Origin of the sequence: Nocardiopsis sp. CC223A (assembly GCF_030766825.1) — a bacterium.
Lineage (GTDB): Bacteria > Actinomycetota > Actinomycetes > Streptosporangiales > Streptosporangiaceae > Nocardiopsis.
On the sequence record NZ_JASFDV010000037.1, the window covers coordinates 1 to 57671 of the forward strand.

At 71.7% G+C, this 57671-nt stretch carries 48 protein-coding genes and 1 pseudogene; 22 read left to right on the top strand and 27 right to left on the bottom strand.

What is annotated here, in order from left to right:
• Positions 1-190: pseudogene (locus tag QJS33_RS16290) on the top strand (sirohydrochlorin chelatase); the annotation flags it as partial.
• Positions 191-238: 48 nt separating this feature from the next.
• Here QJS33_RS16290 and pcaB read toward each other — a convergent pair.
• The 4 genes from pcaB to QJS33_RS16310 are packed head-to-tail and all read right to left on the bottom strand — an operon-like array spanning position 239 to position 6819.
• Positions 239-1621, bottom strand: a complete 1383-nt coding sequence (gene pcaB, locus QJS33_RS16295) for a 3-carboxy-cis,cis-muconate cycloisomerase (protein ID WP_306368835.1) — start codon at positions 1619-1621, stop codon at positions 239-241.
• On the bottom strand, positions 1618-3594 hold the full coding sequence (locus QJS33_RS16300; protein WP_306368836.1) for an FAD/NAD(P)-binding domain-containing protein: 1977 nt from the start codon (positions 3592-3594) through the stop codon (positions 1618-1620). The genes pcaB and QJS33_RS16300 overlap by 4 nt, the downstream gene beginning before the upstream one ends.
• Complete coding sequence (locus tag QJS33_RS16305) at positions 3591-5180, bottom strand: class I adenylate-forming enzyme family protein (RefSeq protein WP_306368837.1); 1590 nt, start codon at positions 5178-5180, stop codon at positions 3591-3593. Before QJS33_RS16305 ends, QJS33_RS16300 begins: the two co-directional genes overlap by 4 nt.
• Before the next feature lie 31 nt (positions 5181-5211).
• Positions 5212-6819 carry a zinc-binding dehydrogenase gene (locus tag QJS33_RS16310; RefSeq protein ID WP_306368838.1) on the bottom strand — a complete coding sequence of 536 codons (1608 nt, stop codon included), beginning with the start codon at positions 6817-6819 and terminating at the stop codon, positions 5212-5214.
• A gap of 608 nt (positions 6820-7427) precedes the next feature.
• On the opposite strand from QJS33_RS16310, the gene wrbA reads away from it, so the two are divergent.
• Both wrbA and QJS33_RS16320 read left to right on the top strand, forming a co-directional pair.
• On the top strand, positions 7428-8039 hold the full coding sequence (wrbA, locus tag QJS33_RS16315) for an NAD(P)H:quinone oxidoreductase (RefSeq protein WP_306368839.1): 612 nt from the start codon (positions 7428-7430) through the stop codon (positions 8037-8039).
• Between the two features lie 358 nt (positions 8040-8397).
• Positions 8398-10581, top strand: a complete 2184-nt coding sequence (locus QJS33_RS16320; protein ID WP_306368840.1) for a LuxR C-terminal-related transcriptional regulator — start codon at positions 8398-8400, stop codon at positions 10579-10581.
• Positions 10582-10606: 25 nt separating this feature from the next.
• Here QJS33_RS16320 and QJS33_RS16325 read toward each other — a convergent pair whose 3' ends face one another.
• From QJS33_RS16325 to QJS33_RS16345, 5 genes are all read right to left on the bottom strand, one after another.
• Positions 10607-11569: a UbiA family prenyltransferase gene (locus QJS33_RS16325; protein ID WP_306368841.1), complete on the bottom strand. Its 963-nt coding sequence runs from the start codon at positions 11567-11569 to the stop codon at positions 10607-10609.
• A 38-nt stretch (positions 11570-11607) separates the two neighbouring features.
• Positions 11608-12765 (bottom strand): flavodoxin-dependent (E)-4-hydroxy-3-methylbut-2-enyl-diphosphate synthase, encoded by a 1158-nt coding sequence (gene ispG / locus QJS33_RS16330; RefSeq protein ID WP_306368842.1) that lies wholly within the window; start codon positions 12763-12765, stop codon positions 11608-11610.
• On the bottom strand, positions 12762-14624 hold the full coding sequence (locus QJS33_RS16335) for a 1-deoxy-D-xylulose-5-phosphate synthase (protein ID WP_306368843.1): 1863 nt from the start codon (positions 14622-14624) through the stop codon (positions 12762-12764). Before QJS33_RS16335 ends, ispG begins: the two co-directional genes overlap by 4 nt.
• A 68-nt stretch (positions 14625-14692) precedes the next feature.
• Positions 14693-15736, bottom strand: a complete 1044-nt coding sequence (locus QJS33_RS16340) for a polyprenyl synthetase family protein (protein ID WP_306368844.1) — start codon at positions 15734-15736, stop codon at positions 14693-14695.
• Complete coding sequence (locus QJS33_RS16345; protein ID WP_306368845.1) at positions 15733-16755, bottom strand: 4-hydroxy-3-methylbut-2-enyl diphosphate reductase; 1023 nt, start codon at positions 16753-16755, stop codon at positions 15733-15735. Before QJS33_RS16345 ends, QJS33_RS16340 begins: the two co-directional genes overlap by 4 nt.
• Positions 16756-17103: 348 nt before the next feature.
• Here QJS33_RS16345 and QJS33_RS16350 point away from each other — a divergent pair, with 348 nt between their 5' ends.
• From QJS33_RS16350 to QJS33_RS16370, 5 genes are all read left to right on the top strand, one after another.
• The gene (locus QJS33_RS16350; RefSeq protein WP_306368846.1) at positions 17104-18261 is read left to right on the top strand and encodes a transposase; all 1158 of its coding nucleotides are present in this window, start codon (positions 17104-17106) and stop codon (positions 18259-18261) included.
• 124 nt (positions 18262-18385) lie between these two features.
• Complete coding sequence (locus QJS33_RS16355) at positions 18386-19555, top strand: 3-deoxy-7-phosphoheptulonate synthase (protein WP_306368847.1); 1170 nt, start codon at positions 18386-18388, stop codon at positions 19553-19555.
• 29 nt (positions 19556-19584) lie between these two features.
• Positions 19585-20355: a 2,3-dihydro-2,3-dihydroxybenzoate dehydrogenase gene (locus tag QJS33_RS16360; RefSeq protein ID WP_306368848.1), complete on the top strand. Its 771-nt coding sequence runs from the start codon at positions 19585-19587 to the stop codon at positions 20353-20355.
• A 51-nt stretch (positions 20356-20406) separates the two neighbouring features.
• On the top strand, positions 20407-21087 hold the full coding sequence (locus QJS33_RS16365) for an isochorismatase family protein (RefSeq protein ID WP_306368849.1): 681 nt from the start codon (positions 20407-20409) through the stop codon (positions 21085-21087).
• Positions 21087-22976 (top strand): anthranilate synthase family protein, encoded by a 1890-nt coding sequence (locus tag QJS33_RS16370; RefSeq protein WP_306368850.1) that lies wholly within the window; start codon positions 21087-21089, stop codon positions 22974-22976. The genes QJS33_RS16365 and QJS33_RS16370 overlap by 1 nt, the downstream gene beginning before the upstream one ends.
• 29 nt (positions 22977-23005) lie before the next feature.
• On the opposite strand, the gene QJS33_RS16375 is transcribed toward QJS33_RS16370, so the two are convergent.
• The 3 genes from QJS33_RS16375 to QJS33_RS16385 form a co-directional block, all read right to left on the bottom strand.
• Entirely contained in the window at positions 23006-24322 is a 1317-nt protein-coding gene (locus QJS33_RS16375) for an NDP-hexose 2,3-dehydratase family protein (protein WP_306368851.1), read from the bottom strand.
• A 64-nt stretch (positions 24323-24386) separates the two neighbouring features.
• Positions 24387-25340 carry a dTDP-glucose 4,6-dehydratase gene (rfbB, locus tag QJS33_RS16380; protein ID WP_306368852.1) on the bottom strand — a complete coding sequence of 318 codons (954 nt, stop codon included), beginning with the start codon at positions 25338-25340 and terminating at the stop codon, positions 24387-24389.
• Positions 25337-26404 (bottom strand): glucose-1-phosphate thymidylyltransferase, encoded by a 1068-nt coding sequence (locus tag QJS33_RS16385; protein WP_306368853.1) that lies wholly within the window; start codon positions 26402-26404, stop codon positions 25337-25339. The genes rfbB and QJS33_RS16385 overlap by 4 nt, the downstream gene beginning before the upstream one ends.
• Positions 26405-26608: 204 nt before the next feature.
• Between QJS33_RS16385 and QJS33_RS16390 the strand changes: the two genes are divergently transcribed.
• Positions 26609-27544, top strand: a complete 936-nt coding sequence (locus tag QJS33_RS16390) for an oxygenase MpaB family protein (protein WP_306368854.1) — start codon at positions 26609-26611, stop codon at positions 27542-27544.
• Here QJS33_RS16390 and QJS33_RS16395 read toward each other — a convergent pair.
• A complete protein-coding gene (locus tag QJS33_RS16395) occupies positions 27529-30774 on the bottom strand; it encodes a BTAD domain-containing putative transcriptional regulator (RefSeq protein ID WP_306368855.1) in 3246 nt (1081 codons plus the stop codon). The two genes, QJS33_RS16390 and QJS33_RS16395, sit on opposite strands and share 16 nt — an antisense overlap.
• A gap of 130 nt (positions 30775-30904) precedes the next feature.
• Here QJS33_RS16395 and QJS33_RS16400 point away from each other — a divergent pair, with 130 nt between their 5' ends.
• A complete protein-coding gene (locus tag QJS33_RS16400; RefSeq protein ID WP_306368856.1) occupies positions 30905-32476 on the top strand; it encodes an MFS transporter in 1572 nt (523 codons plus the stop codon).
• 96 nt (positions 32477-32572) lie between these two features.
• Positions 32573-33922, top strand: a complete 1350-nt coding sequence (locus QJS33_RS16405; RefSeq protein ID WP_306368857.1) for an FAD-dependent oxidoreductase — start codon at positions 32573-32575, stop codon at positions 33920-33922.
• Positions 33923-34210: 288 nt separating this feature from the next.
• Here the strand turns inward: QJS33_RS16405 and QJS33_RS16410 are convergent, their stop codons facing one another.
• The 5 genes from QJS33_RS16410 to QJS33_RS16430 form a co-directional block, all read right to left on the bottom strand.
• Positions 34211-35143, bottom strand: a complete 933-nt coding sequence (locus QJS33_RS16410) for an NAD(P)-dependent oxidoreductase (RefSeq protein WP_306368858.1) — start codon at positions 35141-35143, stop codon at positions 34211-34213.
• Positions 35140-35763, bottom strand: coding sequence for a dTDP-4-dehydrorhamnose 3,5-epimerase family protein (locus QJS33_RS16415; protein WP_306368859.1), 624 nt, complete (start codon positions 35761-35763; stop codon positions 35140-35142). Before QJS33_RS16415 ends, QJS33_RS16410 begins: the two co-directional genes overlap by 4 nt.
• Positions 35760-36500: a bifunctional 2-polyprenyl-6-hydroxyphenol methylase/3-demethylubiquinol 3-O-methyltransferase UbiG gene (locus QJS33_RS16420; protein WP_306368860.1), complete on the bottom strand. Its 741-nt coding sequence runs from the start codon at positions 36498-36500 to the stop codon at positions 35760-35762. The genes QJS33_RS16415 and QJS33_RS16420 overlap by 4 nt, the downstream gene beginning before the upstream one ends.
• 8 nt (positions 36501-36508) lie before the next feature.
• Positions 36509-37630, bottom strand: a complete 1122-nt coding sequence (locus QJS33_RS16425) for a DegT/DnrJ/EryC1/StrS aminotransferase family protein (protein WP_306368883.1) — start codon at positions 37628-37630, stop codon at positions 36509-36511.
• A gap of 89 nt (positions 37631-37719) precedes the next feature.
• On the bottom strand, positions 37720-38826 hold the full coding sequence (locus QJS33_RS16430; protein WP_306368861.1) for a nucleotide disphospho-sugar-binding domain-containing protein: 1107 nt from the start codon (positions 38824-38826) through the stop codon (positions 37720-37722).
• Between the two features lie 200 nt (positions 38827-39026).
• Between QJS33_RS16430 and QJS33_RS16435 the strand changes: the two genes are divergently transcribed.
• From QJS33_RS16435 to QJS33_RS16445, 3 genes are all read left to right on the top strand, one after another.
• The gene (locus tag QJS33_RS16435) at positions 39027-39824 is read left to right on the top strand and encodes a phytanoyl-CoA dioxygenase family protein (protein WP_306368862.1); all 798 of its coding nucleotides are present in this window, start codon (positions 39027-39029) and stop codon (positions 39822-39824) included.
• 6 nt (positions 39825-39830) lie between these two features.
• Positions 39831-40403 carry an isopentenyl-diphosphate Delta-isomerase gene (idi, locus tag QJS33_RS16440; RefSeq protein WP_306368863.1) on the top strand — a complete coding sequence of 191 codons (573 nt, stop codon included), beginning with the start codon at positions 39831-39833 and terminating at the stop codon, positions 40401-40403.
• A gap of 217 nt (positions 40404-40620) precedes the next feature.
• On the top strand, positions 40621-41046 hold the full coding sequence (locus QJS33_RS16445; protein WP_306368864.1) for an Hsp20/alpha crystallin family protein: 426 nt from the start codon (positions 40621-40623) through the stop codon (positions 41044-41046).
• Positions 41047-41112: 66 nt separating this feature from the next.
• Here QJS33_RS16445 and QJS33_RS16450 read toward each other — a convergent pair whose 3' ends face one another.
• From QJS33_RS16450 to QJS33_RS16465, 4 genes are all read right to left on the bottom strand, one after another.
• Positions 41113-41445: a DUF5713 family protein gene (locus QJS33_RS16450; protein WP_306368865.1), complete on the bottom strand. Its 333-nt coding sequence runs from the start codon at positions 41443-41445 to the stop codon at positions 41113-41115.
• A gap of 60 nt (positions 41446-41505) precedes the next feature.
• A complete protein-coding gene (locus QJS33_RS16455) occupies positions 41506-42699 on the bottom strand; it encodes an MFS transporter (RefSeq protein ID WP_306368866.1) in 1194 nt (397 codons plus the stop codon).
• Positions 42700-45136: 2437 nt separating this feature from the next.
• Entirely contained in the window at positions 45137-45505 is a 369-nt protein-coding gene (locus QJS33_RS16460; RefSeq protein WP_306368867.1) for a VOC family protein, read from the bottom strand.
• 37 nt (positions 45506-45542) lie between these two features.
• Entirely contained in the window at positions 45543-46160 is a 618-nt protein-coding gene (locus QJS33_RS16465; RefSeq protein ID WP_306368868.1) for a stage II sporulation protein M, read from the bottom strand.
• A gap of 150 nt (positions 46161-46310) precedes the next feature.
• On the opposite strand from QJS33_RS16465, the gene QJS33_RS16470 reads away from it, so the two are divergent.
• On the top strand, positions 46311-47048 hold the full coding sequence (locus QJS33_RS16470; RefSeq protein ID WP_306368869.1) for a MerR family transcriptional regulator: 738 nt from the start codon (positions 46311-46313) through the stop codon (positions 47046-47048).
• Here QJS33_RS16470 and QJS33_RS16475 read toward each other — a convergent pair.
• On the bottom strand, positions 46996-47502 hold the full coding sequence (locus QJS33_RS16475) for an ATP-binding protein (protein WP_306368870.1): 507 nt from the start codon (positions 47500-47502) through the stop codon (positions 46996-46998). The two genes, QJS33_RS16470 and QJS33_RS16475, sit on opposite strands and share 53 nt — an antisense overlap.
• 246 nt (positions 47503-47748) lie before the next feature.
• Here QJS33_RS16475 and QJS33_RS16480 point away from each other — a divergent pair, with 246 nt between their 5' ends.
• From QJS33_RS16480 to QJS33_RS16490, 3 genes are all read left to right on the top strand, one after another.
• On the top strand, positions 47749-48558 hold the full coding sequence (locus QJS33_RS16480; protein ID WP_306368871.1) for a helix-turn-helix transcriptional regulator: 810 nt from the start codon (positions 47749-47751) through the stop codon (positions 48556-48558).
• Positions 48555-48743 (top strand): DUF397 domain-containing protein, encoded by a 189-nt coding sequence (locus QJS33_RS16485; protein ID WP_306368872.1) that lies wholly within the window; start codon positions 48555-48557, stop codon positions 48741-48743. The genes QJS33_RS16480 and QJS33_RS16485 overlap by 4 nt, the downstream gene beginning before the upstream one ends.
• Positions 48744-48962: 219 nt before the next feature.
• Complete coding sequence (locus tag QJS33_RS16490; protein WP_306368873.1) at positions 48963-49283, top strand: MafI family immunity protein; 321 nt, start codon at positions 48963-48965, stop codon at positions 49281-49283.
• 31 nt (positions 49284-49314) lie between these two features.
• Here QJS33_RS16490 and QJS33_RS16495 read toward each other — a convergent pair whose 3' ends face one another.
• Together QJS33_RS16495 and QJS33_RS16500 are read right to left on the bottom strand one after the other, a co-directional pair.
• Positions 49315-50148 carry an alpha/beta hydrolase gene (locus QJS33_RS16495; RefSeq protein WP_306368874.1) on the bottom strand — a complete coding sequence of 278 codons (834 nt, stop codon included), beginning with the start codon at positions 50146-50148 and terminating at the stop codon, positions 49315-49317.
• 30 nt (positions 50149-50178) lie between these two features.
• Complete coding sequence (locus QJS33_RS16500) at positions 50179-51141, bottom strand: helix-turn-helix domain-containing protein (RefSeq protein WP_306368875.1); 963 nt, start codon at positions 51139-51141, stop codon at positions 50179-50181.
• A 52-nt stretch (positions 51142-51193) separates the two neighbouring features.
• Here QJS33_RS16500 and QJS33_RS16505 point away from each other — a divergent pair, with 52 nt between their 5' ends.
• Positions 51194-51589 (top strand): cupin domain-containing protein, encoded by a 396-nt coding sequence (locus QJS33_RS16505; protein WP_306368876.1) that lies wholly within the window; start codon positions 51194-51196, stop codon positions 51587-51589.
• Between the two features lie 18 nt (positions 51590-51607).
• Here QJS33_RS16505 and QJS33_RS16510 read toward each other — a convergent pair whose 3' ends face one another.
• Positions 51608-52567, bottom strand: coding sequence for a TIGR03557 family F420-dependent LLM class oxidoreductase (locus QJS33_RS16510; protein WP_306368877.1), 960 nt, complete (start codon positions 52565-52567; stop codon positions 51608-51610).
• Positions 52568-52717: 150 nt separating this feature from the next.
• Here QJS33_RS16510 and QJS33_RS16515 point away from each other — a divergent pair, with 150 nt between their 5' ends.
• Both QJS33_RS16515 and QJS33_RS16520 read left to right on the top strand, forming a co-directional pair.
• A complete protein-coding gene (locus tag QJS33_RS16515; protein ID WP_306368878.1) occupies positions 52718-53374 on the top strand; it encodes a pyridoxal 5'-phosphate synthase in 657 nt (218 codons plus the stop codon).
• A gap of 51 nt (positions 53375-53425) precedes the next feature.
• Complete coding sequence (locus tag QJS33_RS16520; RefSeq protein ID WP_306368879.1) at positions 53426-54316, top strand: SDR family oxidoreductase; 891 nt, start codon at positions 53426-53428, stop codon at positions 54314-54316.
• A 14-nt stretch (positions 54317-54330) separates the two neighbouring features.
• Here QJS33_RS16520 and QJS33_RS16525 read toward each other — a convergent pair whose 3' ends face one another.
• Positions 54331-55575, bottom strand: coding sequence for a hypothetical protein (locus QJS33_RS16525; protein WP_306368880.1), 1245 nt, complete (start codon positions 55573-55575; stop codon positions 54331-54333).
• A gap of 125 nt (positions 55576-55700) precedes the next feature.
• On the opposite strand from QJS33_RS16525, the gene QJS33_RS16530 reads away from it, so the two are divergent.
• Positions 55701-57332 carry an acyl-CoA dehydrogenase family protein gene (locus QJS33_RS16530; RefSeq protein WP_306368881.1) on the top strand — a complete coding sequence of 544 codons (1632 nt, stop codon included), beginning with the start codon at positions 55701-55703 and terminating at the stop codon, positions 57330-57332.
• Positions 57333-57671: the final 339 nt, after the last annotated feature.

The window sequence follows — 57671 nt, forward strand, 5'->3', positions numbered from 1 at the left end:
GGGCGCGCGGCGGGTGGCGGTGTCCACCTACCTGCTGGCCCCGGGGTTCTTCGCCGACCGGGTCCGCGAGCAGGCGGAATCGGCGGGGGCGACCGCGGTGTCGGAGGTGCTGGGCGCCGCGCCGGAGCTGGCGCGGATCGTGTGGGAGCGGTACGACGCGGCGCTGGCGGCGCGGCACGCGCTGGTCTGACCGCAGACGTGTCGGGGGCGGGGTACACAGGGCCCCGCCCCGCGGACGTCAGCGGTCGCCCAGGGCCGCGTCCACCAGGGCCGCGGCGGCCCCCGTGTAGTCGCGGGGGTCGCACAGCGTCCGGAGTGCTGTGGCCGGCACGTCCTGAAGCTCGTCCTCCTCGGCCAGGACCCGGGCCAGCGGGCGGCCGTCACGGGCGGCCTCGGCGGAACAGCGTTCGAGCAGGCGACGCGCCGGGCCGCGGCCCAATCGCGGGGTGAGGAACGCGACGACCCGTTCGGCGCAGACGGCCGAACCGGTCGACCCGAGGTTGCGCTCGGCCTTCACGGTGTCGACGTCCATCCCCTCGACCAGCTCGACGAGGGTGTGCGCCGCTCCCCCGGTGAGGCGCAGGCATTCACGCAGCAGCACCCACTCGGCGTGCCACGCCCCGCCGGAACGCTCGTCCTCGGCGAGCAGGCAGCCGGTCAGTCCCGACGCCAGGGCGGGCACCTGGAGTGCGGCGCTGCGGACCATGGTGGCCAGCACGGGGTTGCGCTTGTGGGGCATGGCCGAGGAGGCCCCGTGTCCGGGCGGCCCGGGCTCGGCGACCTCGGCCACCTCGGTCCGGGACAGGTTGATCACGTCGACCGCGATCTTGCCCAGGGCCCCGGTCGTGAACGCCGTGACGGCGGCCAGGTCGGCGATCGGGGTGCGCAGGGCATGCCAGGGCAGGGTCGGGGCGGCCAGCCCGGTCTCCCTTGCGAACTCGCCGACCAGGGCGGTGGTGTAGGCAGCCGGAGACTCGTGGTCCTGGTCCGAGGCGTACTCCAGGTACCCGGCGAGTGTTCCGGCCGCTCCGCCCAGGGATACCGGCAGACCACCGTCCAGCAGCCGTGCGATCCGTGCACGGGCGTCCTCGACGAGCCGGAACCAGCCTGCGGCCCGCAGGCCCACTGTGGTGGGCACGGCGTGCAGGGCCAGGGTACGGGCGACGGCGGGGGCGTCCCGGTGGCGTCGGGCGAGTGCGGCCAGGTGGTCGGCGGCGGTGCTCAGATCCTCCCCGATGGCCCCCAGGGCACGGGCCGAGACCAGCATGGCACCGGTGTCGAACACGTCCTGGCTCGTGGAGCCCCGGTGTACGTACTCGGCGGCCTCGGGAGCGCGCTCGGCAACGATCCGGGTGAGCTCCCGGACCAGCGCCACGACAGGGTTGGCGTTCTCACGGGCCGACACCGCGATGGCGGCCAGGTCGAAGTACTCGGCGCGGGCCGCCCGGGTGATCTCGGCGGCCGCGGTCTCGGGCACCGTTCCCAGGCGGGCCTGGGAACGGGCCAGGGCGGCCTCGGCGTCCAGCATGGCCTGGAGCCAGGCCCGGTCGGAGACGAGGGACTCGACCGGGGTGCCGGCCCGGACGGGGGACAGCAGGCCGGTGTCGGTGGGCGGGTTCATACGATCACCCCGGTCAAGTGGTCGGCGGTCCCGGTACGTGTGGCGGAGGCGGGGGCCAGGGCCAGGACGGCTCGGGCGATGGCGTCGGAATCGCCCAGCGTCACCGAGTCCACCCCTGGGCGGGTGCCCGCCGCGGTGACCCAGTGGACCGCCTCGGTGGGCACCCCGTAGGCGAACCTGCGGGGGTGGGCCCGGCCCTGGGCGTCGATGGTCCGGTAGGGGCGTCGGGTGACCGCCATTCCCCCGGTTTCGAAGGGGGGAGCGCCGTTGACGGCGATGCGGTGCGCAGAGATCTGGTCGCTGTCGAGCAGGTGGCTTATGAGGGGGTCTGCGGTGCGGCGCAGGTCGGGCTCGGGCAGACGCGCCTCGATGAGCACTTTCGAGCGCACGGGCGGTCCGGGCGCGCGGGTGGACCGGGCCACGAAGTCCGGGGCCGCGGTGTCCAGCCGGACCTGGGTGCCGGGGCCGAGGATGTCCACGACGCCCGCCTCGATGAGGGCGATCAGTTCGCTGACCCGGGAGACGGGCGGGCCGATGGAGAGGTAGGCGTTGAGCGGGGTGTACCAGCCGTCCAGTTCGTCTCGGTGGGAGACACCCTCCAGCCCGCCGTGGTCGACCGCGAGCCGGACCTCGTTGCGCAGGTCGCGCAGAACGTCGAGGGCGGCCTTGGTCGGGTCCTCCACGTTCCCCCTTCGGGCCATCCGGACGTCCTCGCGCAGGTGTTCCAGCAGCCAGGAGCGGAACGCCGCGCGGTCGGCGAAGTCGCGTCCCGCGCAGGGACGGGCCACGCGGTCCCAGTCCCAGCGGTCCCGGGGGGCGATGCCGTACTCCCGCAGGAGCGCTTCGGGGTCGGCGGCGGTGAGGTAGCGGGAAACGAGATCCTCCCCGTCAGCGGAACCGCGGGACCGCAGGAGGGTGCCGTAGTAGACGGACTCGACCTCACGGGCGATGAAGGGCCACAGGTCCCGTTTCATGCTCAGTCCGCCGGCCGCCCTGGCGCGCATGCGCTCGACACGTTCGGCGGTGAGCAGGCGCGGCATGTACCGCCCGGAGGCGCCCTTCTGGTTCTCGCCCCGCGCGTGGTAGGGCACCCCCCTGCGGGAGAAGGCGTACAGCACGGGTTCCTCACCGCTGGGGAGGTAGACCAGGCGGTCCCCCTCCTCCCGGTAGGAGCCGCCGCGGCCCTCCGTGAACAGGGCCATGTGGTCGAAGAAGTTCAGGCCCAGCCCTCGTAGCAGGACGGGTGCTCCACCAGGGACCCGGGTCGTGTCCACATCGGCCGGATTGGCCGGGGCGATGTGGGTGAGGTGGTGGATCCTGGCCAGACTGGCGGTGCGCGCCTCAGAGGGTCCGGGACGCACCGGCAGGTGGCCCAGGGCGAGCACGATCGCGTCGAGGTGGTCCAGTCGGACACCGTTCTCCAGGCGCAGTCCCTGGGGGCCGTCCGTGAAGCCGAGGGTGTCGGCCATGGCGATGGCCCGGGACCGGTGCACCGTGATCCCGACGTGCTCGGGGGCTTTGGCCACGATCCCGTCCAGGCAGGCCTTCAGGTAGCTGCCGTAGAACGCCCGGGTGGGGTACGAGTCCGGGCCGAGGCGGCGGGCCTCGGCCACGGTCTCCTCGTCGTGACCGCCGAAGAGGGCCACCTCGCGGGCCCAGTCCGCCAGGGAGGGCCCGGGTTCGATCGGCCCGTCGATCACCACGCTCTCGTCGGTGAACACCGTCACCTGCGAGGCGACCGTGTTCATGAGCAGGATCCGGGACTGGTCCGTACGCCACACCGCCCCGGCCCCGGCGGGGTACGGGTCGATGAGGTGGATCACGATGCGCGAACGGGAGGGGTGTACCCGCTCGTTCGCGCAGAGCCGTTCGACCACCGACAGGCCGCGTGGCCCCGCCCCGACGACGCCGACCTCGAACCGGTCCGCGTCGGCCTCGCGCGGGGACGGGGCCCCGTCGGCACCAACGGTCATGTCCCCTCCCCCTCGGGCCCGACGCCGTGGCCGGATTTGAGCATTTCGACTATTTCGCGCCGCTTGATCTTGGTGGTGGCGGTCTGGGGCAGGTCCTCCAACCGCCAGTGGAGCGGCGGTTCCATGGCCGGCAGGTCCGCGGTGGCCGCACGCCAGGCGGCCTCGTCGAGCGGCACGTCATGGCGGGTGCACACGACGGGCACCGGCCTCCCCTCCGGAGAGGGGACGATGATGACCTCGATGAGGTCGGGAAGGCGGTCGAACAGCCGGTCCTCCACCTCCAGGGTGCTGTCGACCCCGTCGATCTCGTCGATCTCGCGGTCCAGCAGGTGCAGGCAGCCCCATTTGCTGAGGTAGCCGACGTCGCCCATGCGCCACCAGCCGCCGTTGACCTGCTTGCGCCAGCGCTCGTGCTCGCCGAGGTAGGTGATGATGCGGCCGTCGCTGCGCACCTCGATGTGACCGGGCGAGGTCCTGGTCGGGGTACGACCGTCGCGGGAGACCACCCGGACGTCGGTCATCCCTGGGAAGGGACGGCCCACACAGCGGCCGTCGGCGTCCGCGCCGCGGGCGCGCGTGTAGGTGCGGGCCGCGATGGGCCCCACCTCGCTCTGACCGTACGCCTGGGCGAACAGGGGCAGGTCCCGCCGGGAGGCGCTCAGCATCCTCTGTACGGTGCGCGGATGGATGGCGTCGAAGGTACTGCTGAAGTACTTGACGTTGGCCAGCGGTTCGCGGGGGTCGTCGGCGAGCGGCTCCCAGCGCAGGAAGGTATTGGGGTGCGCCTCGATGAAACCGGGGCGGACCCGGGCGAAGAGGGCCGCCACGTTCTCCTCGTCGTCGTCTCGCAGGATCACGAGGGGATGGCCCTGGAGGACGGAGATCGGCATCGCCGTGTACATCCGCGAGTGCACGAAGGAGACGTGGATGGCGATGGGTTCACGTCGGCGTACCGCGGCTCCCACCACCAGGCTCTGGGGCCGGTAGCGCGCCTGGAAGGTACGCCCGGTGTGCAATGCGAGTTTGGGCAGGCCCGTGGTGCCGGAGGTGTGAGTGACCATCGTGGGGTGGTCGGGCGGCATGGTGACGGGCCGGACCCGTGCGACCCCGGCCAGGGAGGCCAGGGGCACCGCGCCCTCGTACTCCCCCGCCGCCAGCAGGACGCGCTCGCTGAGGTCGAACACCTCGGCGGGCAGCTCCTTCTCCAGTTTGGCCTGGTCGGTGAGGAGGTAGGGGCGGTCGACCCGGCCCAGCAGGGCCGCGACGGTGGCCCCGTCGAGTTTGGGGGACAGCATGACCGGGATCGCGCCGATCCGAGCTGTCGCGCAGGCCAGAAGGGAGATGTCGAAGGCGTCGGACTTGTGCACGACCACGTGGTCGCCGGGCCGGATCCGCAGGGACCACAGCCGCGAGGCGAAGTCGTCCACCAGGTCCGCGATCTCGGTGAGGGTGAGTCGGCGCCCCCGCTCGGGCGCGATGTCCAGTTCGTGGTCGAGGATCACGGGGTTGGCCGGGTAGCGGGCCGCCGCACGATCGAAGAGGGTGCCCAGTCGGATGCCCCGGTTGGCTATGCGCTGAAGGAACACGGCTCGTCCGTTCTGTCGGTCGGGGTGGGGGTCAGCCCTCTTGGATCACACGCTTGATCCGGGCCAGGGTCACGTCGAGGTCCCGTTCGAGCTTGTCGGTCCACTCGGTGATGAAGCGCTTGCGACCCTCTTCGTCCAGGTCGGCTGTGATCTTGTGGATCCCGGCGGTGGCCCGGCCCATCCGGAAGTGGTGGGTCAGGACGGACCCGCCGTCATCGGTGGGCTCGATGTCGAATCCCCAGACGCTCTCCTGGTCCGCTCCGGCGTGGGAGAGCATCATCCAGCGGAAGGTTCGGCCGGGGTCGGCCTCCGTGACGCGGGCCTCGGTGTGCCATACGCCGCGGATCAGGGGCGCCCAGCCGACGACGTCGTCGGCGCGCAGGTTCTCGCCCCGGAAGACCGAGCCCACCTGCCGGGGCTCGCCGGAGATCCAAACGCCGCCACGGCATTCGGGACTCCATTCGGAGCTGCGCGGCAGATCGCTCACGACCTCGTACACCTGCTCTGGGGACGCGGACACCCGGACGCTCGCCCGCAGTTCGAAGAGGGGGGTGGTGTCGATGATGGATGCGCTCATGGCTGGAAGGTTCGCAAGGCCGGGCGAGGTGGCGCCAAACATCGGCCCAGAGTTGGTCAGGTCCGCCCCGCGTCGGGTCGCGGCGCGCACCGCGATGACGAACCGGCGTCCGCGGGCAGCCCCCTCCTCCACGGCACGGTGGACCCTCGCGGTGTGTTCCAGGGGCACGATGTCGTGCCGGCGAGGACGCAGGACACCGCGCGCGGCGAGCCGCCCCACCTGCGCGGCGGCCTCGGCCAGTTCGTCGACGGTCGCCTGGGAGATGGCGAAGCCCAGGATGGAGCGGTCTAGGAGGTAGAGGGATCCGACCGGCAGGACGGGGCGAGCGCCCATCCCCGCGAGCAGGACGAGGCGGCCGCGCCGGGCCAGCACGGCGAGGGCGGGTTCGACCTCGTTGCGGCCGGCCGCGTCGACGTACAGGTCCACGCCCCGGGGGTGCAGGTCGGCGATCCGTTCGTACAGTTCGGGGTCGCGGCGGTCGAGCACGGCGTGCGCACCGGAGCCGCGGCAGTGGTCGGTGTCGGCTGCGGACGCCACGGCGGTGACCCGGGCCCCGGCGTGGACGGCCATGGCCACCAGTGCGGTGCCGACGTTGCCGCCCGCGCCCACGACGACCACCTCCTCCTGTGGGCGCAGCCGACCGTGCGTGGCCAGGGCCAGGTAGGCGGTGGCGGCGGGGTGTGCCAGTGCGACGAGTGCGGCGGGGTCGACGCCCGCGGGCATCGGGTAGAGACGGTCGGCGGGCACGGCGACCCGTTCGGCGGCGGCCCCCTGTCTGCCGTCGTACCCCATGCTGAGCGACCAGACGGGTGTTCCCGGCGGGGGCCCGTCCTGGACGTCGGGCGCGGCGCGGACCACGCTGCCGACGAGATCGCGGCCCACAGCGAAGGGGAAGGTGAGGGGTGTTCGCCAGGCACCGGACCGGACGAAGGTGTCCACGTGGTTGACGGTGGCGAAGTCCACCTCGACCAGAACCTCCCCGGGGCCGGGATCGGGGTCCGGAAGCGTGCCATGGCGGATCAGTTCGGGCCCGCCGAGTCGGTCGATGTATGCGGCGTACATGGCCCCGATTCTGAGGGGACCGGGCTGGGGTTCCGGGAAGCGCGTCCGGGCTGTGTCACCTTCCGTCCTCATGTCGAATAAGAGTTCGAACAGAGAACACCCGAGGCCGAAGAGCGCGCGGATCGCTTTCCGGGCACGAATCCCCAGGTGGACACCGAAAACCGAGGGCTTTACAGGGCCGCCACACCCCGAAAACAGATACTCAGAGGATTGACAAAAATTTTGAGAAAAAAATATGCGGCGCCGCCCGCCCCACCAGCGCCAACGGTCGCCGAAATTCCTTCGAGCGCCGGAGGCCGCAGAAATCTCTCAACTAAAGGCAAATCAAGCGAAAGTACGTACCAAAAAGTACTCGGCACCAATCAACTCAAGACACATGGAAAACATGCGACACTCTGGTCACACATAGAACACCCCCAACACGACGCAAAGAAAAATCTTGCAGCGGATGAAAAATAATTCGCGCAGATCAAAAGCCCCCTGCCAAAAAAACGAGACTTGCCTCATAGCGCCATCGCCAACTAGCATCCAAACAGGGCACCCCCTCCAGTACATTGACCACTCTAAGTGACCAGCGAATTATCGCCATCCGTGAATAAAAAGGAACAATGACCGCTCGAATCTCTGTCATCTATTATTCGTCCACCGGAAACGTGCATGCCATCGCGGAGGCGATCTCGGAGGGCGCGGCCGACGCCGGCGCCGAGGTCCGCCTGCGCCGCGTCGCCGAGCACGCACCAGAGGAGGCCATCGCCTCCAACCCGGAGTGGCGGGCCCACCTGGACGCCACCGAGGACGTGCCCGTCGCCACATTGGAGGACCTGGCCTGGGCCGACGGCTTCGCCTTCGGGAGCCCGACGCGGTTCGGCAACGTCAGTTCACAGCTGAAGCAGTTCATCGACAGCGCCGGCGGCCTCTGGGAGGCGGGCGAGCTCGCCAACAAACCGGCCACCGGCTTCACCAGCAGCTACGAGATCCACGGTGGCCAGGAGTCCACCCTGCTGTCGCTTTACAACGTGATGCACCATTGGGGCTGCCTCATCGTCCCCACCGGCTACGTGGACTACGACATCGTCCACGAGGCGGGAGGCAACCCCTACGGCCTGTCCAGCCCTTCCTGCCAGGGTGCGCCTTCGAAGGCCGTCCTCAAGGCCGCCCGCTTCCAGGGGGAGCGGATGGCGCGCGTCTCCGGTCTGGTACGTCCCCTGCGCACCGTCTAGGAACACCGGGTGCCCGGCCTCCGCACGGGGTCGGGAATGGGCCACCCGCAGAACCGGACATCGGGCCTCCGGTCGGGGCGCCCGACCGGAGGCCCGCGCCGAAGGCCCTGCGGGCGCCTCGGCAGGTCCGCTGTGCCACCGGTATCGCCCCGCCGGAGGGCGGCGAACAAGAAAGCAGGCCACAGTGCTCACCCCGTCCCAGAGCATCTCTCATCCCCCCCGACCCGAACCGCATCCCTTCACTCCTTGGAATCACTTCCCCACTCCGCTCATCGGGCGCGAGACCGAACTGGAGACCCTCCGGCGAAGGCTGGCCGAGCCGAGTACCCGTATCGTCACCGTCACCGGACCGGTGGGGGTGGGCAAGAGCAGGCTGGCCGCGACCGCGTTCAACGATGTGCTGCCGACGTTCGCCGACGGGCTCTCCCTGGACCTGAGCAGGCTGGACTCCCCTACGGAACTCGAACAGACCGTGCACGCCGCCCTGGCGGAGAGCACGGTACCGCCGGGACGGCCGGACGGGGATCGCTTCCTGCTGGCGATGGACGGTTGCGACCGCTTCATGGACCGGCTCCCCTCGCTGCTGACCGGCCTGCTGGCCGCCCACCGCCACCTGTCGCTCCTGGTGGTCGCCCCCTGGTCGCTGGGGGTGTACGAGGAACAGGTGATGCGGCTGGCCCCGCTGGAGACCCCTTCGCTGAATGGGAGCGGGGGCCTGGCCCAGTCCCGCGGACTTCCGTCCGTACAGCTGTTCATACGCCGTACGCGGACCGTACGCCCGGAGTTCGAGCTCACCCCGGAGAACCACGACGCGGTCGCCCGCCTGTGCGCCCTGACCGACGGCCTTCCTCTGGCGATCGAACTGGCGGCCGCGCAGATGAAACTGTGCTCCCCTCAGGTCGTCCTGTCAGAGCTGGCACGGGACCTGGACGTACTCACGGTCGACGGCGGTGGCACGCTGTCCTCGCACACGAGCATGCGCTCGGCCATCTCCCTGTCCCTGAGCCGCCTGCACGACCTGGACCGGGAGTTCCTGGGGCAGATGGCGGCGTTCCACGAGGGTTTCGACCTGCCCTCGGCGGTCGCGGTGACCGGGCTGCCCGCAGCCCGTGTCCAGCACCTGATGGAGAGGTTGGTCGACATGAACGTGCTGTACACGGGTGAGTGCGAGGACGGCGATGTGACGTTCCGGCTGTCGTTCCTGACCCGCCGCCACGTCCTGGACCGGCTGCGTGAGACCGGCGGTCTGGAAAGGGTCCTGCGCTCGCACGCAGCCTACTTCCTCCAGCTCACCGACTGCCTCCACGGCCCCCCCGGGACCGACGAGCGCGAGCGGCTGCTGCCGCGCCTGCGCCAGTGGACGACGGACACGCTCTCCGCGATGGGCTTCCTACTGGACGACGGCGACCATGCGGGCGCGCTCCGGTTGGCCTTCGCCCTGCGCGGTTACTGGCACGGCAGCGGACGGGTCCGGGGGATCACCGAGATGCTGGAGCGGGTGCTGTCCGGTCCGGAGGTCCCCGAACGTGTGATCGTCGAAGGCCGCGGCATTCTGGGCGAACTGCTCATATGGGTGAACGAGTACGACCGCGCCGAGGCGCACCTGCGTGATTCCCTGAAGGGCTACGAGGCCGCCGGGGACGTCCGGGGCGCGGCCACCGGGCTGCGGCGCCTGGGCTCGCTCGCGATGTACCGCGGCGAGGTGGTGAGCGCCAGGGAACTCCTGGAGGAGGCCGTGGGGAAACTGGCGGCGCTGAACGAGGGGTACGAACAGGCGTTGGCCCTGAGGGACCTGGCGCTGTGCCTGGTGATGCTCGGCGACCACGCGGCCGCCGAGACCACGGCGGAACGGGCGCGGCGGGAGTTCGCCCGATGGGGCGACGACCGGGAGGAGGCCATGGTCGGCTGTCTCCTGGCCGAAGCCCTCTGGGCCCGTGGGGGCGCCGAGCGGGCCCTGCTCCGCTACCGCACCGCCCTGGAGGCGCTGCACGCCTGCGGTGACCGGGCCGCGTGCGCCACCGGGACGGAACGGGTGGCCGTGCTGCTCGCCCGGGAGCGGTCCGTCACCGACGAGTGCTGGCGCACCATCGCCCACTCACTGGGCGCGGCATCCGCCATGCGCTCGGGCACGGACTGCTCGCCTCCCGCTCCCCTGCGCTCGGCGGTGGCCGACACCGTCGAGCAGGCCCGGCTGCGCCTGGGCGTCAGGGAGTTCGCCGAGTGCCGGGCCCGGGGGCTGGCCCTGACCCCCCGAGAGACGATCGGCGAGATACTGGCCTCCTCCGGTCTGACGTCCCCGACCGGACGGGCCGCCCCACCCGAAGACGGACCGCTGACCAAAAGGGAATTCCAGGTGGCCGAACTCGTCGCCCGCGGCATGACCAACCGGGAGGTGGCCCGCAGCCTGGGCATCTCGGAATGGACCGCCGTCAACCACCTGCGGCGGATCATGCGCAAGCTCGACTGCTCCTCCCGTGTCCAGGTAGCCGGCTGGTTCACCCGGCAGGGGCGGCCGGTCGGATCGGCCGGTCGGCAGACCTGACCGGCCGCCTCGGACGGGCCGCCCCTCACAGGAAGAGGTACAGCAGGTTGAACGCGATCATGCAGGCGACCACGGTCCGAAAGGTCGCGATGCCCCGGCTGCGGGCGACCAACGGGTCCCCGGTGGCGAGGAAGCCCGTGTACTGCCGGACCCGCAGCACGGCGAACGGCGCGAGCACGAGTGCGAACCACCAGGGGGCGGCCCCGGTGAGCGGAGGAACGGCAACGATCAGGAGGTTGACCGCTGTCAGGGCACCCAGGAACACCCGGTTGCCACGTGCGGAGGTGAGCACGGCCACCGTGCGCCGTCCGGCTGCGGAGTCCCCGGGGATGTCGTTGGTGTTGGAGTAGCCCGCGATGAGGAGCTGACCGAACCCGAACAACAGCCCCTGGACCACGACCAGGAGGGGCAGTTCCCCCGTGGCCAGGCTGTAGGGGGCCAGCAGGAAGGCGGTCGCCGAGAACAGCAGTACCGCCTCCCCCAACCCGTGGTAGCTGAGCTTCAGCCCCCACGAGTACTGGACGCTCAGGAACAGGAGCAGGGCGATCAGGACGGCCGCCCCGAGGGTGGGGTGCGGGGTGACCAGGAGTGCCAGGGTCCACCACACCGCGCCCCACACCAGGCTGAGATGGCCGAACCGCCGGGCCTGGGCCACGGTCAGCTCCCCGGTGAGCAGTGGTTTGCGTTCGAGGGGACGCAGCGCGGTGTCCTCGACCTCGACGTAATTGGCGGTGTCGCTGCCGTCTTCGGCACCGGTGACGTCGTCCAGGGTCATGACGGCGGACAGGACGCCGAGCATGCCGAGCGCGAAGAACAGCAGGGTGCGCGGTACGCCGTCGGCGGTGAGGCCGTCCACGCCCAGGATGGTGGCGACGATGACGAGGGTGAGCAGGAAGTCGATGACGAACTTGTACTTGATCAGCCGGGCGTAGCGTCCCGCGGTGGTGAGGAGGCCTGCCATGGAGGAGGTGGGTGCGTCGATGCTCATTTCGCTCCGTGGTGGGTGGGGTGGGTCGGATGTAGGGGTCAGCCCGCGACGGCGACGGTGGGCTCGCCCGGCCCCACCCCGGCCTCGCCCATCTCCTCGGCGATGCGCATGGCCTCCTCGATCAGGGTCTCCACGATCTTGGACTCCGGCACCGTCTTGATGACCTCGCCCTTGACGAAGATCTGGCCCTTGCCGTTACCGGAGGCCACACCCAGATCGGCCTCACGGGCCTCGCCCGGACCGTTGACCACGCACCCCATCACGGCCACCCGCAGCGGCACCTCCAGACCCTCCAGCCCGGCGGTGACCTCCTCCGCCAGCGTGTACACGTCCACCTGGGCACGCCCGCAACTGGGGCAGGACACGATCTCCAGACCCCGCTCGCGCAGACCCAGCGACTCCAGGATCTGCGCGCCGACCTTGACCTCCTCGGCCGGCGGCGCCGACAGCGACACACGGATGGTGTCGCCGATGCCCTCCGAGAGCAGGGCGCCGAACGCCACCGCGGACTTGATGGTGCCCTGGAAGGCGGGACCGGCCTCGGTCACCCCCAGGTGCAGCGGGTAGTCGCAGGCCGAGGCGAGCCGGCGGTAGGCGTTGACCATGACGACCGGGTCGTTGTGCTTGACCGAGATCTTGATGTCGCGGAAACCGTGCTCCTCGAACAGGGAGCACTCCCACAGCGCCGACTCCACCAGCGCCTCGGGGGTGGCCCTGCCGTACTTGGCCAGCAGGCGCTTGTCCAGGGACCCGGCGTTGACGCCGATGCGGATCGGGGTGCCCGCCTCGCCCGCGGCCCTGGCGATCTCGGCGACCTTGTCGTCGAACTTCTTGATGTTGCCCGGGTTGACGCGCACCGCCGCGCAGCCCGCGTCGATGGCCTGGAACACGTACTTGGGCTGGAAGTGGATGTCGGCGATCACCGGGATCTGCGACTTCTTGGCGATGATCGGCAGCGCGTCGGCGTCGTCGTTGGTGGGCACCGCCACCCGGACGATCTGGCAGCCCGAGGCGGTCAGCTCGGCGATCTGCTGGAGGGTCGCGTTGATGTCGGAGGTGCGGGTGGTGGTCATGGACTGCACGGACACCGGCGCGTCCCCGCCCACGGGGACGTTGCCGACCATGATCTGCCGGGTCTTGCGCCGGGTCGCCAGCGGGCGCGGCGGGGTGGCGGGAATGCCGAGATCGACGGTCACAGTGCTTCTCCCTCGGATGTCGTGCGCAGGGTGCGGGCCATGGCGTCACCGGTGAGGCCGCGCAGTCCGGCCGCGAACTCCGGGTCCCGCTCCGCGCCGCGCAGCACGGCCATGTCCTCGGCGGCCGCCGTCGAGACGTCGTCGATGGTCAGCCCGCACAGGGACAGCACGTCGGCGCGGCCGCCGTGGTCCAGGAATCGGCGGGGGATGCCGAACTCGCGCAGCGGGGTGGTGACGTGCGCGTCGCGCAACGCCTGGGCGATGGTGGATCCCACGCCACCCACCCGGCTGTTGTCCTCCACCGTGATCACCAGGCGGTGTCGGCGGGCCATGTCCGCCAGGCCCGGGGCGACCGGCGAGACCCAGCGCGGGTCCACCACCGTCACACCGTGCCCCAGGGCGATGAGGCGGTCGGCGACCCCCAGGGCCACCCGCGACAGCGCGCCGATCGACACCACCAGGACGTCCAGGGCTCCCTGGCGGCGCAGGACGTCCATACCGCCGAACACCGCCTCGGTCGGGATGTCGGGCCCGGTGGCGCCCTTGGGGAAGCGCACCAGGGTGGGCCCCTCCTCCCAGGAGACGGCCTCCCTGAGGAGTTCGGCCAGCCGGGTCCCGTCGCGGGGGGCGCAGATGCGCAGGCCCGGGACGACCTGAAGGACGGACATGTCCCACATGCCGTTGTGACTGGGACCGTCGTCACCGGTGACCCCCGACCTGTCCAGGACGAAGGTGACGGCCCGCCGGTGCAGGGCGACGTCCATGAGGAGCTGGTCCAGGGCACGGTTGACGAAGGTGGAGTAGATGGCCACCACGGGGTGGACACCGCCCATGGACAGCCCGGCCGCCATCGTCACCGCGTGCTGCTCGGCGATGCCGACGTCGATGACACGGTCGGGAAAGCGTTCGCGGAACGGCAGCAGCCCGGTGGGCTCGGTCATCGCCGCGGTGACGGCGACCACGTCGAGGCGCTCGGCGGCGATACGGGTGATGTGTTCACCGAACACGGCGCTGAAGGAGGGGCCGGAGGGAGCCGAGAGCGGCCGTCCGGTCCGACGGTCCATGGGGCGGATGGCATGCCCCCTGTCGAGCTCGTTCTCCTCCGTGGGCGTGAAACCGCGCCCCTTCTCGGTGACGGCGTGCACGACGACCGGGCCGGGGGTCCGCCGGGCCCGGACGAGGGCCTCCCTCAGTGCGGGGATGTCGTGGCCGTCCACCGGTCCCAGGTAGGTCAGCCCCAGTTGCTCGAACACGCTGAGGTCGGCGTCGCCGCCGCGCAGGCGCGCGCAGTGGTCGGCGAAACCGCCGGTGGTGGGGTCGTAGGAGCGTTCGTTGTCGTTGAGCACGATGACCAGGGGGCGATCGGGGCCGCCGCCGATGTTGTTGAGCGCCTCCCAGGCCATTCCGCCGGTCATGGCGCCGTCTCCGATGACGGCGACCACGGCCCGGTCGGCGGTCCCGGTGAGGGCGTTCGCGCGGGCCAGCCCGTCCGCGTAGGACAGCGCGGTCGAGGCGTGGGAGTTCTCCACCAGGTCGTGTTCGGACTCGGCCCGGGAGGGGTAGCCGGACAGGCCGCCCGCCTTGCGGAGCCGGTCGAACCCGTCACGGCGGCCCGTGAGCAGCTTGTGGACGTAGGACTGGTGCCCGGTGTCCCAGAGCAGGCGGTCCTTCGGGGAGTCGAAGACGGTGTGCAGTGCGATGGTCAGCTCCACCACCCCGAGGTTGGGGCCGAGGTGGCCGCCGGAGGCGGTGACCCGGTCGATGAGGAACTCGCGGATCTCCTCTGCGAGCTCGCGGAGCCGTTCGTCGGACAACCCGCGCAGCGATGCGGGTCCCTCGATGGTGTCCAGTAAAGCCATGTGTTCACTCCTCGGGAGGGCAGCGGAGCGGTCCTGATCTGCGGGGCGGAGCCGCGCGTGGCACCCGTTCAACGGTTGCGGTAGGCGACCTCGTGCGCCATGGCGACGAGTTCGTCACGCCATGCGGAGTCCAGGGACGAGTGCTCCAACGCCTGGACGGCGTCGGCGACCAGTTCGCCGATGCGCTCTTCGATGACGTCGCCGATCCCCAGGGAGTCGAGGCGGTCGCGCAGTCGGGGCACGTCCCACTCGGGTTGCTCCACCAGGGCCCGCACGTGGGCGTCGCGTCGTACCGCCAGGGCCAGGAGCAGGGTCATCTTGTGGGTCTCCAGGTCGTGGCCGACCGGTTTCCCGGTGTGATCGCTGTCCCCGAAGAGGTCGATCAGGTCGTCACGGAGTTGGAACGCCTCCCCCAGGGACTCCCCGTAGCGTTCGAACACCGGAGCCAGGTCGTGGCGTCCGGCCAGAGCGGCGCCGAGCAGCAGGGGCCGGTGGATGCTGTAGCGGCCCGACTTGCAGACGGCGATCCAGCGGGACAGGTCGGGATCGACGACCGAGCGGGCCGCGACGTCGACGTCCAAGTGCTGGCCGATGACGATCTCGGTGAGGAAAGCGTTCCAGATCAAGCGTACGCCGGGTGGCAGTTCGGCGGTGAGCCGGTCGGCCAGGATGTCGGCGAAGTCCCCGGACAGCACGGCCACCCCCTCGCCGTAGCGGCGGGCCTCGCCCCGCCAGCGGTGGTCGATGTGGTCGCGCAGATGGCGCACGTGGGCGGTGACGCGCCCCCGCCGCAGGTCGGAGTCGTCCAGGACGTCGTCGTGCAGGAGCGCACCGACGTGGACGAGCTCGACGGCGGCGGCGCAGTCGACGGCCCGGGTGTCCTCGGGGTCACCGCCGGCGGCCAGGTGACCGCTGAGCAGGAACGCGGGGCGCAGACGCTTGCCGCCAGCGGTGACCAGCGACGCCACATCGTCCACCGGTACGCAGGCCCGGGGGTCGATCCGGGCCCACCGTTCGCGTTCTGCGCGCAGCAGGGTGTCGAGCCGGCTCTCGACGCGGTCCAGCAGGCGGGTGCGCAGGTCTCGGAGGTCGTCGACGGCGGGTGTCGTCATGGGGTCCCCTTCGCGGGTGCGGGTCGGCTGCCGGTGTCCGCGGTGCGGGCGAGCCGTGTCGGCGGAGAGAAGACGATGTCCTCCCGCGCGACGCTCTCCAGCTCGGTGTCCCGAAAGCCGTGGTCGGCGAGGAGGTCGAGCAGTTCCTCGACCAGGACGTCGGGGGCGCTGGCCCCGGCGCTCACCCCGACCGTGGAGACCCCGTCGAGCCACTGCGGGGAGAACTCGCCCACGTCGGGCACGAGGTGGGCGGCGGAACCGGACCGACGCGCCACCTCGACCATGCGCACGGAGTTACTGGAGTTGCGGGAGCCCACCACGAGGACGAGGTCGCTCCGGGGGGCGATGGCCTTGATGGCGTCCTGGCGGTTCTGGCTGGCATAGCAGATGTCGTCGGTGCCGGGTCCGGTGAGGTCGTGGAACCGGTCCCGGAGCACTTCGACGATCTCGCGGGTCTCGTCGACCGACAGGGTGGTCTGGGTGAGGTAAGCCAGCGGGGTGTCGGCCGGCAGGTCAAGGGCACGGGCGTCCTCGACCGTCTCCACGATCACGGTCCTGTCGGGCGCGTGCCCGTGGGTGCCCTCGACCTCCTCGTGTCCGGAATGGCCGATGAGCAGGATGGTGCGGTCGGCCCTGGCCACGCGCAGGGCCTGCTGGTGGACCTTGGCGACCAGGGGACAGGTGGCGTCGATGACGTCCAGCCGGCGTCTCCCGGCGTTGCGGCGCACTTCGGGTGAGACGCCGTGGGCCGAGAAGACGCACACCTCCCCTTCGGGGATCTCGTCCTCGGAGTCCACGAACACCGCGCCACGCTGGCGCAGTACGCGCACCACGTAGTGGTTGTGGACGATCTCCTTGCGCACGTAGACCGGCGGGCCGTACCTCTCCAAAGCGATCTCGATTATGGATATCGCCCGACGGACGCCCGCACAAAAACCTCGCGGTTCAGCGAGGATCACTTTCTTTCGCTGCACCTCAACGCCACCTCCAGTGACCCGGTACCGGTTTTCGCAGGACACCGTGAGGGTCGCCCTCCGGTGTTATCCGTCTCTTCGTTCACGCTTCCCCGACTCTGTAACCACGGCCGATGCCCGGTCAATACAGGGGCAAGGGAAATAGCAGGAATCAGCTACATGTGACCAAGCTCTGCTGGGCAGGCCGCTGTCAAACTCTTGTCATTCACAGAACAGCGGGTCCGTTCTTAGTGTGAGAGTCGCTCCGAAAACAGGAAAAACGAACGCCCCTGCTGGGCCGAGCAAAGTTCATCGAAGCGGAGAATCCGCGTGAATACCGTGATCGAACCCGTGGAGAACGGGACCCCTCCACCGCCCGTCCCCCCGTCCCCGACAGCTCTCCCGCCGGCCGCCGTGCCCGAACACGACCCGCTGCTGGGCGGCCTGGTCGACGAGCTGTTCGCCTCTCTGACGCGCAGTGACCAGCGCCGCAAGGGAACGGACTATCTGCGCGGGCTGCTGAGCACCCCGGGCCGCAAATCGGTCCGGAACATGGCGGCCGCCCTGGGCGGCTCCGGGACCGGTCAGAGCCTGCACCATTTCGTGTGCAACTCCACGTGGGAATGGTCACCGGTGCGCCAGGCCCTGGCCCGGTACACGATGCGCGAATCACCGCCTCAGGCGTGGGTGGTGCGGACCCTGGTCATCCCGAAGGTCGGCCGACACTCGGTGGGCGTCAGCCGCTATTTCTCCCCGGACCGGGGGCATGTGGTGAACGCCCAGCGCGCGGTGGGGGTGTGGCTGGCCTCCGAGCGGCTGAGCGTTCCCGTGGAGTGGCGGCTGCACCTTCCCGGGCGGTGGCGGGGGGCGCTGGACTGCGGTGCCCCCAGCCCCGCGATGGCCCAGGCGGAGACCCTGGTGGGGTGCGCCGCCGAAGCGAGCCTCGGCATGATCGAGAACTGGGGGCTGCCTCCGCGCCCGGTCATCCTCGACCTGGACGACACCGACCCGCTGCCCGCGTTCCGGCGCCTGTGCGCGGCCGGGCTGCGCCCCGCGGCACGGATCCGGCGGGAGCTGGAACTGCGGGTGACCGACCCCGCCCTCATCGGCCACCGGGGGCGGACCCTGCCCGCCGGCCTGGTGATGCGGGCCGCACAGGAACTGCGCCGGCCGGTGCCGAGCGCCTCCGCGGACCGCCGTGTCCGATGGGTCGCGGCGGTACGGGTGTCCCGGCCCTCGGCCGCGCCGCTCGCCGCGACGGCACCCGAGGAGGACCTGCTGTTGGTCGGGATCGGCCGGGGTGGGCGGCCCTGGCCGCAGGAGCTGTGGCTGGTCAGACCGCCGGAGACCCACGCCGGCCCCGCGGCGCTGTGGGCGAGCGGCCTGGTGGACGGGGTGGGACGGTCCCTGACCCAGATCGGCGACCGGGTGGGCATGCGGGACTACGCGGGCCGCTCGTTCAACGGGTGGCACCGGCACATCACGCTCGTCTCGGTGGCCCACACCTTCCTCGCCCTGTCCCCGGTCGGCGGAGGGCGCGTCCGGCCCGCGGACGTCCCCGCAGCGACATGACCAAGTACCGCCGACTTCGCCTGACCGGGCCGAAGACCTCGGCACACTCGAACGGTCGGTGCCGGGCGAGCCGATCCTCCCCCGCCGCGCCGAAGCACCAACGTACCCGGATCATGGAGCAGCCGTGAAGACCGAGTCGCCCGACCTGCGCCACCGACCCGCGCCCCAGCAGCCCGAATGGGCCGAGGACCCGCGGTTGTCCGCGGTCCTCGAACGGCTCCGGGCCCGCCCCGGGCTGGTGCGGATCGAAGACGTGGACCGGCTGAACGGCCTACTGGCGCTGGTCGCGGCGGGAGAGGCCGGGGTCGTCATCGCCGGAGACTGCGCCGAGGACCCCGGCCGGTGCGACGCCGGAACCGTCTCCGCCCAGAAGGCCCTCATCGACACCGTGGCCGAGGTCCTGGCCTCGGCGACGGGGAAACCGGTGGTGCGGGTGGGACGGATCGCCGGGCAGTTCGCCAAACCGCGCTCACGGCCCACCGAGGTCGTCGGGGGGCGTGAGCTGCCGGTGTACCGGGGACACCTGATCAACGGCCCGGGAGAGACCCCGGACGACCGCGTGCACGACCCCGGGCGCCTGTTGGCGTGCCACGACGCGGCGCGCACCGTCCTGGAACACCTGGGCTGGCATCCCGGTCGCGGCGGCCCGTCCCGGACAGCGTCGCTGTGGACGGCGCACGAGGCCCTGGTACTCGACTACGAGGTCCCCGCGCTGCGCCGCACCGCGGACGGACGGACCCTGCTGACCTCCACGCACTGGCCCTGGGTGGGCGACCGGACCCGCCATCCCGGGGGCGCGCACGTGGCCCTGCTGTCGGGGATCGCCAATCCGGTGGCCTGCAAGGTCGGTCCGTCGGCGACCGTCGAGCAGGTGCTGGAGGTGTGCGCCCGCCTGGACCCCGATCGGACACCGGGTCGGCTCACCCTCGTCTCCCGCCAGGGGGCGGGAGGGGCGAACGCGCTGTACCGCTTGGTCATGGCCGTGCGCGCGGCGGGCCACCCGGTGATCTGGATGAGCGACCCGATGCACGGCAACACCATCAGGACGCCCTCGGGGCTCAAGACCCGCTATGTTCCGGCGATCGTGCGGGAGGTGCGCGAGTTCCGGATGGCGGTGCAGGCGGCCGGCGGCATCGCCGGGGGCCTGCACCTGGAGGCCACCCACGAACCGGTCACCGAATGCGTCTCCGACGCCTCCGAGATCGACCGGGTGGGCGACCGGTACACCAGCCTGTGCGATCCCCGGCTCGACCCGGCCCAGGCGGTCGCGGTGGCGTCGGCGTGGAACCTGTGAGATCCCCTGGGAAACGAGAGGAATCCCCGATGGAGTCAAGGGTGGCCCTGGTGACCGGGGCAGCGGGTGGTATCGGAGCCGCGGTGGCGCGCGCCCTGGGCGGGCTCGGCACGGTGGTCGCCCTGGTGGACCGGGACGGTCCCGGGCTGGCGAAGGTCGCCGCCGGGCTCACGGCCGGGGGAGCGCGTGCGGTGGCGATCACGGCGGACGTGGCGGCTCCGGGAGAGGCCGAACGGGTGGTCGCCGAGGCCGAGGACGCCCTGGGCCCGCTGGATCACCTGGTCAATGCCGCCGGGGTGCTGAGGATGGGCGGGGCCTGGGAACTGGACGACCGGCAGTGGGCCGAGAGCCTGGAGGCGAACGCCACCGGCGTCTTCACCATGTCCCGGGCGGCGGCGCGCGGCATGGTGACGCGGTCGAGCGGGTCCATCGTCACCGTGGCCTCCAACGCCGCGGGTACAGCGCGCGCCGGCATGGCCGCCTACGCGGCCTCGAAGGCCGCGGCGGTGGCGTTCACCCGCTGCCTGGGGCTGGAACTGGCCGGACACGGAGTGCGCTGCAACGTCGTGGCACCGGGCTCCACGGACACACCGATGCTGCGTTCGATGTGGAAGGACGCCACCGGCCCCCGGACCACCCTCGACGGCGACCCCGACGCCTTCCGGGTGGGCATCCCCTTGCGGCGGATAGCCGATCCCGGCGACGTCGCGGACGCGGTGGTGTTCCTGCTGTCCGACAGGGCCCGGCACATCACCATGCAGACGCTCACCGTGGACGGAGGGGCCACCTTGGGCGTGTGAACCCACCCGTGTCGGCAACCGCACCGGACGACCAGCAGCAGGAGGACGACCATGCCAGGCATCCCACCCATCCGGCACTACGCCATGCCCGCAGCCGACGACCTGCCGGCCAACACCGCGCGGTGGGAACTCGACCCCGCGCGGGCCGTCCTACTCGTCCACGACATGCAGCGGTTCTTCCTGCGGCCGTTCGCCTCCACCTCGGAACCGTACGGAACGCTGATGAAGAACTGCGTCCTGCTGCGTGAGTACGCCTCACGGGCGGGGGCACGGGTCGCCTACACCGCCCAGCCCGGCCGGATGACCACGCGCGAACGCGGCCTGCTCCGCGATTTCTGGGGGCCGGGCATGACCACCTCCGCGGAGGACCGGGAGGTGGTGGAGCCTCTCGCCCCCGAGGAGGGCGACTGGATGTTCACCAAGTGGCGGTACAGCGCCTTCCACCGCTCGGACCTGCTGGAGCGCATGCGCGCCGAGGACCGCGACCAGCTGGTGCTGTGCGGTGTGTACGCACACGTGGGCGTGCTGATGACGGGGGTGGACGCCTTCACCCACGACATCCGGGTGTTCCTTGCGGCCGACGCGGTCGCCGACTTCGACGTGGAACACCACCGCCTCGCCCTGGACTACGCCGCGACGCGGTGCGCCGTGGTCGCACCCACCGAGTGGCTGCTCGACCGTATGACCGTCCCCGGGGCCGAACGGAGCCCGGCCGAAGTGGAGGAGGAGTGATGACCGCACACCCCGGCGAACCCGGTTCCGGAGACCTGCTCGACCGGATCGTCTCCGGCGCCGTGCCCGCGTTCGCGCTCGTGCACCGACCCGAGTCCGGCCCCGGAGGGATCGAGGTGCTGGCCGGCGAGGTGTCGCTGCACGATTCCCTCGCCGACATCCCCCTGGGGAGGGCCGCAGGCACGGCCACCGCCCCGGGGTGGGACGTCCTGGCGGCCGTACCGTACCGACAGATCTCGGAGCGGGGGTTCGAGCACGTCGACGACGGCGCTCCGATCGTCTCGCTGAGGATCTCCGAGTGTCACGAGGTGTCCGTGCAACAGGTGCTGGAGCGCGTCCCCGACACCGGGCTGGTGGTGGACGGCGGCGGCTTCGACATCGACGACGACACCTATTCGGACACCGTGCGGCGGGTCATCGCCGAGGAGATCGGACACGGTGAGGGCTCCAACTTCGTGCTCCGCCGCTCCTTCACCGCGCGGATCGGAGGGTTCGGCCACGACAGCGCGCTCACCCTGTTCCGTCGGCTCCTGGAGCAGGAGTCGGGCACCTACTGGACGTTCGTGCTCTTCACCCCCGACCACGTCCTGGTGGGTGCCACCCCGGAGCGGCACGTCAGCCTGGAGGCCGGGGCGGCGGTGATGAACCCGATCAGCGGCACCTACCGGTACCCGGCGGGCGGCCCCACCCTGGACGGGATGGTCGGGTTCCTGGCCGACCGCAAGGAGGCCGACGAGCTGTACATGGTGGTGGACGAGGAACTGAAGATGATGGCCCGGATCTGCGACTCCGGGCTGCGGGTCATGGGGCCGAGGCTCAAGGAGATGGCCCGGCTGGCGCACACCGAGTACCTGATCAGGGGCGAATGCGACCGGGACCCGCGGGAGATCCTGCGCGAGACGATGTTCGCGCCCACCGTCACCGGCAGCCCGCTGGAGAACGCCTGCCGGGTGATCGCGCGGTACGAGGCTTCGGGGCGGGGGCATTACAGCGGGGCGCTGGCGCTCATCGGCCGCGACGCCCAGGGGGCGGCGGCACTGGACTCGGCGATCCTCATCCGCACCGCCGAGATCGACCGGGCCGGCCGCCTGCGACTGTCGGTGGGGGCGACCCTGGTGCGCCACTCCGTCCCGGAGTCGGAGGTGGTGGAGACACGGGCGAAGGCGGCCGGAATGCTGAGCGCGCTGAACTCCGACCGTTCGGGGACCCTGGCGGACCACCCCACGGTGCGGGACGCGCTGGCCGACCGGAACGCGCGCCTGTCGGGCTTCTGGCTGGGCCGGCCCTGCCCCTCCCCCGGGGTGACCCTGGACGGGATGGAGATCCTTGTGGTCGACGCCGAGGACACCTTCACCGCGATGCTCGCCCACCAGCTGCGCTCGTCCGGGGCGTCGGTGCGGGTGCGCGGGTTCGCCGAGGAGCTCTCCCCCGACGGGTACGACCTGGTGATCATGGGCCCGGGACCGGGCGACCCCCGGAATGTGGACCATCCCAAGATCGCCCGGGTCCGCGCGAGCGTGCGGACCCTGCTCGCACGGCGCCGCCCCTTCCTGGCCGTGTGCCTGAGCCACCAAGCGCTCAGTCTGGAACTCGGACTGCGGGTGTCGCGCCGGAAGAACCCCAACCAGGGGGCCCAGCACCTGATCGACCTGTTCGGCCACAAGGAGCTGGTGGGCTTCTACAACACCTTCTCGACGCACTGCGAGGAGGACAAGATCCACTGCGAGGGTGTGGGCGCGGTGGAGGTGAGCCGCGACTCCGGCACCGGTGAGGTGCACGCGCTGCGCGGACCGTGGTTCGCCTCGGTGCAGTTCCACACGGAGTCGGTGCTGACACGCAACGGGGTGGGTGTCATCACCCGCCTGATCACCGATCTGACGACGGGCTGAGGTTCCCGGCGGGACCGCGGCGGCCGCTTTCACAGGCGCAGCGCCCCGGTGGTGAGGGCCGCCATCAGGGTGCGGGCCTGGACGTTCAGGTAGTGGCCGTGCCGGGCCAGCGCGACGAGCTGGTCGGGGGTCGCCCACAGGTGGCCCTCGGGCTCGGGTTCCGTACGGGGCCGGGGGTCCTCCACCACCAGGCAGTGGGTGCGGGCGTGCAGGAACCGACCGCCTTCCTCGGAGTGCACGGCCCGGTAGAGCAGCGGTCCGGGCGGTGCGGACAGCACCGCGTCCAGGAAGGGCGGGCGTGACCCCGGGGGCGCGGTCGCCTCCTCCCGGGTGCACTGCACGGTCGGTCCCAGCTCCACCGTGTCCAGGAAGCCCGGTTCGACCCGGGCGTGGACCAGCAGGTGCGGCACCCCGGCCACCCTCCGGGTGAGGAAGGCCGCCACACCCGGCCCGTGCGGGGCCAGCAGCGGCTGGGACCAGGAGGCGACCTCCCGGGCCCGGGCCCGGACCGACACGGCCACCACGTCGAAGTGGCGCTCGTCCGCATGGTGCAGCCGGTCGGACGTGCGCTGCCAGCCGGGCAGGGAGCCCAGGGGGACGCGTTCGGCGGCCAGGGTCCTGGACGCGCGCTGTCCGGTGAACCACGAGAGCAGTTCGACGTCGGAGTGGAGGGGGCGGCCGGAGCCGAAGAACACCGGGGCGCAGGCCAGGACCGTGCGGGTGTCCATGTTGACGGTCTCGTCCCTGAGCATCAGGGCGCCCAGGGTTCCCAGGGTGACCCAGCGGAAGTCCTCGTGGGGCTCGACGTCACGGTCGGTCTCCACGATCATGTTGCGGTTGCTCTTGTGGTGGAACCACCAGCCGTGCTCGGACTGGAGGACGTCGGCGAGCACGCGACCCCGGCCCGGGCCGACGAAGTGCTCGATGTGGCGTACCGGGCGTCCACGGTGAGCCCGGGTGTAGTTGCTGCGGGTGGCCTGGACGGTCGGGGAGAGCTGGACGACGCCCGGGTTTCCGGGCTCCATCTTCGCCTGGACCAGGAAGTGCAGGACTCCGTCGAACTCCTTCGCGAGCAGACCGAGGACACCCACCTCGGGCTGGTGGATCACGGGCTGGTGGAGGAGGGTCCGGGGGTCTCCGTCCACGATGCTCCGCAGGCCGGTGACCGAGAAGAACCGTCCGCTGTCGTGGACCAGGTCGCCGCTGTCGGGGTGGAAACCCCAGGCGTCCATCTCGGCGAAGGGGATCCGGGTGACGGAGAACCCGCCGGCGGCGGCGCGTTCGGCCGCCCAGGCCGCGACGTCGGCGGGGCCGTCGGCGCTGCGGCCGCCGTCGGGGCCGCGCACCGCGGACACTCCGGCCGAGAGGGCCAGCCGCTCGGCGTCCGTCCGGCCGCCGGGCCCGGAGGAGTCAGGAGGTGAGGGGTTTCCACCAGTCGGGATGGTCGCGGTACCAGGCGACGGTCTCTCGGAGGCCTCGGTCGAAGGGGACACGGGGTTCATACCCCAACTCCTCACGGATCACGGTGTCGTCGATGGAGTAGCGCAGGTCGTGTCCGAGCCGGTCGGGGACGCGTTCCACGGCCGTCTCGTCGGCGCCGCACAGTTCCAGGAGGCGCCGGGTCATCTCCAGGTTGGTCAGGTCGTCGCCGCCACCGACGTTGTAGACCGCGCCGGCCCGGCCCCGGGTCAGCACGAGGTGGACGGCCCGGCAGTGGTCCTCCACGTGCAGCCACTCGCGCACGTTGCGGCCGTCACCGTAGAGGGGGACACGGCCGCCCGACATCAGCGCGGTGACGAACCGGGGGATGAGCTTCTCCGGGTGCTGGCGCGGACCGTAGTTGTTGGAGCACCGGGTGATGGAGACGTCGAGGCCGTGGGTGCGCCAGTAGGCGCGGGCGATCAGGTCCGACCCCGCCTTGGAGGCCGCATACGGGGAGTTGGGGGCGAGCGGGTGCTCCTCGCGCGCCGCACCGCTTTCCAGGGAGCCGTAGACCTCGTCGGTGGACACGTGCACGACCCGTTCGACACCGTGGGCCACCGCCGCCGCCAGCAGGGTCTGGGTACCGACGACGTTGGTGCGGACGAAGGCCGAGCCGTCCGCGACGGAGCGGTCCACATGACTCTCGGCGGCGAAGTGCACCACGGCGTCGTGTCCGGGGAGCACACCGGCCAGGGCGCGGGCGTCGCACACGTCGGCCCGGACGAACTCCATGCGCGGATGGGAGCGGGGCAGGTTGTCCCTGTTGCCCGCGTAGGTGAGCAGGTCCAGGGCCGTCACCCGGGGGGCGTCGGCGTGTGTCAGCAGGGACCGGACGTAATGGGACCCGATGAACCCGGCGGCGCCGGTGACCAGGATCCTCATATCCGGACCTCCGCACGCCCGTGGTCGCCGATCACGAGGCTGGGACCGAGGGCCGAGGTGCCCGTGGGCCGGACCGAGGCGGACCTGCCGATGATGGAGCTGTGCAGGCCGGGTACACCGACCAGTTCTGCTCCGTCCAGGACGATGGAATCGGCGATCCCGGTCCTGCGTACAACGCAGTCTCGCCCCACCGAGGTGTGCCGCCCCACATGGGCGTCCTCGATGACCGTCCGCGCGCCCACGACCGCCGGACCCTCGATGCGCGAGCGCACGATCCGCGCACCCGGCTCGACCACCACGGGGCCGGCCAGCACGCTGGACTCGTCCACCCGGCCCCGGATCCGGTTCCGGGCCCCGTCCAGGAGCCACCGGTTGCACCGCAGCACGCCCTGGATGTCGCCCGCGTCCTGCCAGAACCCGGTGTGCTCCACAGCTCGGACCGGGTGTCCGGCGGTGACCATCCATTGGAGGGCGTCGGTGATCTCCAGTTCTCCCCGCGGACTCGGCCGGATGGCGGCCACGGCCTCGTGGACGGCGGGGGTGAAGAAGTAGGCGCCCATGACGGCCAGGTCCCCGGACGGCTCCTCGGGCTTCTCCTCCAGGCGCAGCACGGTGCCGTCGTCACCGACCACGGCGACCCCGAACTCGCGGGGGTCGGGGACCCGGTGCACGGCCAACTGGGCGGCGGGGCGGTCGGCGGCGAACGCACGGGCCATCCCCGCGACCCCGTCGGAGAGGATGTTGTCGCCCAGGTACATGAGGAAGTCGTCGTCCCCGAGGAAGTCCCGGGCGAGTAGGACGCAGTGCGCCAGCCCCAGCGGGGCGTCCTGGCGCAGGTAGGTGAGGCGCAACCCCAGCCGGGACCCGTCTCCGACCGTCCGCTCGATCTCCTCGGCGTGCTCGCCGACGACGACGCCGACATCGACGGCGCCCGCCCGGCGGACGTCGTCCAGAACGTGCTCCAGGACGGGCCGGTTGGCGATGGGCATCAGTTGTTTGGGCATGGAGTGGGTGAAAGGACGGAGCCGGGTTCCCATCCCCCCGGACAGAACCAGAGCCTTCATCGTCGTTCCCTTCGGAGCCGATCCACGCTGATGGCGCGGCCAAGGACACCGGAAGCATCCTGCGTTCCCCGGTGCCGGGCAACGGCGGTCACGGAAATCTGTCAGGTCAGGCGACTTGACACAGTGCCGACGGGCGGCTTCGGGCGGGCCCCGCGGTCGCGCATGATGCGATGTGCACGGACCGCGGAGAAGGAGGAGCCGATCATGGCCGGGGCACGGAGGAGGGCACGCCGTTACCAGCGGCTGCGGGAGATCGAGGCCATGGACGTGGAGCGGGTCCACAGCAGGATCTGGCTGCTCGATATGGCCTACGAGTTCCCGTGGGACATGCAGGTCGGCGGGAGCATCGGTTTCTACCACAGTCTGGCCCCGCCGCGGATGGCACGCCTGCTGGCGCGGACCGGCGAGCTCACCGAGAACACGCAGAGGCGGTTGGACGACACCAACATCCTCATGTGGGAGATGTTCCGGCACGGGTTCACCGGGACACGCGGCAGGGAGGCGGCCCGCCAGATGAACCGGATCCACCGCAACGCCGTGCGGCACGTCAACGCGCTCGACGGCGGGGACCGGTGGTCGATCACGAACGACGAGTATCTGTTCGTGCTGGCGGCCGTCATGATCCACATGGTCCGCGCGGTGGACCGGCACGGCTGGCGGCCCTTCGGGGAGACCGAGCGGAGAGCGGCCTACCTGCACTTCCGCTCGATGGGCGAGCACATGGGGATCAAGGACATCCCCAAGACCTACGAGGACTTCGAGCGTTTCCACGACGAGTACGTGCGCGCCACGTTCACCTACTCCCCCGAGGCCGCGGCGCTGTGGCGGTCCACCCGGGGGCTGTTCGTCGAGGTGCTGGTGGCCTGGCTGCCGCCGCGGTTGCACGGGGTCGCGGGCCGGGCCGTGGAGCCCCTGCTGCCCGCGCTGTTGGGCCCCGACCTGTGCCGGGCCTTCGGCCTGCGGCCGGCGTCACCGCTGACGGCCAGGCTCGTTCGAGCGGCCCTGCGTGCCCGCTCGGTCTACGTGCGCTGGAGCCCGCCCCGCCGCGAGTCGGCGATGCCCGACCGGATACCGACCGAGCGGTTCCCCGAGGGTGAGTACGAGTTCTCCCAGGTGGGGCCGGATCACAGCACGAGCTGAGCGGCGGCGGTCGCACGGTGCCGCGTGTACCATTTCCGGGCACGGTCCACCGTCGTCTCCAGGGGCTCCCGCGCACCGCGCTCCCATCCCCGGGTGAACAGGTCCTCTCCCAGGACGGTCACCGACGCCTCCCGGATCCGCTCGACATCCCAACGCTCGGCGGGCGGCAGCGGAGTGTGCACCGAGGCCCGCGCGGCCGAGGCCGCCCCCAGCAGGCGGGCGGCCCGCAGGGGTAGGCCCGCCAGGGCCCAGGCACCGGCCGCCCCCTCCAACGCCAGGGCGATCTTGCGCGGGCTGCCGGTGGTGAGCGCGGCGGTGAGCCCCTCGTGGTGCAGGCGCAGCGCGGTGTCGGCGTCGCCGCGCTGCTCGGACACGAAACCGAGTTCGGCCAGCACCGTGGCCTCGGCCGCCGGAGCGTTGATCCCCCGTACCCGCTCCAGCCAGCCCGACAGGTACCGTTCGGCCGGGTCGAGCCTGCCCTCGCGGCGTGCGCCCAGCCCCAGGCCGAACTCGGCGAAGCGCTCGCCGAACCGGTCGCCTTGTTCCACCGCCAGCCCGCGGGCCCGCTCGTGGAAGTCCTCGGCCTGGCGGTACTCGCCTCGCAGGAGGGCGTTGCGCCCCAACTCCGAGAGCCGGTAGGACACCTCCGACCACAGACCCAGCTCCTCGGCCAGGCGCAGCCCCTCCCGGTGCAGGCGGGCGGCCTCCGTGTAATCGCCGTCGATCTCGGCGCGGCTGCCCAGGACCGGCATGGCCTGCAACCGGCCCCAGCGGTCGCCGATCTCACCGAAGAGCTCCAGTGAGAGCCTGCCGTCGGACTCGAACCCGGCCATCCGGCCCCGGGCCTTGAGCAGCCAGGCGCGGGTACACAGGGCGGCGGCGGTTCCCCAACGGTCGCCTTCGCGGCGGAACACCGCGAGGGAGCGCTCGACGAGGTCTCCGCTCATCTGGAGTTCGCCGAAGTCCAACAGCGCGGTGCCCAGGAACCACTCGACCCGGGCCCACTCGTCTTCGGGAACGGAATCCACCCGGCCGGCCAGGGCGTCACGCACCAGGGCCACGGGGTCATCGGGTTCGTTGGCCATGAGGGCCATGCCCACCCGCCATGCCTCCGCGAGGGCGCGCGAGGCGGGCAGGCCGCCAGGCGACCGCAGCGCCTGGGTCAGGGAGCGGTGCGCCTCTCCGGGACGGCCGCGCAGGTAGCGGTACCAGACCAGGTCCAGTGCCAGCCGCAGAGCGGTGTCGGAGTCACCGAGGCGGGTGGCGGTGTCCTCGGCCGCGCGCAGGTCGGCGTTCTCCTCGTCCAGGCGGCGCAGCCAGAGGTCCTGGTGACGGCCGCGGAGGTGGGGGTCCGCGGCGGCGGCGAGCGACGCCAGGTGGCGCAGGTGGCGCAAACGCGCCGCGTCGGCCTCACCGGCCGCCTCCAAGTGCTCCCGGGCGTAGGCGGCGATGGTCTCCAGCAACCGGTAGCGGATCCCGTCGGGCCCCTCGACCGCGATGGCCAGGGATCGCTCCACCAAGCGGGCCAAGATGTCCACGACCTCGCCGGTGTCGATACCGTCGCCGCCCACCACGGCCTCCGCCCCCTCGGGGGTGCAACCCTCGGCGTGCACGGACAGGCGGCGCAGGACGGTCCGCTCGGACTCGTCGAGCAGGTCCCAGCTCCAGTCGATGACGGCGCGCAGGGTGCGCTGGCGCCCCGGCGTGCCGCGGCCGCCCACCGCCAGCAGCCGGAAGCGGTCGTCCAGGCCGTCGGCCAAACGGCGCACCCCCAGGGCGCGCACCCTGTTGGCCGCTAGTTCCAGGGCCAGCGGCAGCCCGTCGAGGCGGCGGCAGATCGACGCCACGATCTGGGCCGTGTCCTCCCCCAGGGTGAAGCCGGGGGCTCCCGCCGCGGCGCGCGAGGCGAACAGCCGCACGGCGGGGAAGGACCGCGGATCGGTGCGGTGGACGGGATCGGCAGACCCGGGGAACCCGAGCGGGCGGACCTCGTACAGATGCTCGCCGTCGATGCCCAGAGGCTCGCGGCTGGTCGCCAGCAGGCTCAGCTGCGGGGCGGCGCGCAGCAGTTCTCGGGCCAGGGCGGCCACCGAATCGATGACGTGCTCGCAGTTGTCCAGGACCAGGAGGGTACGGGTGGCGCTGAGCGCCTGGACCAGGTCATGGGCACCGGTGACGGAAGCGACCGCCTCGGCCGCCCGGGCGGCCGCGCCCGGGCCCTCCCCCCGTTCGGGCGGGAGGCTGCCCAGTTCCACGAACCACACCCCGTCGGGGTGACGGTCGGCCGCACCCGCGGCCACTTCCAGGGACAGCCGGGTCTTGCCCACACCGCCGGGCCCCGTGAGGGTGACCAGGCGGGCGCGCTCCATGAGGCGGCGCACTCCCTCGACGTCGCCCTCGCGGCCGATGGTGTCGTCCACCGGGGCGGGGAGATTGGTGCGCGGGCGCAGCACGGCCCGGAGCGGCCCGGGGTCCACCGGGTCCAACGTGGCGTCCTGGCGCAGGATCCGGGCGTGGAGTCCGGCGATCTCGGGGCCGGGCGAGGCACCCAGCTCCTCCTTGAGGAGGTGGCGCAGACGGTCGAAGACGCTCAGTGCCTCGGCCTGGCGGCCGGAGCGGTACAGGGCCCGCATGTAAACCGCGCACAGGCGCTCACGGAGCGGGTGCAAGGCCGCCAGTTCACCGAGCTCCTCCACCCAGAGGTGGTGTTCACCCAGGTCGAGCCGGGCCGAGGCGTGCTCCTCGAACGCCGAAAGGCGTTCCTCTTCCAGCCGGAACGCTGCCCGGGCCAGCCTGGGCACGTCGGTGAGCCCGGCCAGGGCGTCCCCACGCCACAGGGCCAGCCCGTCGTTCAGCGCGACCGCGGACGCGCGCCGGTCGGCGGTTCCCCTGGCACGTTCCACCAGGGTGCGGAAGCGGGTGAAGTCGACCTCGTCGGCCTCCACCCGGAGGCGGTAGCCCCCGGAGGTGCGCAGGACCCGATCACGGGCGCCGGGTTCTGCCTCCTCCAGGACACCCCTCAACCGCGAGAGTTTGGCGCGCAGGACGCGGGTGGGGTGAGCGGGCAGGCGTTCGCCCCAGAGGTCGTCGATCAGGGTGTCGGCGGCGACCGGCCGCCCCTCCTCCAAGAGGAGCGCGGCCAGCAGCACACGCACCTTGGCCTCGGGGACGCGGACCGCATCTCCGTCGCCGCCCCACACCTCCAACGGACCGAGAATCCCGAAGCGCATGGGATCACCGTAGTGCACGGAGGCGCTCCGGAGCGCGATCGGAGCCTTTCCGGAACACCGGGACGCGATGGTGGGGGTCGAGTCATGCCCGTGTCACGGCACAACGACCCCGGAAGGACGGACACCACCCATGTCCCCCGACGAAACGACCACCGATCCCGCCCCGAGGGCAGGGGCGCGCGAATGGCTCGGCCTGGCCGTCCTGGCCCTGCCGACCATCCTGCTCGCCCTGGACTTCACGGTTCTGCACCTGGCGCTGCCGCACCTGGCGACCGACCTGGCGCCGACCAGTGCGCAGCAACTGTGGATCCTGGACATCTACGGCTTCATGATCGCCGGCTTCCTCATCACGATGGGCACCCTGGGGGACCGTATAGGTCGGCGCCGACTGCTGATGATCGGTGCCGTGGCGTTCGGCGCGGCCTCCCTGCTGGCGGCCTACTCGACCAGCGCGGAAATGCTCATCGCCGCCCGCGCCTTCCTGGGCGTGGCGGGAGCCACGCTGATGCCCTCCACCCTGTCCCTGATCACCAACATGTTCCACGACCCCAAACAGCGGGGTGTGGCCGTCGCGGTGTGGCTGAGCTGCTTCTCCGCGGGCGGGGCCATCGGGCCGATGGTCGGCGGTGTCCTGCTCCAGTGGTTCTGGTGGGGTTCGGTGTTCCTGATGGGCGTGCCGGTGATGGCGATACTGCTGATCGCCGCACCGTTCCTGCTCCCGGAGTTCCGCGACCCGGCCCCCGGGCGGCTGGACCTGGTCAGCGTCGCCCTGTCACTCGCGGCCATCCTCCCCGTCGTCTACGCGATCAAGGAGGCCGCGGCACACGGGTGGGACCCGGTCGTGATCGCCCTGTTCGTCCTGGGCGCGCTCTTCGGCTGGCTGTTCGTGCGGCGCCAGCGCAGGTTGGAGAGCCCGCTGATGGACCTGGCCCTGTTCCGGCTGCGCCCGTTCACCGTGGGCCTGGGGGGACTGCTGCTGGGCACCGTGGTCCTGGGAGCCTTCGTCCTGCTGTTCGCCCAGTACCTCCAGCTGGTCCTGGAACTGTCCCCGGCCTCCGCCGGCCTGTGGATGGTCCCCTACGCGGTGGCCAACATCGCCGGGGCGATGCTCGCCCCCCTGGTGGCCGCGCGGCTCAAGGCGGCCAACACGATCGCCCTCGGCCTGGTGATGACGGCGGTGGGCCTGGTCGTGTTCACCCTGAGCGGAGTGGAGGCGGGGCCCCTCCCGGCGGTGGTCGGCAGCATGCTGATCACTTTCGGCCTGAGCCCGCTGATGGTGCTGGTCATCGATCTGGTCATCGCGTCCGCACCCAAGGAGAAGAGCGGGTCGGCCTCCTCCATGTCCGAGACGTGCAGCGAGATCGGCATGGCGCTGGGCATCGCCACCCTGGGCGCGCTGGGGACCGCGGTCTACCGTTTCCTGATGGCCGGCTCCGTGCCCTCCGGTGTCCCCGCGCAGGAGGCCGACGCGATCCGCGACAGCCTGCCCGGCGCGATGGCGGCCGCCGAGGACCTGGAGCCGTCCCTGGCGGCGGAGGCCCTGGAGGCCGCGAAGGGGGCGTTCATGACGGGCCTGTCCGTGGTGGGCTACACCGGTGTGGCCCTCGTGCTGGGCGTCGCCGTGATCACCTTCCTCTTCCTGCGCGACGTCCCCGAGGGGGCGGAGGAGGGACAACAGGAGGAACAGCCGCAGGAGAGCTGACGGCAATATCCTGCTATTCATCGGAGCACCGATGAAAAATAAAATGGGAAGGGCAGAGGAAAACTCCGCCCTTTCCATTTTTCGGAGGCCTGACGCATGCCGGAACACACGAGGATCGCCATTGTCGGCGGAGGAATGGCGGGCTGCGCGGCCGCCAGGGAGCTGACCGCAGCAGGAAAGGAGGTCGTGCTCTTCGAGGCGGCCGAGGGTTTGGGGGGCCGGGCCCGCTCCTGGCGCCGGCCGGAGATCGAACCCGAGGTCGGGATCAACCTGATGTGCGCCAGCATGTACTCGACCATGTGGGGGATGATCCGCGAGTACGGCATGGAAGGGCAGCTGGAGAAGATCTCCAGCAACCTGCTGGTCTCCGACGGCGGCGCCGTGGCTCCGCTGCCCTCCGACTCCATCCCGGCGCTCCTGCGCTACCGGCACGTGGGGCTGCGCGATCGGCTGGCGTTCCTGTACTCATCGATGCGGGAGATGCTGGTGAACGGGCGGACCGGTCGGATCGACCTGTTCGATCCCGAGCGGCTGGCCGACTTCGACGACGGCACCACGGCGACGGAGTACGGCCGGAGCCTGATGTCGCACCGGGGCTTCGACTACATGCTGCGGTCGCAGATCGAGGGGTTCTGGAACTTCGACTGCGACGGGATCTCCGTCTCGCACGCCCGGGCGATGCTCGCGCAGATGGGCGGTGCGGAGTTCTTCGTGTTCCGGGAGGGCATGCAGGTCCTGGCGGAGCGCAACGCCGCGAACGCCCGGGTGCTGTTGCGCCACGAGGTGTCGGAGGTGCGGCTGGAGCACGGCCGGGTGGTCGTCTCGGCCCAGGGTGCCGAGGGCGGGGAGGTGGGGGACTTCGACGCCGTGGTGATCGCGGTGCCCGCCCCGTTCGCGGCCAAGATCATCGCCTCGCTGCCCCGCGAGGCGGTGGACGGCCGGATGCGGGATTATCTGGAGAGCCAGGAGTACGAGCCGGCGCTGTCGATGTCCTACCTGGTGGACGCGGACGCTCTCCCGCCGGAGACGCACATCATGGCCGGCGGCGCGCAGGACCCCCGGATCCGGAACATGATCACCTACCCGCGCCGGGTGAGGGGGGCCGACGGGACCGTCCGCGATCGGCTGCTGGTGTTCGCCTACCCGGGACGTGCGATCACCCGCCGCCTGCTGGGACGTACGCCCGAGGAGCAGTACGCCGCCGTGACACCGCTGCTGAGCAGCCTGTGGCCGGACTTCCCGCGGGACCCGGAGCCCTTCCAAGTGGCCGAGCGCCCCCACGGGTTCCCCATCCCCTCGCCGGGCCGGTACCGGGCCTCGGTGGCCGCCACCCGGAGCCAGCGCCCGCCCGTGGTGTTCGCGGGCGACCACTTCAGCTCCCCCACCACCGAGGCCGCCATGCGCTCGGGGCTCCGGGCCGCCCGCGCCCTCCTGGATGCCTCCTAGGGCGTTTTCGGCGGAGGCTTTCGTGCGGCTCGGGCTCGGCGCCCGCGCCGAGTACGGGGAGCGGCCGCGAGGCGGTCTCTCGCAGGACGGCCGGCGAAGTCGGCGGGCGGCCGTCCGAGCGCAGGCGGCGCAGAGAGAGGCGGCCTCGCGGCTCCGTGGAAGTACCGCGCCGAAGGCGTCCGTTGAGGGCGGTGGCGGGCGACGGGCGGGCCCGGAACGATCCGCCGAACACGCCCCAGCGTTCCGGGCCCGGTGGGCCCCGTCGCCCGGAGGCGGCGGCCACCGGGCTCAGGCGTACCACATGTCGTGCAGGGAGTCCCGGACCGTGACGACGGGACGCCAGCCCAGGATGCGCTCCGCGGCCCCGATGTCGGCGAGCATCCAGCCGCCGCCCATTCCGGCAACGGGTTCGAGCACCTCGCGTACCCGCTCCGGGGCGGCTCCGGAGGTCCGGCGCAGCCAGGCGACCATCTCCCCGATGCCCACCGCTCGGCCTCCGCCGATGTTGAGAACGTGCCCGGAGACGTCCGGACGGTCCCCGGCGAGCACCACGGCCCGGGCCACATCGCGCACGTCGACGAAGTCGCGACGGTCCCCGGTCACCCGCAGGGAGACCGTTTCCCCCGCCACGGCCCGCCGGAACCGTTCCAGGAGCACGCCGGGGAAGGACGCCGGGGAGGGGTACGGCCCGCAGACGTTGGCCACGCGCAGGACCGCGGCGTCGACACGCCCCTCCCGGGCTGCGCTCAGGACGGTGTCCGATCCGGCGTGCTTGGTACGGGCGTAGGCGTTGGCCGGACGGGGGCACGCGTCCTCGCGCACGGCCGTCCCATCGGGGACCGGACCGTACTCGTGGAGAGTGCCCAGGTGGACCAACCGGGGCGGACGGGCCATGGACCCGACGGCTTCGACCAGGGTGGCGACCGCCCGGACGTTGCCCTTCTCCAACTCCCGTTCGGGCCGGTGCCAGCCGTCGCGGGAGTTGGCGGCGTCGATCGCGTTGACCACCACCCGGGCGTCGTGCTCCGCCAGCAGCCGCGCGACCTCATCGGGGCCCGCCTCGGCCAGGTCGAGGCTGTGGAAGGGGAAGCCCTGGACGTGCGGTGCGGGCGCCCGGGCCACGGCCACGACCGGCCGACCGGTGCGGGCGTGGGCCGCCAGGATGTGGCGGCCGATCCACCCGGTGGCGCCGAGCACCGCCACCGTCCCGATCCCGTTCATACCGGTGCCTCCCTCCGCCACAGTGCCTCCTCCAGTTCGACGCAGGTGCGGTAATCCGGCAGTCCGCCCTCCTCCATGACCCGGGCCAGGCGGGGGGCGGCCCGGTCCCGCTCGGACAGGGTCGGGGCGGGGTCCTCGGGCAGGGACAGCCCCAGGTCGGGGTCGAAGGGGTACAGGGCCCGCTCGTTGCGCGGGTCGTACTCCACCGACAGGGAGTAGGTGACGATGGTGTCGTCCTCCAGAGCGACGAACAGGTGGCCGACCCCCACCGGCAGGTAGAGCGCTACGGGGTCCGTCCGGTCGAGCAGGACGCTCTCGTGGTGGCCGAAGGTGGGCGAGCCCATCCGCAGGTCCATGGCGATGTCCAGCGCCCGGCCGCGCGGGCAGTGTACGTACTTGGCCATGCCGGGCGGGGCCTGGGTGTAGTGCAGGCCCCGCACGACCCCCCGGTGGGAGACGCTGTAGCTGGTCTGCACGACGGGGAAGAGGCCGTGGCCCGAGACCCGGCGCAGCTCAGCGCCCTGAAGAGGGGTGGCGAACAGGCCGCGCTGGTCGTCGAAGACCTCGTAGGGCAGCAGGTAGGCCCCTTCGATGCCGAGGGGCCTGGCACGGGGGCTCACGCCGCTGCCCCCGCGACGCCGACGAACAGGCCCGGGCCGGGACCGGGGAGGTACTCCACCGAGCAGCCGGCGGCGGCGAACGCCTTCTCGTAGACCTCGCGCCGGTGGACGGCCAGAACGTGCACGTCCACGAAGTGCTCCACGCCCTCCTCGGGGGAGGCGACGGTGTAGTGCACCTCCATGTGGTGGGCGTCGTCCCGGTACAGGTTGTGGGACACGCGCGCGATGGTGCGGTCCCCGGCGGTGACGAGCGCGCTGGAGACGTGGCGGTCGGCCGCCCGCTCGGGGAAGTACCAGGGCTCCACCACGATCACCCCGCCGGGCTCGGTGTGTGCGGCCAGTCGGGCCAGGGCCGCCTCCACCTCGGCGGGTCCGGACAAGTGGGCGATGGAGCTGAACATGCAGGTGACCGCATCGAAGCGGCGCTTCAGATCGAAGGAGCGCATGTCCCCGGAGTGGACGGGGACGCCGGGCAGGTTGGCGCGGGCCAGCCGCACCATGTCCTCGGCCAGGTCCACCCCCTCGACGTGGTCGAAGGAGGCGGCGAGGTGGCCGAGGTGGGTGCCTGCGCCGCAGGCGACGTCCAGCAGGGAGGCGGCGTCCGGGCGGCGCTCGCGCACCAGGCGCTCCATCTCGGCCGCCTCGGCGGCGTAGTCCTTGCCCCGGCCCAGGTACACGGCCTCGTAGATCTCGGCGCGGCGGTAGATCGCGGTGAGGCGGTCGTCGTGACTGGTCATACTTCTCCTCAGAGTTCGTCCAGGACCTTGCGCAGCACGGTGATGACCCGCTCCTGGTGCTCCCGGGGCAGGTGGGGGTACATGGGCAGGGAGAAGATCTCCCCCGCCAGGGCCTCGGTCACGGGCAGGGAGCCCCGCTCCACCCCCAGATGGGCGAAGCCGGACATGGTGTGGACCGGCCAGGGGTAGCTGATGTTGAGGTGGATGTCGTGCTCCCGCAGGCGCTCGATGATCGTGTCGCGCGCGGGATGGCGGACGACGTAGACGTAGTAGACGTGCTCGTTGCCCTCGGTGGTGAGGGGCAGGCGCAGGCCGTCGGGGGACACCAGGTCGCCCAGTCCCTCGGCGTAACGGCGGGCCACCTCCCGACGCCCCGCCACGTAGTCGTCCAGCCGGGTCAGCTTGCGCCGCAGGATCTCGGCCTGGACCTCGTCCAGGCGGCTGTTGTGCCCCGGGGTGTCGACGACGTAGTAGACCTCCTCCATGCCGTAGTAACGCAGCCGGCGCAGCGCCCGGTCGACCCCGGGGTCGTCGGTGACCACGGCTCCGGCGTCCCCGTAGGCCCCGAGCACCTTGGTGGGATAGAAGGAGAACGCGGCCGCGTCGCCCATGGTCCCGGCCCGCCGGCCGTGGTGCAGGGCCCCGTGCGCCTGGGCACAGTCCTCCAGGACCACCAGGCCGTGGCGGTCCGCGACATCGCGGACCGCCGCCATGTCCACGCACTGGCCGTACAGGTGGACCGGGAGCAGCGCCTTGGTGCGTTCGGTGACCGCGGCCTCCAGCAGGCCGGTGTCCATGAGCTGGTCGGCCTCCCGGACGTCCACGAACACCGGGGTCGCGCCGACGGCGTCGATGGCGACGACCGTGGGGGCCGCCGTGTTGGACACGGTGACCACTTCGTCACCGGGGCCCACACCCAGCGCGCGCAGCCCCAAGACGACGGCGTTCGTACCGTTGTCCACGCCGACGCAGTGGGCGAGGGCGTGGCGGGCGGCGAACTCCCGCTCGAAACCGAGCACGCTCTCACCGAGGATGAGCCGTCCGGAGGCGAAGACGGTGCGGACGGCGTCGAGGACGTCGTCGCGCTCCTTCTCGTATTCGGGCAGATAGTCCCATACGCGGATGGTCATGTCGTCCTCACTCCTGATCTGCTCCACCGCATCCGTCGTGTTCTCGGTCGCGTTCTCGGGACCGGTCGCGGCCGAAAGCCGCAGGGAGGTCATCGGGCGAGCTTCTCCAGCAGGCCGACGACCTCCGCCGGAGAGGGCAGCGCGGCCATCTGCTCCGCCAGCGCGCGGGCGTGGTCGCGGTAGGCGGGCTCGGACAGCAGTCGCCCGCAGGCCGCCGCGATGTCCTCGGCCCGCTGGGAGCCCGGTTCGAGGAGGATGCCCGCCCCGTACTCGGCCAGGCGGCTCATGGCGTCGGCGGAGACGTCCTGTTCGACGATGAGCTGGGGCACCCCGGCGCGCAGGGCGGCCATATCGGTCACGCCGCCGCCGTGGTGCAGGATCACGTCGCAGGTGGGAGCGACCACGTCCAGGGGCGCCCAGCCCACGTGTGCGTCGGGCAGGTCGTCACGGATCTGGGCGGCGACGTGCTCGGCGGCTCCGAGCACCACCTCGACGCCGAGTTCGGCGACGCTCCGGGCCATGTGGACCAGGGCACCGGGGTCGGGCACCCGTGCCCCCGCGGTGATGTAGACGCGGGGCCGCTCGTCCCGGGTGTACATCCACGGCTCCAGGGGGCGCTGAGGGTTCACCGGCAGCCAGCGCATCGGCTGACGCCCGGCCTCCTGGCCGGGGACGCGCAACCCCGGGGGGCAGATGTCGATCCACAGGTCGGGGTCGGGGACGGCGGTCAAGCCGCGCCGCCGGAGTTCGGGGGCCAGGACCTCGCGGGCGCCGGGGGCGTAGATGGCGGAGTCCGTACGGTCCCACTCCAGGCGCACGGACGGTATTCCGAGCGTGTGGGCCAGGAGCGGTGCGGAGTAGAACATCGAGCCGCCGACCACCAGGTCGGGTCGCCACTGTTCGGCCAGGTCGAGCAGCGCCGGCTGGCTGCGCAGGGCGATGTCGGCGTAGATGCGGCCGACGGCGATGGCCTGCTGGACCGGGTCCGCGGGGGCGTTGCCCATGAACTCGGCGACGTCGGCCCCCGTGACGGGGGCGATGGTGAAGGGGGTGAGACCGATGGCGGCGATGTCGGGGACCACCCATTCGATGCCCCCGACCACGACCTCGTGCCCGGCCCCGCGCGCGGCGTAGGCAAGGGCCGCGTGGGAGAAGATCGGCGAAGGGCTGTTTCCCGGTATGAAGAGAATGCGCATGGGAATTCACTTTTCTGCGGCAGATGAGAACGCAGCCAAGGGTGGTCGTGGCCCCGGGGCAGGACAAGGGGCGCGAATCCGGTTTGTCATGTCGTCCGGTCCCGTGGAAATCGCGACATGACACAGTGATCACCGCATCTCTTCGGCCGGGGTCTCCGGGCGTTAGAAACGTGGGTGAACGCCTGGAAGGGAGAATGGCCGTGACCGACGACACGGAACTGACGACTCCGGAGAACCTGACGGAGGAGGCGATCCGCAAGTACCGCGAGGAGGGGTACCTCCACATCCCCCGGGTCCTGACGGACGAGGAGGTCGCCGAGTGCTATGCGGACGCGAAGAAGCTCATCGAGGAGGAGAAGGGGGGTGTGTGGGACGACTCGGTGGACGAGATGGTCAAGGACAAGGGTGCGACCGTCATGCAGTGGTTGGAGGAGGCCGAGACCCGCAGCGAGGCCCTGCGCCGCCTGGCCCTGCACCCCCGGGTCACCACCATCGCCGAGATGATCTCCGGTCGTCCGCTGCGCATGTTCCGTTCGGAGATCCTGCGCAAGCCCAGCGACAACTCGGCGGCCACCCCGCCGCACATCGACGAGCCGTACTGGCCGTGGCAGGGCGGTGTCACCATGACGGCCTGGGTGGCGCTGGTGGACGTACCGGTGGAGCGGGGGTGCATGTCCTTCGTGCCGGGCTCGCACAAGATCCCGCCTCCCGGCCCCGGTGACTGGGACATCTTCTCCAAGTATCCGGAGCTGTCGTGGCGTCCCCGGGTGACGGTGCCGCTGCGGGCCGGTGGATGCACCTTCCACAACGAGCGGGTCGTGCACATGGCCGGGGCGAACCTGAGCGGTTCCGACCGCTTGTCGCTGGGGACGGTGTACATCGACGCCGAGACCCGGTTCGACGCCGACGCGGGCTTCTCCGAGGAGGACCTGGGGTTCGGCCCCGGTGACCTCATCGTCGGGGAGAAGTACCCGCCCGTGGGCACGTTCGCCGGCTGACCGGCCGTGTCCGAGAGCACCGGGCACGGGCCCGGACGGTCCACGATCCTGGTCGAACTGGTCGACGACGCCGGAAGGACGATCGCCACGCAGGAGAAGCTCGCGGCGCACCGGCCCCCGGGACGACCACACCGGGCGTTCTCCGTGTTCCTCTTCTCCTCCGATGGCCGGATGCTCCTACAGCGACGGGCCCAGGGCAAGTACCACTCCCCCGGCGTGTGGTCGAACACCTGCTGCGGCCATCCCCTGCCGGGGGAACCGCCGTTCCTGGCGGCGACCCGGCGCACCGTGGAGGAGTTGGGGACGGCACCCCGGTCGCTGACGGCGGCCGGCACCGTCCGCTACGACCTGGAGGACCCGGGTTCCGGGCTGGTCGAGCGGGAGTTCAACCACCTCTTCGTGGGTCGGATCGCGGACGTCCCGCGACCCGATCCCGCCGAGGTGTCCGAAACGGCCCTGGTCGACCCCCGTGAGCTGAGCGGGTTCCGGGAGGACGCGGGCTTCTCCGTGTGGTTCGAGACGGTCCTGACCGCGGCCGCACCGGAGATACGGCGGCTGGTACCCGAACACCCCTGGTGAGGGTTCCGGCATCGTACCCCGGGCCCCGCGGCGTTGCGCCAGACGCCGCGGGGCCCGGCATATCCGGGGAGCCGTTGGAGGACGGCGTCGGAGAGGGCGGGGCCGTCTCCTGGCCTCATCACCTGGGACTTGACAAGCCCGAGCTGATCAATAAAGTTGAGTGTGTTCGCATCAAGTCATCGACGATGACGTCGAAGGTACTTGGAGGTGACGAGCGATGCTGATGCGCACCGACCCGTTCCGTGAGTTCGACCGGATCACCCAGCGGCTCCTGGAGAACGGCCGACCGGCCGTCATGCCGATGGACGCCTACCGCGAGAACGACGACTTCGTGGTCCACTTCGACCTGCCCGGGGTCTCCCCCGAGAGCATCGACCTCGAAGTCGAGCGGAACGTCCTCACCGTCAAGGCGGAGCGCCCCGGCCTGCGCCGCGACGACCTGGAACTGATCGTCAACGAGCGGCCGAGCGGCACCTTCAGCCGCCAGGTCTTCCTCGGGGACACCCTGGACACCGACCGGATCACCGCGAACTACGCCGACGGCGTGCTGACCCTGCGGATCCCGGTGGCCGAGCAGTCCAAGGCCCGCAAGATCACGGTCGGCCACGACGCCGGGCGTGAGCAGACCTCGATCAAGGCGTAACGGTCGGACGCCTCTCCGCTTCTCTCCTGTGGGGGCCGTGTACGGACACGGCCCCCTTTCCGCGTGTCACCGGCCACGCGGGGCGAGTGCCTCTTCCAGGTCGGCGTCGGCGCACCCGTAGGCGTTCATGACATGCATGAAAGCGACGGCGATGGACTCACGGATGACGGTGTCGCTGTTCATCGCCCAGAACTCCTTCTGGAGTGCGTTGAATTCTGCGGTGGCCGCATTGGTGAGGAGGTAGAGGGCCGACAGGTCGGGGGGCCGGTCGGCCTCGATACGCTCGCAGGGCGCGAGCGGAATCGACCTGCCCTTGCCGATCAGGTGGTCGGGGAAGGCGGGATCGTCCTCCATGCCCTCCAGGTGGACGTGTTCGGCGGCGGTGTTGGTGACGGGCACAGGTCCCCCTCATCGACGGGGTCGCGCGGCCATCCCGGCGGCCCGGGCCGACAGAACCGGTCAGCGGGCGGTGGCGGCAGCGGTGAGGAGCACGACGGCGGAGAACAGCAGGGCGCCGGGGGCGCCCACCACTCCGGCGACGGCGGACGCGGCGGCCGGGATGGCGACCTGACCGAGCCGGTTGCCCCAGATGCGCAGCGCCAGGGCGGAGCCGCGGGCGCCCTCGGGGGCCAGGGTGGTCACCTCGGCCATGGTGAGCGGCTGCCCCAGGCCGAGCAGGAACCCGCCCAGGCCCAATACGACGGCCAGGGCCGCGAACCCGCCCAGCGGCAGGGCCACCAGGGTCAACGCCAGCCCCGCGACGGCGGTGCTGGCGACGATGAGGGTCTTGCGCGACCAGCGGCGCAGCATCCACGGCAGGGTCAGGCGGGAGAGCAGGGAGGAGCCCGCGCGCAGGCTGAGCAGGACGCCGACGAGCACCGGCGGGATGCCCCGGCTCTCCGCGATGAGGGGCAGGTAGGCGGTGAGGATGTCCACTGCGGAGAGCAGTGCCAGGCTGGTCAGCAGAGCGGAGGGCATCCGGCGGCGGCGCAGCAGGTCCAGGGTGGGCACCGGCGGCGCGGCCTTCTGCTCGGCGGTGCGCCGGACCGGGCGCAGCCGGAACAGGGGCAGGAGTGGCAGTGCGCCCAGGGCGGCGACGGTCCCGGCGACCACCAGGGCGGTGGAGGTGGCCGCGAGCAGGGCGTCCCCGGAGGCGTCGGCGAGCATGGCACCGGAGATCAGGGGGCCGGCGAGCTGGCCCAGGGAGGCGGCGGCGGTGAACCAGCCGAAGTCGCGGTCCAGGTGCTCCGGGCGGGAGTGGCGGGCGATGAGGCCCTGCCCGGCGACCATGCACAGCAGGTGGCCGACGCCGACGACGGTGCTGGCCAGGGCGAGGCCCGCCAGCCCGCCGACCAGGGAGAGCAGCAGGCCGCCCGCGGCGAGGATGAACGAACCCAGGCCGACGATCCAGGCGATGCGCGCCGAACGGTCGGTGGCCCGGCCCAGCGGGACGGCGATGACCAGGGGCAGGAGCGCGTAGGCGGCGGTGATGAGGCCGACCTCGACGGCGTCGCCGCCGACGGCGATGGTGCGGTAGGAGATGAGGGGGCGGGTGAGGTTGAGGGCGGTGTGGGTGAGGACCACGCTGCCCAGCAGGGCCCAGAGCCAGCGGGTGTGTTCGGGGGGTTCTGCGGATTCCGCCGGTTCGGCCATGGTCCCCTCTCGCGCCGTGCCCTGTCGCTACACCTCGGGAGTGATCCCATCACGGGATCACTTACTTGTCTCTCGCCTCGGTGATGCTGAACGGCAAGGGGAGACGAGGGAGGGCAAGAGGAATCGTATCGGGGACGCGGTGGGGGGATACGGGCGGGTCGCGGTCTTCACCCCGGGTGGCCGGGGTCGCGAGCACGCCTGGGTTCCCCTTGCGGTGAAGGCTGCGGGCACGTGCGGGTTCACCCTCTGGGACACCTCAGTGAGCGGTTCTTGCTCCGGGCTGGGTCGGGGTCGCGGGCTCGGGTTCTAGTGGGGGTTGCCCACCCGGCCGGAAACCCGGGTCACAGCCGGAGGGTGGACCGGAATCCTCCGTCCCGGGGGTCGTTCACCTGACCGGGCTACCCGGCCAGAGCCGGGGGTGGGGCCGCAGCGACCTTCCGGCCCGGACCGGCCCGCCTGCACGCTCACCCGTACCTTTTCAACGCTGTGGTGGGTGGCGGGTGTGCTGTACGGGGCCCGGCCACGGCCGGAGGGAGGATCACCTCCTTCGGCTCCGGGGGTTCGGGCGGGCGTTCCCTCCGTCCCGGGCACGTGTGGGTGGAGGCCGCGGTCACCCTCCCCGCCCAGAAGCAGGAGGTTGCCCACCCCGGCTGGGGTGCCCGGCCCCGGCCGGAGGGTGGACCGGGGCCTCCTCCGCAGGGGGTTGAGGCCGCGGTGGTCTTCTCCGCTTGGCCCCGGGAGGTGCCGCCGGCCTGGAGCCCCGGCCCCTGCCGGAGGGCGTCGCGCCGCCCCCGCCCCCAGGGGGTTGTCCACCCGCCCGGGAACCCCGGCCCCAGCCCGGAGGGTGAACCGGGGCATTCGCCCCGGGGGGTTGTTCACCCGACCGGAGTGCCCGGCCACAGCCGGAGGGCATCGCGCCGCCCCCGCCCCAGGGGGTTGTCCACCCGCCCGGGAACCCCGGCCCCAGCCCGGAGGGTGAACCGGGGCATTCGCCCCGGGGGGTTGTTCACCCGACCGGGAAGCTCGCCATAGCCGTGTCACGCCAGTGGGAACCCCGGCCATAGGGGGTCTTCGCGACAGAGGTGAAGGTTTCCAAAAGCCCGGCCGCTTGGAAACGGACGGGGCGCTCCGGGTGGGCCCGGCCCCGGCCGCAGTCGGCGCCCGGCAGAGTGGTGGAGGGAATCGTTGGGCGCACGTCCCGGGTGGTGGGGGTGTGACTGCCGGAGCCGGGTGCACGTGGAGCGTGCACACCCGCACCGCCTGGAAAGGGAGGCAATGGTCCGCCTGCAAACAGGAGGATGCTCCACGCTCGCTTGAAAGCCCGACCACAGGTGGGGTGACCCCGGCGGTGCCCGCCCTCCGCCACCCCAGGGGGGTTGAGGGAGGCGTTCCCGCGACCTATACCCCAGGGGGGTGGACCGGAGCGCTCCCACGACCCCCGACCCCAGACCGGAGGAAGGACCGCACACCCCGGCCGCCCGGGGTGAAGGCAGGACACATCTGCGGCCCCGACCCCAGAAGGGGCGGACCCGGGCGTGCTCGCGATCCCCGCCACAGAAGGGGGGCGGGGGGAAGAGCCGCCGGCCTCCACCACCCGCAGGGATGCGACCCGCACCCGGCCCCCGGACCTGGCCGCCCGGGGGCGTCCGAAAAAAATGGTCTTCGCCACCGGCACCTCAGTGAGCGGGAGCGCTCTGGTTCACCCTTGTGGAGCCCGGTCGCGAGCACGCCCGGGTCCACACCCCCCCTGCGTGGGGGTCGCGGTTCTTCTTCCGGTCCGGGGCCGGGGTCGCGGGAACACTCCGGTTCACCCCCCGTGTGGCGGGGGTCTCAGTCCTTCCTTCCCTTCACCCCCCTGTGGTGGCGGAGGGCGGGCACCGCCGGGGTCACCCCGTCTGTGGTCGGGCTTTCAAGCGAGCGTGGAGCATCCTCCTGTGTGCAGGCGGACCATTGCCTCCCTTTCCGGGCGGTGCGGGTGTGCACGCTCCACGTGCACCCGGCTCCGGCAGTCACACCCCCACCACCCCGGGACGTGCGCCCAACGCACCGGTCTGCAAAGCTGCCGGGCGCCGACTGCGGCCGGGGCCGGGCCCACGCGTAGCGCCCCGTCCGTTTCCAAGCGGCTGAGCTTTTGGAAACCTTCACCTCTGTCGCGAAGACCCCCTATGGCCGGGGTTCCCACTGGCGTGACACGGCTATGGCTGAGCATTCCGGTCGGGTGAACAACCCCCCGGGGCGAATGCCCCGGTTCACCCTCCGGGCTGGGGCCGGGGTTCCCGGGCGGGTGGACAACCCCCTGGGGGCGGGGGCGGCGCGACGCCCTCCGGCAGGGGCCAGGCACTCCGGGCAGGTGGACAACCCCCTGGGGCCCGGCACCCCGGTGACGTGACACGGCCGGGGTCCCGGGCTCGCCGGGCGAGATGAACGCCGTTTCCGGTCAGGATCGGCTGGCGTCGATGACGCAGAAGCGGTTGCCCTCGGTGTCGGCGAGGACGACGAAGTCGGGGTCCTCGGGGTAGAGGTCCCAGTCGACGCGTTCGGCGCCTAGTGCCACCAGCCGGTCCACCTGGGCTGTCTGGTCGGCGGCGTCGCGGGCGTAGAGGTCCAGGTGGACCCGGGGGTGTTCCTGGACGGGCACGTCGCTCAGGCCGAGCGCCACCTGCACGCCGGGGCCGTGGACGGGGACCAGGACGACCCAGCGGTCGGTGCCGGGCTCGCGGGGCGTGTAGTCGAGGGCGGCGGCCCAGAATGCCGTGGCGCGGGCCACGTCGGAGACGCCCAGCACGACCGATCCGATGTTCAGCATCTCCCGATTCTGCCCGAGGCGGGGCAAGAGGCCGGTATCAGCCCAGGACCAGCGGGGGCACAAGGTAGATGAGTTCGAAGGCCTCGTAGATCGCGCCGATGACGAACAGCGCCAGCGCGGGCAGGCTCAGCCACCCGACCTGCTTCAGCCCGCGGACGTACGCCTGGCGGCGGGTGTCGGCGCCGACCGTCGCGGGGCGCAGCCAGGCCCGACCCAGGAGGTAGACGGCGAGCATGACGAGGATGTAGGCCTGGAACTCGATGAGGATCGTCAACGAGTGCGGGATCAGGAGTTTCGCCGCGGTCGCGTCGACCGGGGCCAGGGTCACCCCGAAGGTGAACGCCTTGTACGAGAAGAGGATGATCCCGGCGAAGGGCACGGCCATCGAGGGGAGCAGGATGACCGGTACGGCGACCGTCAGCACGTTCACCGCGAAGATGGTCAGGCTGAACAGCCAGACGTTCCCGAGCAGCTCCACCACCAGGTCCGTCGTGCCGTCCTCGTCCATGGACGCGGTCTGCGCCGCGTTCAGGTCGGGGAAGGCGAACGCCGCGGCGACGCCGATGAGGAAGAGGCCGAACATGATGGCGTTCATGACGAGGTAGGCGCGGAAGTCGGCGCGGATGATCCTGAAGGGCTCGCGAAGGCTGTGCATGTGTCTTCTTCTGTTGCGGGGTCCGAACGGTCACCACCACTCCAGACCATGCCCTCGGGGCATGGTCAAGCCCGGCGCGAGGAGACCCTTGACCCGGTGTACGGGGCAGGATGTGGGCTGGACACGGGAACGGAACCGCAGGAGGGGCGCATGGCGTGGAGCACCCGGCAGGTCGCCGAGCTGGCCGGAACGACGTTGAAGGCCGTGCGGCACTACCACGAGATCGGGTTGCTGGACGTACCGGAGCGGACGGCGAACGGGTACAAGCAGTACGGGGTCGCCCATCTGGTCCGGCTGGTGCAGATCCGGCGCCTGAGCGAGTTGGGGGTCCCGCTTTCGGAGATCGCGGCGATGGAGCGTGAGGACGGGGAGCCGGACGAGGCGATCCGGGTGCTCGATGCGGAGCTGGAGGCGAAGATCGACCGGCTGACCCGGGTACGGGAGGAGCTCGCCGACCTGCTGCGCCACCGCGTCCCGGCGCACACCCCGCCCGGATTCGCCTCGGTCTACGGTGACCTGTCCGAGCGGCAGCGGTCGCTGCTGGCGGTCTATTCGACCGTGTTCAGTGAGAGGTCCATCGAGGAGTTTCGCGAGCTCATCAGCGAGCCGGACGCGACGGAGCAGGAGTTCGAGGCGCTGCCGGCGGACGCCGACGGCGCCACGATCGCCGATCTGGCCGAGCGGCTGGTGCCGGTGGCCCTGCGTAGCGCCGGGACGACGGACCCGGTGTCGGACTCGCCGCAGGGCCCCCGGCGGGCGGCGCAGACCATGGGTGAGGCGGCGGCGGAGCTGTACAACCCGGCGCAGCTGCGCGTGCTGAAGCGCTTGATCGAGCTCATGGCCGAGGCGACCGGGGGCGGCGGATCCGGTGGTCCGCGGCGCGGCTGAAAACCGCGCGCACGGTGAGCGGTCCCCCGGCCTCGCCGGTCCAGTCCCAGTAGAGGGAGAGGGATTCGAGCAGCCGCAGCCCGTGTCCGCCGACGGCGGGGAGTTCGTCGGCCGGGGTGGGTGGAAGGGCGATGGGGACGCCGAAAGGTGCGGAGGTGTCGGGGCCGTTGTCGGTGACGTAGAGGATGTGCACGAATTCCTGGCGTTCGAGAACGATGCGGACGGTGCCGCCGGGCCTTCCGGAAAGGGTGTGGCGGAGGCAGTTCGTGTGGAGTTCGCTCAGCGCCGAGACCAATGCGGAGGTCACCGAGGGCCCGCTCTGGGAGGAGTGGGAGATCCAGCGGCGGGCGATGGCGACGTGCCGGGGGTCGCTGCCGCACAGCAGGCCGGTCTTCGCGGGATCGGGGAAGGGAATGCGCCGGGGCGGGTTGGGGGCGGGCGTTGTAGCCTGCATGTGCCTCTCCTCGTGTGCCGGTGTCGAACCGATGGCTCGGGGTCGGAGGCCGCGCCCCGGGGCTGTCCATAACAGCCGCCGGGGCAACCTGGTGGCCAGGTTCGCCCGCATTTCCGCAGGCAGCAAGCCTTCCGCAGAAAAGCCTGCCCTTTCTCGCCACACCGTTCTACAATCATTCCGCAATGCGGTCTTATTCCTATGCCTTGCGGTACACGGCGGTTCGTTGGCGATAAAGGCGGTAAAACGGTGGTGGCGAGCAATTCATCAAGGAAGAAATTTGGGTTTCTGTTGCGCAACCACCGGCTGAGGGCAGGGATGACTCAGCAGGAGATGGCACAGTCCTCCTTTCTCTCGCAGAGCACGGTCAGCTCGCTGGAGGCAGGAGACAAAGGCACAAAAAGGGAGCATGTGGAACGACTGGACACGGCCCTCACCGCCAACGGCGCTCTCCTGAACGCATGGGACGCCTACTTCTCGCCGAACGGGATGATCGACTACTTCCGGGAAGTGGCCGAGGCGGAGCAGACGGCGACAGAGATCCGCGAATACGGTTTCGGAGTCGTTCCAGGACTGGCCCAGACGGAGGGCTACGCCCGGGTGATCAGCCAGATGGGATCACCGCACGCGCCGCCGGAGAAGATCGAGGCCATGGTCCGGGCTCGCCTGCACCGGCAGTCGATCCTGGACCGGGAGCACCCGCCGATGTGCGCAATCATCCTGGATGAGAGCACGGTGATGCGCGCATTCAGCGACCCGGGCATCATGTACGCGCAGATCAACCGGTTGTTGGAGCTCTCCTACCGGCCGCGGGTCACCATCCAGCTGGTGCCGATGCTGACCGAGCAGCATCCCGGCCTCGACGGCTCCTTTAAACTGCTCGCAGTCCCCGACAGCGGCGATTTCGCGTACATCGAGGGGCGTGGAGCAGGTCTGACCATCAGGGAGCCCGGGATCGTCCAGGGCTACGAGCGAGTCTTCGGCGAGCTGCGGAGCGCCGCCCTCCCCGCTTCCGCCTCCCGGGCCCGGTTGGAAGAGATTCGAGGAGAAGCTCCATGATCAGCGAGCAATGGTCCAAGTCCGGCTACAGCAACGGCGAGGGCGGGAACTGCGTCGAGGCGCGGGGCATGGTGACCTACTCTCGTGTCGGCATCCGCGACACCCAGAACCGACACCTGGGGCACCTCGAAATCCCCGCCGCCGAGTGGGCCGCCCTTCTCCGCAGCGCCACCGTGCGCGGCTGACGACACCGCCGCCAGTGCTTTGACCGGGATCGAGCACGCCCTGAGCCTTTTCCCGAAAGGGGTGTTCGCGTTCGACGAGTTCGGACCGCTCGGCAGCCGACATCCTCGCCGCCCAGCGCCGCGAGCGCGCCCGCGTCCGCAGCGAGAAGAGGCTGCGCTGGGGCGGACGACCCGCGAAAATCACGTGAGTGCACCGACCACACCAGCGACACTGGCACCATGACCGTTGATCGTGAGGCGCTTCAGGCCGGCTGGAACCGGACCCGAAGCCACCTCGATACCGCTCGGGCCCACCTGGCGGGCCTGCCCGACATCGATCTCTCAGCGACGCTTGAGTTCCTGGAGCACAACGAACTGGGTCTCGCCTTCAACTGCATCGTTGATCTCGGCAACGACCTCGACCTGCCGCTCGCCTTCTGGCAGCACCTGGACCGAGCGGCCCGTGAGATGCGGCTCTACAGCGAGGCGCTGCACAAGCCCTACCTCACGTCCGCCGACCTTTGCCGCCGCCATCTCGCAGCCGCCTCCGAGCAGGTCTGACCGAACCCGGCGAACCTATGCGGTCACAGCACTAGAGAGCCCGGTCGGCCAGGCGGACGAAAGCTTCGATCACCTCGGGGCCGTGCACGAGTTCGGCGTCGTTGTGGTCTGCTCCGGGCAGGACCACCTCCTCCACCAGGTTCGGGCTGGCGGCGGCGACCTCTCGACTCTGTTCCGGCGGCACGACGCGGTCGGCGTCCCCGAGCACCACGGTGGTGGGGACGTCGACCCCCGCCACCTGCTCGGCCACCGGGTAGCGGTCCCACAGCAGCAGCCGCACCGGCAGGAACGGGTAGTGCCGCTCCCCCAGGTCTGCCAGTGAGCTGAACGGCGAGCGCAGGAACAGCGCCGCGGGCGGCCGCTCCACCGCCAGCCCCGTCGCGACGGCGGCGCCCAGGCTTTCTCCGAAGTAGATCGTGCGGTCGGCCGCGAACCCCCGTTCGGCCAGGTGGTCGGCGGCGGCGCGGGCGTCGGCGGCCAGTCCGGGTTCGGAGGGCGAACCCTCGTTGCCGCCGTAGCCCCGGTAGTCGAACAGCAGCACCGCGAATCCTTCGGCGGCCAGCGCGCGGGCCAGCGGAACCCGGCTCTCCCGGTTCCCCGCGTTGCCGTTGGCGACCAGCACGGCGGCCTCGCGGCCCCGTCCCGGAGGCGGCACGAACCAGCCGCCCAGTACGAGCCCGTCCTCGGCGGTCAGGTGCACGTCCTGCGCACCCGGGATGACCTCGGCGGCGGGCGGTGGGACCACGGCGGAGGGCAGGTAGATGACCGAGCGCTGCCCCGCCCAGAGGAATCCCGTCAACAGCAGGAGCGGGGCGACGACCACCAGTACCGCGACCACGGCGCGCCCCCTCTTCCCGTTCGTCACGGTCCCTGGGTACCACACGCGCCCCCGCTCTCAGGTGAGGCGGAACGCGGACCGGTAGGCCGAGGGGCTGAGGCCGGTGTGCGCGCGGACCGCCTCGCGGAGGTTGGCCGGGGTGCCCAGGCCGCTGGACCGGGCCACCGCGGACAGGTCCAGCTCCGTACCCTCCAGCAGTCGCCGGGCGGCGAGCACGCGTTCGGCGCGCAGCCACGCCAGCGGGGTGGTGCCCAGCTCTGCGCGGAAGCGCCGGTGCAGGGTCGCCTGGCTCACCGCGGCGCGGGCCGCCAGGTCGGCGACGGTGAGCGGTCCGGCCAGGCGTTCGCGCGCCCAGTCCAGGACCGGCGCCAGTGACACGTCGGCGGTCTCCGGGACCGGGGCGGGCACGAACTGGCGCTGCCCGCCCTCCCGATGCGCGGTGAACACCAGCCGTCTGCTCACGGAGGCGGCCGCCTCCGCGCCGTGGTCGCGCCGGATCAGGTGCAGCCCCAGGTCCAGGGCGGCGGCGCTGCCCGCCGCGGTGAGCACGTCGCCGTCGTCCACGAAGAGCACGTCGTGCTCCAGCCGCACCTTCGGGTACAGCCGGGCGAACAGTTCCTCGTGCCGCCAGTGGGTGGCCGCCCGGCGCCCGTCCAGCACTCCGGCGGCCGCCAGGGTGAAGCTGCCCGTGCAGAAGCTCACCAGGCGCGCCCCGCGCGCGTGCGCCCCGCGCACGGCGGCGAGCACCTCGGGGCGCGGCGGCGTCCACGGGTCGGGGCGGTTGGGCACGATCACCGTGTCCGCCCCGGCCGCCGCATCCAGGCCCGCCAGGTCGGACAGGGTGAACAGGCCCAGGTGCACCGGAACCGAGGGGGTGGCCGAGCAGACGGTGAGCGTGTACCAGGTCCGGTCGATCTCCGGGCGGCGCAACCCGAACAGCTCGGTGGCCACCCCCATCTCGAACGGGTTGGACCCGGCGTCCACGATCAGCGCCACCCGGTGCGAGGAATCTTGCGACATGTGCGATTCCTAGCACTTCCTCGGTCGGGGAGCCACCGGAAGGATGGTGTCCATGAGCGACGAACCCATCGACCTGGCGACCGCGCTGGCCTCCTTCGACCAGTTGTGGAGCCCGCGCGTCCTCACCCGGGTCAACGACTACGACGTCCGGGTGGCCAAGGTGCGCGGCGAGTACATCTGGCACGCCCACGAGGACACCGACGAGTTCTTCCTGCTGATCGACGGCGACCTGCGCATCCGGCTGCGCGAGGGCGCGGTGGAGCGCGTGGTCACCCTGCGCCCCGGCTCGGTGTTCGTGGTGCCGCGCGGGGTCGAGCACCGTCCCGAGTCGGACGGCGGTGCCTCCATCCTGCTGTTCGAGCCCACCGGGACGCTGACGGTCGGAGACCACCGGGGCGAGGTCCCCGACCACATCGACGCCACCACCGGCCACCCCCTGGAGGTCTGACCCGCGGGCCGCCCCGGGTCAGGGGGCGGACGTGAGCTCGGGCAGCAGGTTCTTCTCCGCGTAGGCGAAGAAGTCGTCCACGTCGGCGCCCGCGTTCATCAGGACCAGGTGGTCGAACCCGGCCCCGGCGAAGGTCCGGACCTGCTCCAGGTGCTCCTGAGGGTCCGGGCCCGCCGACGCCATCTGTCGCATGTCCTCGGGGCGGCTGAGCGAGGTGGCCGCCTCGAAGTTGACCGGGTTGGGCAGCTCCGACATCACCTTCCAGCCGCCGAGTCCGAACCGGAACCCCTCCCAGGCCCGCTGGAGGGCGGTGTCCGCATCATCGGCGACGGCGAGCGGTACCTCCACGTACCGGGGCCCGTCACCGCCGGCGGCCCGGTAGGCCTCCACCAGTTCCGGTTTCGGTTCGGTGGCGAACAGCCCGTCGCCGAGTTCCGCCGCCAGGGCCGCGGCCTGTTCGCCGCCTGCGGCGACGATGATCTCGGGCGGGGTGTCGGGCAGGTCGAACACCCGGGCATCGTCCAGGGTCAGGTATTCCCCCTCGAAGGAGTGGTACCCGCCGGTCCACAGCACGCGGATGATCCGGAGCGACTCCCGCAGCATCGCGTGCCGCACGGTGACCGACGGCCAGGCGTCGCCCACCACGTGCTCGTTGAGCCGCTCCCCCGAGCCCACGCCCAGGAAGTGCCGGCCGTCCGAGAGCACCGCCGTGGTGGCCGACATCTGGGCGACGATCGCCGGGTGGTACCGCATCGACGGGCAGGTCACGCCGGGGCCGATGCGGATGCGCTCGGTTGCCTGCGCGATGGCCGCCAGCACCGACCAGGCGAACGGCGAGTGCCCGTGCTCGAACAGCCAGGGGTGGTAGTGGTCGCTGATCTCCACGAAGTCGAACCCGATCTCCTCGGCGCGTACCGCCTGGCGCACCAACTCGGGGGCGCTGTACCGCTCGGCCATCAGCTTGAACCCGATCTCCACGGTCGTTCCCCTCTCGTCGGATACCGCAGGGGTGCCACTGCCCGGCACGGGCCGGACGGACACCCCGGGACCCCGGGCTTTGGGGAGTCTTGGTGCACCGTTTCTCCGGTGGGTCCGTAGGGTGGGCTGCGCCGATCCGAGAGGAGACCCATGTCCGTCCGCGACCTGCTGCGCGGCCTGCCGGTGTTCGCCGGGGACCTGCCCGCGTTCGACCCGTCCACCGCCCCCGACGACCCGATCGCGCTGTTCACGGCGTGGTTCGAGGCGGCGGTGGCCGCCGGGGTGTCCGAGCCGCACGCCATGGCGGTGGCCACCGCCGATGAGGCCGGGGCACCGTCGGCGCGGGTGGTGATCCTCAAGGATCTGACCCCCGAAGGATGGTGGTTCGCCACCACCACGACCTCGCGCAAGGGCCGGGAGCTGGCCGCGGACCCGCAGGCGGCGCTGCTGTTCCACTGGCGCGAGCAGGGCCGCCAGGTGCGGGTCAGGGGCCTGACGGAACTCGCCTCCCCCGAGCGGTGCGCCGCCGACTTCCTGAACCGGCCGCCGGAGTCGCGGGCCGCCGGGCTGCACGGACGCCAGAGCGACCCGCTGGTCGCCCTCACGGAGATGGACCGGGTCTTCGACGAGAGCCGGGCCCGGGTGGAGGCCGACCCGTCCCTGGTGCCCGACGACTGGGGGCTGTACGTGGTCCGGCCGGTGGAGGTGGAGTTCTGGCAGGGCTCCCCCGACCGCCGCCACGTACGCCTGCGCTACCTGCGACAGAAGCCCGGCGGCCCCTGGCGGCGCGGCCTGCTCTGGCCCTAGCCGGGTGAGAACCCGGTGCGGCCGGGGGTCACGGAGCCTAGGATCGCGGCCATGACGAACTCGGAACACCTTCCGCTGCGCGGCAGGACCGCCCTGGTCACGGGGGTCTCCCGGCGCAGGGGCATCGGGTACGCGATCGCCGTGCGCCTGGCCGAACTCGGGGCCGACCTGTTCATCCACCACCACCGGGCGCACGACACCGGGCAGCCGTGGAGCGCCGACGACCTGGAGGGGGTGCGCGAGGGCGTCCGGGCCGCCCTGCGCCCCGGTGCCGCCTTCGGCGACCTGGGCCTGGACCTGGCCGATCCGAAGGCCCCCGAGCGCCTTGTCGCGGCCGCCCGGGAGCTGACCGGGTCCCTGCACGTGCTGGTGTGCAACCACGCCCGCTCGGGCGGGGACGGCTCACTGCTGGATATGACCGCCGAGAAACTGGACGGCCACTGGTCGGTCAACACCCGCTCCACCCTGCTGCTGACCTCGCATTTCGCCAGGGCCTTCGCGGGTACGGAGGAGGCCCCGGCCGCCCGTCCCGGGGACCGGCGGGGGTTCTCCGGCCCGCTGGACGAGCACGCCACGGGCCGGGTGTTCTGGACGACCTCCGGGCAGATCCACGGCCCCATGCCCGGCGAGGTGGCCTACGCCGCGAGCAAGGCGGCGCTGGCCGGGCTGACCGCGACGGCCGCCGCCGAGCTGCTGCCGCTGGGCGTCGTCCTCAACACGGTCGACCCGGGACCGGTGAACACCGGCTACCTGGACCCCGAGTCCACCGACCGCGATCCGGGGATCATCGAGCGGGTCCTGGCCGCCACCCCGTTCGGGCGGCTGGGGCACCCCACCGACCCGGCCCGGCTGGTGGGCTGGCTGGCCTCCGACGGGGGCCGCTGGGTCGTCGGCCAGATCATCACCACGGACGGCGGCTTCTCGCTGGGCACGGACCGCTGAGCCGCGGGGCGGCCTCAGCGGAGGACGACCGGAATCCCCGGGCGCCAGCACAGGTGGGGCGGGGCGCCGTCGCGGACGAAGTCCTCGGCGAGCAGCGACGCCCACTCCGGGCGCCACTCCTCGTCGCGGGCGGCCATCTCCCCGCGCAGCCGGGCGAGGGCGCGCGTGGCCATCTCGGCGGGGTACGCCCATTCGGGCAGGCGGTCGTAGACGCGCTCCACGGTCCCCCGGCCCGTGTCCACGCGCGCGTACAGCCACGCGCCGCTGCGCGGGTCGGCCTCCTCCTCCCGCCAGGCCCGGGCCAGGGCGACCGCCGGGTCGGCACCCCCGTGGGCAGGGGCGGGGAGGTGCGCGGCCCCGACCCGGACGGTGATGTCGCCGTACCCGACGGCGGAGACCGTCACCCGGTGCGGAGCGTGCCCGTCCGCCCAGTCCAGGAACGCCCGCCCGGCCGGACCCGGCCCCGCGGGGGCCGGTCGCGGCCGCTCCACGCCCTCGCGGGCGGCCATCCCCACCGAGGCGCCCGCCTGGCCCTGCGGCAGGTGGACGCGGCGACCGTCCGGTTCGCCCGTTCCGGCGGGCAGTGCCGGGGGCTCCTCCTCCCCGGTCACCCCGAGGCGGCGGGCCTCGGCCAGTGCCCCCTCGACGTCGGCGGCGTCAGGGTCGGGCAGAACATCCGCGAGCCCTCTCAGCACGCCTTCGTCGAGGCGTCGTGCCGAGGCCGCGGCCACCAGGTCGGTCAGGCGTGCCCTGAGGTCCTCCTGCCGCTCGGGAAGGGCCTCGTCGTCATCGTCCCACCCGCCTTCGAAGCAGAACTCCTCAAGGGACGTGTACACGTCGTCCGCGTCGGCCCCCGGGTGGAGGACCTCGTCCACGCCCTCCGGAAGGGGCGCCCGGTACCAGGCGCGGCCGTCCCACCAGGACAGGAACGAGACGATCCCGGCGTCGTGCAGGGCCTTGACCAACCACTCCCACGGCAGCCAGTGGGGCCCGCCGGCGAGCAGGTCGACGGCCGGGGCGGCGTGCCCGGTGCGGGAGCCGTCGACGTCGTGGCCGAACAGCACGGCCCGGCCGCCCTCCACCAGGGCGAGGCAGCACCGGCCCTCGCTGTGGTCGTGGTCCAGTGCCCGGCCCCACCGCTGCCACGGGGAGTCGTGGTCGGGGACCAGGACGCCGAGCACGGCGATCGCGGCGGGCCCGCCCCACATCTGCTCCGGGGGCGGTAGCGCGGGGAGGGGGACGGGGTCCTTGAAGGTCATGGTGTCATTCTCCATCGGCCGGGGCGGCCCGGATCGAAACCGAACCTGATTCTGTTACTCCCGGTCGCAACGGGATAGGATGCGCGGCACCCGGCCGCCTGCGAACAGGAACGGAAAAGTACGCCATGCCCCCGACACACGAGGTGTTCAACCAGGCCGCCCCGCTCGGCGACTACAACGCCGCCGACGACCCCGCCCTGCTGGAGGGTGTCCGGCGCGAGGGCGCCGCCTGGGCCGAGCCGGAGGTCCGCGAGGTCGGCGACGCCGCCGGAACGGAGCGGGTCCGCTCCTGGGGCGAGTCCGCCAACGCCTACCCGCCCGTCCTGCGCACCCATGACCGCTACGGGCACCGGATCGACGAGGTCGACTACCAGCCCGCCTACCACGTCCTCATGGACCAGGCGGTCGAGTTCGGCCTGCACGCCGCCCCCTGGGCCGACGAGCGGCCCGGCGCCCACGTGGCCCGGGCCGCCAAGTTCTACCTGTGGTCCCAGCCCGAGGCGGGCCACGGCTGTCCGATCTCGATGACCTACGCGGTGGTCCCCGCGCTGCGCCACGCCCCGGAACTGGCGCAGCGGTACGAGCCGCTGCTGACCTCGCGCACCTACGACTTCGGGTTGCGCGCCCCGCACACCAAGCGCGGCCTCATCGCGGGCATGTCCATGACCGAGAAGCAGGGCGGCTCGGACGTGCGCGCCAACACCACCCGCGCGGTGCCCACCGACGAGGGCCACCACCTGCTCACCGGGCACAAGTGGTTCACGTCCGCGCCGATGAGCGACTTCTTCCTCACCCTGGCGCAGGCGCCCGAGGGGCTGAGCTGCTTCCTGGTGCCGCGGGTGCTGGAGGACGGCACCCGCAACCGGCTGCACATCCAGCGCCTCAAGGACAAGCTCGGCAACAAGTCCAACGCCTCGGCGGAGCTAGAGTACGACGGCGCGGTCGCCCACCTGGTGGGCGAGGCCGGCCGCGGGGTGCCGACCATCATCGAGATGGTCAACAGCACCCGGCTGGACTGCGTCATCGGCTCGGCGGCGGGCATGCGGGCGGCGCTCACCCACGCCCTGCACCACGCCGGGCACCGGTCGGCGTTCGGCGAACGGCTGGTGGAGCAGCCGCTCATGCGCAACGTGCTGGCCGACCTGGCGTTGGAGTCGGAGGCGGCCACGGCGCTGATGACCCGCCTGGCCGGTGCGGTGGACCGGTCGGTGCGCGGTGACGAGGCCGAGACCGCGTTCCGGCGGCTGGCCGTGGCCGTGAGCAAGTTCTGGGTGACCAAGCGCCAGCCCGCGCACGCCGCCGAGGCGCTGGAGTGCCTGGGCGGCAACGGGTACGTGGAGGAGTCGGGCATGCCCCGGCTGTTCCGGGACTCCCCGCTGAACTCCATCTGGGAGGGCTCGGGCAACGTGGCCGCCCTGGACGTGCTGCGCGCGATGGGCCGCAGCCCCGAGTCGGTGGCGGCGTTCCTCACCGAACTGGGCACCGCCCGGGGCGTGGACGACCACTACGACACGGCCGTCAAGCGGCTGGAGCAGACCCTGGGCGACCTGGAGGAGGTCCGGTACCGGGCGCGTTCGGTGGTGGAGCTGATGGCGCTCACCCTCCAGGCGTCGGTGCTGCTGCGCCACTCCCCCACCCCGGTGGCCGAGGCCTTCACCGCCTCCCGGCTGGGCGGGGATTGGGGGCACGTGTTCGGCACCCTGCCCCGGGGTGTGGACACCGACCTGATCCTGGACCGGGCCCGCCCCGGGGCCTGAGCCACGGCGCCCGGGGCCGCGCCGTCGGCCTCGTCGTGCCCGTGGTCGCAGGAGACCGGGTCGGCCGTGGTGAAACCGTCGTGGCGGGTGGTGAAGTCGATCGACGCCACCGGTCGGCGGCCGTCGTCCCGGTGGGGGTCGCCGGGGCCCGACGGCCGCGCCGCCCCGCCCGGGGCGGGCGGGGCGGCGCGGCCCCCGCGGTTCCCCCGGGGGCCGCATGTCGGAGCCCGTCGGGAATTCGTCCCCGGACCGACTCGCATATCACCGGAAATCATGACTACCACCGAGGCCGCGGCCGGTCCGGGGCGGCCGATGAATGATCATCGGTCCAGTTCGGCA

Coding starts and splice junctions, on each gene's coding strand:
- QJS33_RS16530 (WP_306368881.1), top strand. CDS start 55,701: ATGCCCCCGACACACGAGGTGTTCAACCAGGCCGCCCCGCTCGGCGAC.
- QJS33_RS16515 (WP_306368878.1), top strand. CDS start 52,718: ATGTCCGTCCGCGACCTGCTGCGCGGCCTGCCGGTGTTCGCCGGGGAC.
- QJS33_RS16420 (WP_306368860.1), bottom strand. CDS start 36,500: ATGACCAGTCACGACGACCGCCTCACCGCGATCTACCGCCGCGCCGAG.
- QJS33_RS16525 (WP_306368880.1), bottom strand. CDS start 55,575: ATGACCTTCAAGGACCCCGTCCCCCTCCCCGCGCTACCGCCCCCGGAG.
- QJS33_RS16470 (WP_306368869.1), top strand. CDS start 46,311: ATGGCGTGGAGCACCCGGCAGGTCGCCGAGCTGGCCGGAACGACGTTG.
- QJS33_RS16400 (WP_306368856.1), top strand. CDS start 30,905: ATGTCCCCCGACGAAACGACCACCGATCCCGCCCCGAGGGCAGGGGCG.
- QJS33_RS16430 (WP_306368861.1), bottom strand. CDS start 38,826: ATGCGCATTCTCTTCATACCGGGAAACAGCCCTTCGCCGATCTTCTCC.
- QJS33_RS16455 (WP_306368866.1), bottom strand. CDS start 42,699: ATGGCCGAACCGGCGGAATCCGCAGAACCCCCCGAACACACCCGCTGG.
- QJS33_RS16465 (WP_306368868.1), bottom strand. CDS start 46,160: ATGCACAGCCTTCGCGAGCCCTTCAGGATCATCCGCGCCGACTTCCGC.
- rfbB (WP_306368852.1), bottom strand. CDS start 25,340: ATGAGGATCCTGGTCACCGGCGCCGCCGGGTTCATCGGGTCCCATTAC.
- QJS33_RS16520 (WP_306368879.1), top strand. CDS start 53,426: ATGACGAACTCGGAACACCTTCCGCTGCGCGGCAGGACCGCCCTGGTC.
- QJS33_RS16460 (WP_306368867.1), bottom strand. CDS start 45,505: ATGCTGAACATCGGATCGGTCGTGCTGGGCGTCTCCGACGTGGCCCGC.
- QJS33_RS16485 (WP_306368872.1), top strand. CDS start 48,555: ATGATCAGCGAGCAATGGTCCAAGTCCGGCTACAGCAACGGCGAGGGC.
- QJS33_RS16340 (WP_306368844.1), bottom strand. CDS start 15,736: ATGACGACACCCGCCGTCGACGACCTCCGAGACCTGCGCACCCGCCTG.
- QJS33_RS16365 (WP_306368849.1), top strand. CDS start 20,407: ATGCCAGGCATCCCACCCATCCGGCACTACGCCATGCCCGCAGCCGAC.
- QJS33_RS16505 (WP_306368876.1), top strand. CDS start 51,194: ATGAGCGACGAACCCATCGACCTGGCGACCGCGCTGGCCTCCTTCGAC.
- QJS33_RS16410 (WP_306368858.1), bottom strand. CDS start 35,143: ATGAACGGGATCGGGACGGTGGCGGTGCTCGGCGCCACCGGGTGGATC.
- QJS33_RS16300 (WP_306368836.1), bottom strand. CDS start 3,594: ATGACCGTTGGTGCCGACGGGGCCCCGTCCCCGCGCGAGGCCGACGCG.
- QJS33_RS16390 (WP_306368854.1), top strand. CDS start 26,609: ATGGCCGGGGCACGGAGGAGGGCACGCCGTTACCAGCGGCTGCGGGAG.
- wrbA (WP_306368839.1), top strand. CDS start 7,428: ATGACCGCTCGAATCTCTGTCATCTATTATTCGTCCACCGGAAACGTG.
- QJS33_RS16310 (WP_306368838.1), bottom strand. CDS start 6,819: ATGTACGCCGCATACATCGACCGACTCGGCGGGCCCGAACTGATCCGC.
- QJS33_RS16500 (WP_306368875.1), bottom strand. CDS start 51,141: ATGTCGCAAGATTCCTCGCACCGGGTGGCGCTGATCGTGGACGCCGGG.
- QJS33_RS16360 (WP_306368848.1), top strand. CDS start 19,585: ATGGAGTCAAGGGTGGCCCTGGTGACCGGGGCAGCGGGTGGTATCGGA.
- QJS33_RS16405 (WP_306368857.1), top strand. CDS start 32,573: ATGCCGGAACACACGAGGATCGCCATTGTCGGCGGAGGAATGGCGGGC.
- QJS33_RS16475 (WP_306368870.1), bottom strand. CDS start 47,502: ATGCAGGCTACAACGCCCGCCCCCAACCCGCCCCGGCGCATTCCCTTC.
- QJS33_RS16335 (WP_306368843.1), bottom strand. CDS start 14,624: ATGGCTTTACTGGACACCATCGAGGGACCCGCATCGCTGCGCGGGTTG.
- QJS33_RS16490 (WP_306368873.1), top strand. CDS start 48,963: ATGACCGTTGATCGTGAGGCGCTTCAGGCCGGCTGGAACCGGACCCGA.
- QJS33_RS16425 (WP_306368883.1), bottom strand. CDS start 37,630: ATGACCATCCGCGTATGGGACTATCTGCCCGAATACGAGAAGGAGCGC.
- QJS33_RS16325 (WP_306368841.1), bottom strand. CDS start 11,569: ATGAGCATCGACGCACCCACCTCCTCCATGGCAGGCCTCCTCACCACC.
- pcaB (WP_306368835.1), bottom strand. CDS start 1,621: ATGAACCCGCCCACCGACACCGGCCTGCTGTCCCCCGTCCGGGCCGGC.
- QJS33_RS16395 (WP_306368855.1), bottom strand. CDS start 30,774: ATGCGCTTCGGGATTCTCGGTCCGTTGGAGGTGTGGGGCGGCGACGGA.
- QJS33_RS16370 (WP_306368850.1), top strand. CDS start 21,087: ATGACCGCACACCCCGGCGAACCCGGTTCCGGAGACCTGCTCGACCGG.
- QJS33_RS16445 (WP_306368864.1), top strand. CDS start 40,621: ATGCTGATGCGCACCGACCCGTTCCGTGAGTTCGACCGGATCACCCAG.
- QJS33_RS16385 (WP_306368853.1), bottom strand. CDS start 26,404: ATGAAGGCTCTGGTTCTGTCCGGGGGGATGGGAACCCGGCTCCGTCCT.